Genomic DNA, 56,808 nt, shown 5'->3' with positions numbered 1-56,808 from the left:
GCGTCTGGCCCGCGATGGCTGGCTCACTATCCAGCATGGCAAGCCGACCAAGGTAAACAATTTCTGGGAGACCTCGGGTCTCAACATCCTGGAAACCTTGGCCCGTCTGGATCAGGACAAGGTGCCGGATCTGGTGGCCCAGCTGCTGTCGGCACGTACCAATATCTGCACCATCTTCATTCGTGGTGCCATTCGCAACAACCCGGATCAAGCAGCCGAGATACTGCGCGGTGCCAATGCGGTAGACAGTACCCCGGAAGCGTATGCGGAGTTTGATTATCGTCTGCATCACCAGCTCGCCTTTGCCTCCGGCAATCCTATCTATGCCCTGATCCTCAATGGTTTCAAGGGATTGTATAGCCGGGTCGGGCGTTACTATTTCTCTGACAAGCAGGCTCGTGAAACGGCGGATGCCTACTACAAGGTCTTGTTGGGGTTGGCCGAGACCAAGAATCATGAAGCCGTGTTCATGACGGTACGCCAGTACGGTATCGAGTCTGGCAAGTTGTGGACCCGTCTGCGCCAGGACATGCCGAGCAATCTGTGTGACAACTGATTGTTGATGCAAAGAGAAAACGCGCCTTCTGGCGCGTTTTTTTATGGTTGAATGTGGTCTCAGAGCGGTTTTTTGTCAGGGCAGCGACCTATGATGTCGGCAGGCAAATCGCCGTTATCCTGCTCCAGCACCACATCGAATCCCCACAGCTGGTGCAGATGCTTGAGCACCTCGTGGCGTGAATCTCCAAGGGGGATCCGGTTGTGCGGCACATAGCGCAGGGTCAATGAGCGATCTCCCTTCACCGCCACGTTATAGACCTGAATATTGGGCTCCAGGTTGCTCAAGTTGTATTGAGCTGACAGGGTATTGCGTACCAGCCGATAACCCTCCTCATTGTGAATGGCAGATACCTTGAGATAGTTCTTCAAGTCATCATCGTCGATGGCGAACAGCTTCATCTCCCGCATCACCTTGGGGCTGAGGAACTGACTGATGAAGCTCTCGTCCTTGAAGTTCTGCATGGCAAAATGCAGGGTATCGACCCAGTTGGTGCCGGCATAATCGGGGAACCAGTATCTGTCCTCCTCGGTCGGGTTTTCGCAAATCCGGCGCAGATCAGTGAACATGGCAAAGCCAAGGGCGTAGGGGTTGATCCCCGAGTAGTAGCGGCTGTTGTAGGGGGGTTGGTACACCACGTTGGTGTGGCTGTGCAGCACCTCTATCATGAAGCGATCGCTGATCTTGCCCTCGTCATACAGGTGGTTGAGGATGGTGTAGTGCCAGAATGTGGCCCAGCCTTCATTCATCACCTGAGTCTGTTTCTGCGGGTAGAAGTACTGGCTGATCTTGCGCACTATGCGCACTATCTCGCGCTGCCAGGGTTCGAGCAGAGGGGCATTCTTCTCGATGAAGTAGAGAATGTTCTCCTGGGGCTCGGCCGGGTAGCGTCTGTCTTCAACGCCGGAGGCCTTGTGCTGCTTGGGCAGGGTGCGCCACAGCTCGTTCACCTGAGTCTGCAGATAATCTTCCCGTGCCTTCTGGCGGCGCTTCTCCTCTGCCAGCGAGATCTTCTGGGGCCGCTTGTAACGGTCCACTCCGAAGTTCATCAGGGCATGACAGGAGTCGATCAACTTTTCCACCGCATCGATGCCGTGTTTCTCTTCGCACTCTGTGATGTAGTTTTTGGCAAACAGCAGATAGTCGATGATGGAGGAGGCATCGGTCCAGGTTTTGAACAGATAGTTGTTTTTGAAAAAAGAGTTGTGACCATAACAGGCGTGCGCCATGACCAGTGCCTGCATCGGCATCGTGTTCTCCTCCATCAGGTAAGCGATGCAGGGATCCGAGTTGATGACGATCTCATAGGCCAGCCCCATCTGGCCGCGCTTGTAGTTGCGCTCGGTGTGGATGAAGCGTTTGCCAAATGACCAGTGTTGATAGCCGATGGGCATACCGACACTGGAGTAGGCATCCATCATCTGCTCGGCGGTGATCACCTCGATCTGATTGGGGTAGGTATCCAGTCGATAGAACCTGGCGACCCGGGCTATCTCCTGATGATAAGTCTCCAGCAGATCGAAGTTCCAATCCGGGCCATCGTCCAGTGGCGGTATTTTTCTTGCGGTTTCTACCATATGACCTCCTTCACGCCGCTTGCTTCTTGAACAGCTCCCGGAATACCGGATAAATATCCTCGACCTTGCGAATGTGCTCCATCGCGAAGTGGGGGAACTGGCTGGCCACCGACTCGTACTCGTGCCACAGGGTCTGGTGGGCGCGGGTGGTGATCTCTATATAGGAGTAGTACCGCACCCGCGGCATGATATCCCGGGTCAGGATCTCCCGGCATTGCGGCGAATCATCAGCCCAGTTGTCACCATCGGACGCTTGCGCCGCATAGATGTTCCACTGGTTGGCCGGGTAACGCTCGTTGATGATGTCATTCATCATCTTGAGTGCGCTGGAGACTATGGTGCCGCCCGTCTCCTGGGAATAGAAGAACTCGTGTTCGTCCACTTCCTTGGCCTGGGTGTGATGGCGAATGTAGACCACTTCCACGTTCTTGTAGGTCCGGCTCAGGAACAGGTAGAGCAGGATATAGAAGCGCTTTGCCATCTCCTTGGTGGCCTGATCCATGGAACCCGACACGTCCATCAGGCAGAACATCACCGCCTGGCTGGACGGCACGGGCCGTTTGACAAAGTTGTTGAACTTGAGATCGAAGGTGTCGATGAAGGGCACGGCTGAGATCCGCCGTTTCAGCTCTCGGATCTCCTTCTCAAGCAGGGCGATTTCGGCGAAATGCTCGTTGGGATCGGTGGCCAGCAGGGCCATCCTCTCTTCCAGTTCATGCAACTGGCGTTTCTTGCCGGCTTGCAGCGCCATGCGCCGCGCAAGCGAGTTTTGCAGAGAACGCACCACGTTGATATTGGCTGGCACTCCGTTGGAGGTGTAGCCCGCCCGGTAGGTCTTCATCTCCATCAACTGGTTGAGCTGGGTTTTCTGCAAGCGGGGCAGCTCCAGATCTTCAAACAGCAGATCCAGATACTCATCCTTGGAGATCTGGAATACGAAGTCATCTTCGCCTTCCCCCTGATTGGATGCCTGACCTTCGCCCGCTCCTTGACCACCGCCCCCTCCTTTGGGACGGTCAATCTTGTCACCGGATACGAACTGGTCATTGCCGGGATGCACCATTTCCCGCTTACCGCCTTGCCCCTGATGGAAATGGGGTTCGCCTATATCCTTGGTCGGTATGCTGATGCTCTCGCCCTTGTCCACGTCCTGAATGCTGCGCTTGGAGACAGCATCCGAGACCGCTTGTTTTATTTGCTTCTTGTAGCGGCGGATGAAGCGCTGCCGATTGACAGCGCTTTTGTTTTTGCCGTTGAGCCTGCGGTCGATAAAATGCGCCATAACTCCCCCTTGAACCACGGCAGGGTCAGGATGACTTGCGTACCCTGAGATACCATTCGGAGAGCAGTCGCACCTGTTTGCGGGTGTAGCCTTTCTCCATCATCCGTTCGACAAAGTTATCGTGCTTCTTCTGCTCCTCAGCCGAGGTTTTGCTGTTGAAGGAGATAACCGGCAGCAGCTCTTCCGTGTTGGAGAACATTTTCTTCTCGATCACGGTGCGCAGCTTCTCGTAACTGGTCCAGTTGGGGTTACGGCCTGCATTGTTGGCCCGGGCTCGCAGCACGAAGTTGACGATTTCGTTGCGGAAATCTTTCGGGTTGCTGATCCCGGCGGGTTTTTCAATCTTCTCCAGCTCGCTGTTGAGCGATGCGCGGTCAAACAGCTGGCCGGTCTCGGGGTCACGGTACTCCTGATCCTGGATCCAGAAGTCGGCATAGGTGACGTAGCGATCGAAGATGTTCTGGCCGTACTCCGAATAGGATTCGAGGTAGGCGGTCTGGATCTCCTTGCCGATGAACTCCACATAGCGCGGGGTCAGATAACCCTTGATGAACTCAAGGTAGCGATCATGCAGCTCCTGCGGGAACTGTTCGCGCTCTATCTGCTGCTCCAGCACATAGAAAAGGTGTACCGGGTTGGCCGCCACTTCCGCGTGGTCGAAGTTGAAAACGCGAGAGAGGATCTTGAACGCAAAACGGGTGGAGAGGCCATTCATGCCCTCATCCACACCGGCGTAATCACGGTACTCCTGATAGCTCTTGGCCTTGGGATCCGTGTCTTTCAGGCTCTCGCCATCATAGACCCGCATCTTGGAGTAGAGGCTGGAGTTTTCCGGCTCTTTCAGACGTGAGAGGACGGAGAACTGACCCAGCAGCTCCAGTGTGCCCGGGGCACATTTGGCATCGGTCAGTTCGCTGTTGATCAGCAGTTTTTCGTAGATCTTCACCTCTTCCGAGACGCGCAGGCAGTAAGGCACCTTGACGATATAGACCCGGTCGAGGAAGGCCTCGTTGTTCTTGTTGTTACGGAACTGCTGCCACTCTGATTCGTTGGAGTGAGCCAGCAATATGCCGTCGAAGGGTAGGGCGGAGAGCCCCTCTGTACCGTTGTAGTTCCCTTCCTGGGTCGCGGTCAGCAGAGGATGCAGCACCTTGATGGGGGCCTTGAACATCTCCACGAACTCCATGATCCCCTGGTTCGCCTTGCACAGCGCACCTGAGTAGGAGTAAGCATCGGCATCATCCTGGGCATAATGCTCCAGCATACGGATGTCGACCTTGCCGACCAGAGAGGAGATATCCTGGTTGTTGTCATCACCCGGTTCTGTCTTGGCGATGGCAATCTGATCGAGGATGGAGGGGTTGACCTTCTCTACCTTGAACTTGGAGATGTCGCCACCGAACTCGTGCAGTCGCTTGGCCACCCAGGGTGACATGATGGGGCGCAGATAACGGCGCGGTATGCCGTACTCTTTTTCCAGCAGCTCGCCATCCTCTTCGATGTCGAACAGACAGAAGGGGTGGTCATTGACCGGCGAGCCCTTGATGCGATAGACAGGCACTTTTTGCATCAAGGATTTGAGCTTCTCAGCCAGCGAGGATTTGCCGCCGCCAACCGGCCCCAGCAGATAGAGGATCTGCTTCTTCTCTTCCAGCCCCTGGGCCGAGTGCTTGAGGTAGGAGACGATCTGCTCGATGGCTTCCTCCATGCCGTAGAAATCTTTGAAGGCGGGATAGCGTGCAACGACGCGGTTGGAAAAAAGGCGACTGAGTCTGGGATTGACCGAAGTATCGATCATTTCCGGCTCGCCGATGGCGACCAGCAAGCGTTCGGCAGCGGAGGCGTAGCAGGCTTTGTCCTGCTTACACATATCCAGAAATTCCTGGATGCTGTACTCCTCTTCCCTGGCTTTCTCGTATCGCTGTTGATAATGCTCGAAGATGCCCATAACTTTGCCCTCGTTATAGTCGCTTACCCTGAAAAGAGTGGATCACTACTTTTGTTCTGTTTACCTCATTAAGCCTAGTCAACAGCCCCCAGTAATCCATCACCATCTATTGGTTTAAATTTGCAAGGGTACTTCCCGATCCTGATGCGGGAAGGCGCAATCAGTGACACACCTATGTTACTGACTGTTAAATTATTTTTGCCACGATAGTGAGGTAAATGTCAAAGAGATAAAAAATAAATGTTTGCCAGAAAATGGAAAGGACAACGCATTGTTCGGGTCAGTTGGCTGTAACGCAGACGGGGCAAGGGAAGGAGGAAAAGCGAATGGAAATGACCATTACGTTTACGTCAGCGGAATGATGCTTGTTTGGTGTTAAAGCTCTAATTTTTACATTGACGCTACATTTTTGCTGCTCTAGATTGGCCCTGTGTCGGCAGCCATCGCTTTAGCAAGAGAGTGATGGCTGCTGATACAAAGCTCTGTTTAAGCACGTTTCCGTTGGCTTGACCCTCGCATATGCGAGGGTCTTATTTTTTCAGCGGGTTGTAGATGTGCACTGGCATGATCAACTGTCAGGGGTGGGGTAGAACCGTGATACCGCTGCCAGCACCTCGGCGAATGGATGCGCCGCCAGCTGACCAAATCCAGCCAGGCTTTTTGCCTTGACCCGGGTGGTCAATGGCGTGGCGATACCGCACAGAAAACGGGTCAGAATGCGAGGATGGCTGGTGTGGCACAAGGCTATCAGGGGATCGCACCAGGCACGCAACCCCTTTTCGTTGGGCAGGGTGAGGGTCGGCAATGGCGGCAGTATGGCAACCTCGCCACGGCAGACGGAGCAGTGTCCGCACTGGCCGGGTGCCTGCTTGTCGGCAAAATATCGGGCCAGCTCCTGACTCAGGCAGTGGCGTGATGTAAAAAAGGCCAGCAAGGCCTGCAGTCGAGCCAGTTCACTCAGCTCCTTCTTCTCGAACAGGGCATAGAGCTCGTCTGCCAATGCATTGATATCAACATCTTGACGCAGCACCCGATAGACATCGGTCATCTGCTTGCTCTCCAGCTCTATCCAGCCTTGTTGTTGCAGATAATCCAGGGCTGCTGCCGCACGGTGCCGTTCCCCCTGATAACCCTGCCAGAGGGCATCGAAGTCCATGGTGCACCAGCTGCGGGCCTGCGGTGCACAGGTAAACAGCTGCTCCAGAAACTGGCGTCGGTCGGGATTGAAACGGGTCAGGATCTCGGCCTTGTCCAGCACGAACTTGAAGCGATATTCGGCGAAGTAGCTGTAGGCCGGCATGATGACACCCGCCATTTCCAGATAGACCAGCAGGGTCTTGAGCGGCAACTGGCGGATGTTGGTGTCGTTGGAGAGACGCAGCAGACCAAACTCCCACTCGCTGCCACTTTGCGACAGGATCTCGAGCAGCGTCACTATGGCGGCGCGATCGGGCGTATCCCCGTACACGAAATTCTCCAGCACGGGGAGCTGTGCGCGATTGGCCAGCACTATGCAGCGGGAAGGGTGTCCATCCCGCCCGGCACGGCCAATTTCCTGACTGTAGTTTTCGATGGATTTGGGCAAGTCATAGTGGATGACCCGGCGAATGTCCGCCTTGTCGATCCCCATGCCAAAGGCGATGGTGGCGACAATGCAGTCCACCTTGCCAGCCATGAAGTCATGCTGGATCTGGCTGCGCAGGGTCGAGTCGAGCCCGGCGTGATAGGCACTTGCCCTGATCCCTGCCCGCCGCAGCAGGTCGGCACAATGCTGCGCCGTGTGTTGCAAGGTGACATAGACGATGGTGGGGGCCGTAGGCTCTCGTCGTACTTCTGCTTGCAGCCAGTCATCACGCGCCTCGGCGGGCAGCGGCACGACCCCCAGATCCAGGTTGGCGCGATAAAAACCGGTGACGACCAGTCCCTCATCCTCGATGTCGAATTTGGCCTGCATGTCGGCCATGACAGCCGGGGTGGCGGTCGCGGTCAGCAACAGTACCTGAGGTATCTTCAGCTCGTGGCGATAAGCGGGCAGCTTGAGATAGTCGGGTCGAAAGTTGTGGCCCCACTCCGAGATGCAGTGCGCTTCATCCACCACCAGCATCGACAGCGGCACCTGCTGGATGAAGCGACGAAAGCGCTCGTTCTTGAGTCGCTCTACCGAGATCATCAGGATCTTGAGCTGACCGTCACTGACCTGCTGCATCACGCGGCGGCTCTCCTCCGGCGTCTGGCTCGAATCCAGGGTAGCTGCGGCGATCCCCTTGCTGTGCAAGAAGGCGAGCTGGTCGTGCATCAGCGCGATCAGCGGGGAAATCACCAGGGTCAGATGGGGCAGGGCGAGGGCAGGCAGCTGATAACAGAGGGATTTGCCGGAGCCGGTGGGGAAGATGGCAGCCGCACTCTGGCCTGCCAGCAACCGGCTGATCACCGCCTCCTGACCGGGCCTTAACTGGTCGAAGCCGAAGTGGCGGGTCAACAGGGATGAGATCATGGCAGGGACTCCAGCGCAAAACCACCATAATACCACCGCTCGGGAGTGCCTGAACGGCCCTTCAGAGGAAAACAGCGTCCATTTGGACGCTGTTGATATTGTGTTATCGCATTGTTGTAGTTTTTTTGTGAGGTAAACCGGATATTTTTCAGTGATTATGTGGAAAAAAGCGATTGCAGATGGGATATTCCTTGTCCGTAACCCCGTGTGTTTCCGGACTGGCTCAATAGAAGGCTTGCCGGGGCAGACGACGCCAGCCTGTGACATGGGTGTCGCCTGGTGTAGTGGTTGCCAACAGGACTAATGATTCACGCACTTCGGTGCTCAGGGACTATTTGATGACACAACAACACCCCCTCATGAGACTGGTCAATAGCACCAGTCTGGTAAGCCAGATCCTGGTTGGTCTGGTATTCGGTATCCTCCTTGCCATGTTCATGCCCGAATGGGCCAAAGCAGTCGGTCTGCTCGGCAGCCTGTTTGTCGGTGCACTGAAGGCAGTCGCGCCGCTGCTGGTATTCGTGCTGGTGATGGCGGCGATCATCGGCCACAAGCAGGGCCAGAAAACCAATATTCGCCCGCTGCTGGCCCTCTACCTGTTCGGTACCTTCGCCGCGGCCCTGGTGGCGGTGATTGCCAGCTTCCTGTTCCCCACCACCCTGCATCTGGTGGCCAACACGGCGGACATCACGCCGCCAGGGGGCATCACAGACGTATTGCAAACCTTGCTGTTCAACATAGTGACCAACCCGGTCAAGGCGCTGATGGATGCGAACTATATTGGCATTCTGGCCTGGGCCATCGGCCTGGGCATCGCCATGCGTCACGCCAATGACAGCAGCAAGGCCCTGATCACCGACCTGTCCCACGGTGTCTCTGCCATCGTCAAGGTAGTGATCCGCTGCGCGCCCTTCGGTATTCTGGGGCTGGTTGCATCCACTCTGGCCGAAACCGGCTTCGATGCCTTGTTCGGTTACGCCCAGTTACTGCTGGTGCTGATTGGCTGCATGCTGTTCATCGCCTTGGTGGTCAACCCGCTCATCGTGTTCTGGAAGATCAGACGCAATCCCTATCCGCTGGTGCTGACCTGCCTCAAAGAGAGCGGCGTGACCGCCTTCTTCACTCGCAGCTCTGCCGCCAACATCCCGGTCAACATGGCGCTGTGTGAAAAACTGCGTCTGCCGGAAGATACCTATGCGGTCTCCATTCCGCTGGGCGCCACCATCAACATGGCCGGCGCCGCTATCACCATCACAGTGCTTGCCATGGCGGCGGTACACACACTGGGGATGGAAGTGGATCTGGCTACCGCCGTGCTGCTCTCTGTGGTGGCCACCATCAGTGCCTGTGGCGCCTCCGGGGTGGCTGGTGGCTCTTTGCTGCTGATCCCGCTGGCGTGCAGCCTGTTTGGCATCGGCAACGACATCGCCATGCAGGTCGTTGCCGTGGGCTTCATCATAGGTGTGTTGCAAGATTCTGCCGAGACAGCCCTCAACAGCTCCACCGACGTGCTGTTCACCGCAGCTGCCTGTATGGCCGAAGATGAAACCCTGCTGGATGCCGCGCCGCTGCCAAGCCGCGAAGCCTGATAGTCAGCTTCATCAAACCATTGAAAACGCCCTCTTGTGAGGGCGTTTTTTTTATGTGCGCTATCGATGGCCGAATGCATCAGGATATGAGATCCCTTCGATGGGATGGAAGCGTGTGGGCTGAAGGTCATGGCGTAAACAGGGGCCAGCATGCCAACAGACATACCCGCTGGATAGGCTAGCTGTCAGCCGCTTCCCATGTCCGGCCAGCATACGACAACCGGGATCCTGTCATGAAAGGAGCAAGGAGTGTGGCTGGGGTGTTCAAGGGAGACAAGCCGCGCGCCGGACAGGCAATGCGATAAGAGCTGGCCGAGCCGTGTATCTCGAGGGCACCCTGGCTGAGCCGAGTCCCACATCGCCAAGGGCTGGGTCTATTGCGTTCGTGGATAGCGGCATTGCCGCTGGAGAGTGCGGTTTACCATTGTAGGAATGGGTTACTTGTGCATAAAAAATGCCCGCCATCACTGGCGGGCATTTGCTTTACCGTTATGGCCTGGTGATTAGCCAAACAGCTGGTAAAGGATGGCGGAGATGGCAATGGTACCCATCAGAGCAACAAACGCGTTGCTGATGTGTCCCTGGTATTTCGCCATGGCTGGCACGCGTTTGATGGCGTACATCGGCATGATGAACAGAATGGTGGCGATGATGGGGCCACCCAGAGATTCAATCATGCCCAGGATGGAGGGGTTGGCAATGGCCGTGCCCCACAGGGTGAGGACGAAGAAGGCGATGATGAACATCTCCACCTTCTTGTGGTTCGGCTCTTTGCCGGATTTGCGCATGTTTTGGACGATCATCCCTTTCAGGCCTTCACGGGCACCCAGGTAGTGGCCAAAGAAGGAGGATACGATGGCGACAAACGCAACCAGCGGACCGAAGTAGGAGATGAGGGGGCTTGCGTGCTGGTTCGCCAGATAGGAGAGCACGGCAATGTTCTGTGACTTGGCTTCTGCCAGCTGGGCCGGGGTCAGGCTCATGACGCAGGAGAAGACGAAGAACATCACGAAGCCCAGCAGTATGGTGGCAGTGCGCTTGAGAATGGCATCGGACTTCTCGACCGCATGTTCGCCATGATCACGACGCTGAGCCAAAGAGAAGCTGGAGATGGCAGGGCTGTGGTTGAAGGAGAACACCAGTACCGGGATGGTCAGCCACAAGGTAGTGGCGAAATCCTTGGCAGACGGCACCTGGGACAGGGCGGCACCCGTCCAGTCAGGGATCAGGTAGAAGGAGATACCCACCAGGATGGCGATGAGCGGGTAGACCAGGAACTCGGTGACCTTCAGCATCAGCTTCTCGCCGGCCAGCATCACAGACATCATGCCCATGATCAGCACGATGGAGAGGATCCAGCGCGGAGGGGCAGCCATCTGCAACTGGTTGACCATGAAGCTTTCGACCGTGTTGGTGATACCGACACCGTAGATCAGCACTATGGGGTAGATGGCAAAGAAGTAGAGCAGGGTGATTAATTTACCTGCGCCCACCCCGAAATGCTCTTCCACTACTTCGGTGATGTCGGCATTGGGTCGCTTGGACGAAAGTACAAAACGGGCCAGGCCACGGTGGGCCAGATAGGTCATGGGACCGACCAGCAGCGCCATGACCACCAGTGGCCAGAAGCCACCCATGCCAGCGTTGATGGGCAGAAACAGGATACCCGCGCCGACGGCAGTGCCGAACAGGCTGATAACCCAGGTAGAGTCTTGTTTGCTCCAACCGCGAGATTGGATTGAGCTCGTTCCTTGCTCCTGTACGGCTGCAACGTCCTGTGCGCCTGTGACTGTATTTGACATGTGTCTCACCCCGAATGTGTGTTTTTTGTTGAGTCGGCGCAAGGATACGGTTTTTTTAATCAAAAATGTTGATCAAATTCACCTTTGCGAGGGATAAACCCTCACACTTTTATAGAAATGTGATCGAAAGAATAAAAAATCAATTTTTTTTTAGAAACCTATACGTTAGTTTATTGTTAACGCGCAAATATTGCACTGCAATATGTTTGCAAAATGTTACATGGCAAGTTGGTGGGATAGCTGGCGGATCATGCTGGCAGTCGCCCCCCAGATGAAGTGATCCTGCCAGGGTATCCAGTAGATGGTGTGCAGCTGATTGGCCCTTGGAATGGTCAGGGCTATGTGGTGGCGTGGGTCCAGCAGATGATGGAGTGGTACTTCAAAGGCCTGAGCCACTTCATCCTGGCTCAAGGTGAGCTGATAATCGGCGGCAACCAGCCCCAGCACCGGCAACACATCGTATTGGGAAATTGTATTGAGGGGGGCCAGGGTACCGATGATCTCGACCTGAGCCGGTATGATGCCCAGCTCCTCCCAGGTTTCCCGCAATGCCGTGTGGATCAGGGTGTGATCGTCCGGATCCTGTCGCCCGCCAGGAAAGCTAATCTGTCCCGCGTGATGACGCAGGTGTGCGCTGCGGCGGGTCAGCAGCAGTTGCAAGCCGTCGGCCCGCTCCACCAGCGGCAGCAAGACGGCGGCAGGTTTGAGCCCTGCCACCGTCAGGCGATGGGCTGGGGCAGGGCGTTGCAGTAAAAAGCGGGTCAGCAGTTCGGCGCGGTCCATCTTGTTTATTCTCTCGAATCGTCTCTCAATCCTGCGCTTGGGCCTCTTTACATGGTCACTCCGTTAGCCATTCTGTCAGCTTCTCAGCTTCTCAGCTTCTCAGCTTCTCAGCTTATCCAGCAACGGCAGTATGCGGGCCACCTTGTCATAGGTTTCCTGATATTCACTGTCCACATCGGAGTCGGCGATGACACCGCCCCCGGCCCAGCAGTGCAGTTGGCCGTCTGCCGCTATCAGAGTGCGGATGCAGATGCTTGTGTCCATCCGGCCATGCTGGCTCAGATAGCCGATACTGCCACAGTAAGCGTTGCGGCGCTGGGGCTCCAGCTCCTCGATGATCTCCATGGCCCTGATCTTGGGGGCGCCGGTGATGGAACCGCCCGGGAAACAGGCGCGCAGCAGATCCACCGCCTGCCAGCGGCTATCCAGCTCGCCGTGGATGGTGGACACCAGATGATGCACCGCCGGGAACGACTCCACGGCAAACAGGCTGGGCACGCTGACGGAGCCCGGACGGCTCACCCTGCCGATATCGTTGCGCAGCAGATCCACGATCATCAGATTCTCTGATCTGTCCTTGTCGGCGCCTGCCAGCTCGAGGGCGCTGGCCTGGTCTTGCTGCGGATCGGCAAGTCGGGGGCGGGTACCCTTGATGGGCTTGGTTTCGATATGGCGATCATCAAGCAGCAGAAACCGCTCGGGGGAGAGGCTTAGAATGGCGCTCTGTGGCAGGCGAACAAAGGCCGAGAACGGAGCCCGGTTGGCACGGGACAACACCTGATAAGCCTGCCACTCATCGCCGCAATAGGCGGCGCTGAAGCGCTGGGTCAGGTTGATTTGATAACAGTCCCCGGCACTCAGGTAAGCCTGTACCCGCGCAAATTTCTCGCCGTACTCGGCGCGGCTCATGTTGCTGCGCCACTCGCTCTGCAGGGCAAATGGCGGTGTTGGCATCTCGTGCTGCGCGGCCAGCCACTGCAGCCGGCGATGGAGGCCTGCTTCATCGCCCCAATGCACCAGCTGCCAGGCGCCGCTTGCTACGTTGCGCAGCAGGGCCCAGTCATAGATGCCGACTGCCATGTCCGGCACGGACACATCCTGTGCGGCCAGTGTCGGCAATTGCTCGAATCGACGGCCAAGATCATAGCCAAACAGCCCGAGGGCGCCGCCAATAAAGGGCAATTCGTCACAGTGCGGTGCTTTCTCGCCCAGCAGATCCCGTTGCCATTGTGCCAGCAGGGTCAGGGGATCCGTGTCAAACGACAGACACTGTTCGCCCCGGGTTATCCAGGTCAGTGGCCCCTCTGTCTGCAGGGTTGCCAGCGGGTCGGCGCTGATGATGTCAAAGCGGTTGTCCGCTCCCTGCTGGCCGGCCGATTCGAGCAACATGGCCCAAGGCTGATGATGCAGACGGGCAAACAACGCATGCAGCGCTGTCTGGTGATCAAAGTGGTAGATATGAAGAGTTGGTTTCATTTTTTGTTACACAGGCAACAGTTTGCACCCTGCTCCCTAGCCGGTATGGGGGGGCAAGCGTATCATAGGCATCGGAATTTTTAGAACAAACACGCCGTTGTCTATCGGGCCGACAGGTATATCGCCTGACACTATGACACCGAAGCACGGCTCATATGGAAGCCCTTGCTCTGCCACCACGACGGAGACAAGGACCAGTGAGGATGATATGAGCATCATTAAAAAACAGGATTTTATCGATTCCGTCGCCGACGCCCTGCAGTACATCTCCTACTATCACCCCCTTGATTTCGTCCATGCCGCCAAGGCTGCCTATGACCGTGAGGTCAACCCGGCCGCCAAAGATGCCCTGGCCCAGATCCTGATCAACTCCCGCATGTCAGCCGAAGGGCATCGTCCCCTCTGCCAGGATACCGGTATCGTTACCTGCTTCGTCAAGATAGGCATGCAGGTGCAGTGGGACAGCGACATGACGGTGCAGGAGATGGTGGATGAGGGGACGCGCCGTGCCTACACCAATCCGGACAACCCGCTGCGCGCCTCCGTGCTGGCCGACCCGGCCGGCAGCCGCAAGAACACCAAGGATAACGCCCCTGCTGTCGTGCATATCGACATGATCCCGGGCAACAAGGTGGAAGTGAGCATAGCGGCCAAGGGCGGCGGCTCCGAGAACAAATCCAAGATGGTGATGCTCAACCCATCCGACGATGTCGTCGAGTGGGTACTGAAAACCGTGCCGACCATGGGCGCCGGCTGGTGCCCGCCCGGCATGCTGGGCATCGGCATTGGTGGCACCGCCGAGAAGGCGGCCGTGCTGGCCAAGGAAGCCTTGATGGAGCACATCGACATTCAGGAGCTGATCGCCCGTGGTCCCAAGACCACCGAAGAGAAGCTGCGGGTCGAACTCTATGACAAGGTCAACAAGCTCGGGATCGGTGCTCAGGGTCTGGGCGGCCTCACCACAGTGCTGGATGTGAAGGTCAAGAGTGCCCCGACCCATGCCGCCTCCAAGCCGGTGGTGATGATCCCCAACTGCGCCGCCACCCGCCACGTCCACTTCGAACTGGATGGCTCGGGGCCGGCCGAGTTGACTCCGCCGAAACTGGCCGATTGGCCGGAGATCACCCGGGAAGCCGGGGCCAATGTGCGTCGTGTCAATGTTGACGGTATCACCAAGGCGGAGCTCGCCAGCTGGAAGAGCGGCGACACAGTGCTGCTGTCGGGCAAGATCCTTACCGGTCGCGATGCAGCCCACAAGCGCATTGCCGACATGTTGAAAAATGGCGAGGGTCTGCCGGAGGGGGTCGATTTCACCAACCGTTTCATCTACTACGTTGGCCCGGTTGATGCGGTTCGTGACGAAGTGGTTGGCCCTGCCGGCCCCACGACGTCCACCCGAATGGACAAGTTCACCGACATGATGCTGGGGGAAACCGGTCTCATCGGCATGATCGGCAAGTCAGAGCGTGGCCCCAAAACTGTCGAGAGTATCAAACAGCATAAAGCCGTTTATCTGATGGCCGTAGGGGGCGCAGCCTACCTGGTCGCCAAGGCGATCAAGAAGTCGCGGGTGGTGGCTTTTGCCGACTTGGGTATGGAAGCCATCTACGAGTTCGAGGTGGAGGATATGCCAGTGACGGTGGCTGTCGATTCTCAAGGCAACAATATCCATGAAACAGGCCCGGCCTACTGGTCGGCCAAGATTGCCGAGCTGGATGGCAAGCTCTCCTGATCGTCGTGTTGAGCCAGGGCCTAAGGATACTCACATCATTCCTGTAGGGTGGCACGAGCAAACGACCAGGCCGCTGTGACATTGGGTGACAGCGTAAAAAGGCGACCTTAGGGTCGCCTTTTTCTATCGCCCCGCAGGTTGGCGTTGGTACTGGCGTAGGTGCACAAACCAGACGGGTCACTTCTGCTTGGTCACTCTTCTATTGCCCTTTTCTTGCGCTCTTGCCTTCTCCCCTTTTTCCATTTCTTCACGGCGATTTCGAGTCTCCAGGCTTTCCTGGGCTATCAGTGGTTGAGATAGACATCCTGTCCGCCGTAGGCCAGCGGGCCGCTATGCACGGGCAGTAGCTTTCCTGCTGGCTCGAAAAAGCGGGTCAGCACCCCGAAGCGTTGCCCCAGTTTGCTCAGCTTGACGCGATCCAGCGAAACCTGTGCAGGCAGCCAGGTCAAGACTGCTGCGCAGTGACCATTGCCCAGACTCTGCTCCAGCATTAGCTGCCAGTTCTTGATCTTGGGGCTGTGCACCACCAGCACCCGAGCGGGGTTGATCCCCTGAGCCTGCAGCTGTTTGGCCACTGGCAGGCCTGGCGGGGCAATCAGCAGGATCCAGCCCGTGTCACCATGGCTCAGTCTCACCAGCTCGTCGAGCAATGGCCGCTCATCGCTGGCAGGTGCGGTGTGGCACGCTCCTTCCACCTTGCTTTGATGGCGGGTTGGCCAGGGATTGCTCATGCTGACAGACGCGGCGAAAGGGAGGTGACTCATGGGCTGGCTCATATGTTTGTCCTGTATGGATAACCATGCTGTATACGTATACAGTAGTTGCAACTCAGGTCAGTGACAAGCCATTTATGGCAAAAAATGTGATCAAGCTGACAGGGTGTGAATCTATATTATTGATTGTAATGGATATTTTATTTTTACCAGGGTGCTTGTTTTTTAGGCTGTGGACAAAGAGGGAGGTGGCACCCATGGTTATACAGTATCTGGATGAAGAGGAGAGATGAAGATGGACGTCAGTACCTTGCAACGGCTGGATGCCAATATCCTGCTCGGGATCATCAATGAAAAGTTGCGGCTGGAGTGTGATGGCCTGGAGGAACTACTGGCTTATTACGACATGACGGAGGATCAACTGGCGACCCGGTTAATGCAGATAGGCTATCACTACGACCCCATGAGCAATCAGTTCAAGGCCCATGGTTGAAGGGGAGTCGATCGTCGCCATCGGGGATCCAATCTTGCTTTATGAACAGCGCACATTGAAATCGTTTTCAATGTGCGCTGAATTTTCAGCTATTTTCATGGATTTTCAGTACTTGGCAATGATTGAAAACCTATTCACGGATTTATATTTGCACTTGTTTGTTAAGTTGCTGATTTTAAATGAAATGAGCGTCACTGATTAATAAGTTTCAGGAAAGGGTTTTCAAGCTTGAACTGTCATTTTTATACGTTAAAGTGTGACTTGCGTTAACTTTTAAACCATCGGCTTTAGCTAGTATGCCCACGCCGGAACATATTCTGAGATAACAACAGCACCGGTCCCTGATGGGATAACAATTTTATTATTCTGTAACGAAGGAAATGGTTTATGGCTACCAAGAAGAAGACAGACCAGGATCTCCAACTGGATAAAGATCAGCTCAAGGCGAGTATCGTGCGTCACCTGCGTTCTACCTTGGGTACAAGCGAACAGAAAGCCTCGCCAGAAGCGTGGTGGAAAGCAACCGCAGCCGTCGTCAACGAACAGGTGTACGAGCGCCTGACCCGTACTCAGCAGACTCACTTCAAGAAAGATACTCGTGCGATTCACTATCTCTCTGCTGAATTTCTGATGGGGCGTTTGACCTCAAACAACCTGCACAACCTCTCCCTGTACAAAGTGTGTGAAGAGGCGCTGGGTGAACTCGGTCTGGAACTGACCGATTTGTGTGAACAAGAGCCGGACATGGCGCTCGGCAACGGTGGCCTTGGCCGCCTGGCTGCCTGCTTTATCGACTCCCTTGCCACCCTGAACTACCCGGCTGTCGGTTATGGCATCCATTACGAGCACGGCCTGTTCCGTCAGGAGATTAAGGATGGTCGCCAGATCGAACGCCCGGACTCCTGGCGTGAATATGGCAATCCCTGGGAGATCTGCCGCCCGGAATCTGTGCAGGAGATCCCGCTCTACGGCTATGTGGAAACCGTGTTCGGCGACAAGGGTGGCCTGAAGAAGGTATGGCACGCAGGCCGCAAGATCAAAGGGGTGCCTTGGGATATCCCTGTGGTGGGCTTTGGCGGTCACACCGTCAATATCCTGCGTCTGTGGGAATCCCGCGCCTCCGAGTTTTTCGACTGGGACGTGTTCAACGCCGGTGGTTACATCGATTCCCAGGCTGAAAAAGCCCAGGCCGAAACCATCTCCAAGGTGCTCTACCCGAATGATGAAACAGATGCGGGCAAAGAGCTGCGCCTGATCCAGCAGTACTTCTTCTGTGCCTGCTCCATCAAGGACATCATGCGCCGCTACAAGCGGGTGCATGGCAGTGACTTCAGCAATTTTGCCGCGCAAATTGCCATTCAGCTCAACGATACCCACCCGACCGTGGCTATCCCCGAGCTGATGCGGGTGCTGGTGGATGAGGAAGACTTGAACTGGGATGCCGCCTGGGCCATCTGCTATCGGGTCTTCTCCTACACCAACCATACCCTGCTGCCGGAAGCGCTGGAGAAGTGGTCTGTCAGCCTGTTTGAGAAGGTGCTGCCCCGTCACCTGGAAGTCATTTACGAGATCAACGCCCGCTTCCTGAGCGATCTGGTCGAACCCAAGTGGCCAGGCAACGATGCCATCAAGGCCAAGCTCTCCATCATCGAAGAAGGGGATGTACGCAAGGTGCGCATGGGCAACCTGTGCGTGATCGGTTCGTCCAAGGTGAACGGCGTGGCCGAGATCCACTCCAAGCTGGTGAAAGAGGATCTCTTCCCCGAGTTCGCCGAGCTGTGGCCAGAGAAGATGTGCAACGTTACCAACGGCGTGACCCCACGTCGCTGGCTGCTGGCCTGCAACCCAGAGCTGGCCGAGCTCTATAACGAAGTGGTGGGCAAAGAGTGGCCGCTGCAGCTCGACAAGCTGCGCGCCGTCACCAAGTTTGCCGACGACAAGGCATTCCAGCAGCAGTTCATGACCATCAAGCGTCATAACAAGGAGAAACTGGTCAAGGTCATCAAGGCCGAAACCGGCATCGATGTGAGTGCCGAGGCGATCTTCGACGTCCAGATCAAGCGTCTGCACGAGTACAAGCGCCAACAGCTGAACCTCATTCATATCATGGCGCTCTACCGTCGTCTGCTGGCGAACCCTGACTATGACATGCACCCGCGCGTGTTCATCTTTGGCTCCAAGGCGGCGCCCGGTTACAAGCTGGCCAAGGACATCATCTACGCCATCAACAAGCTGGCGGAGCGGGTCAACAACGACGCTCGCATCCAGGGCAAGCTGAAAGTGGTGTTCATGCCGAACTACCGCGTGAGTCTGGCCGAGAAGCTGATCCCGGCGGCCGATGTCTCCGAGCAGATCTCCACTGCCGGTTACGAAGCCTCCGGTACCGGCAACATGAAGATGGCACTGAACGGCGCCATCACCATAGGCACGCTGGATGGGGCCAATATCGAGATCGCGGAAGAGGCGGGTGCCGAAAACTGCGCCATCTTCGGTCTGAACGTGGATGAGGTGAAGTCTCTGAAGGCGCGCGGCTACAACCCGTACGATTTCTACTATGCCAACTCCGAGCTCAAGGCCGTGCTGGATTGGTTCGACACCGACTATTTCACGCCGGGCAAGCCGGGGGAACTCTCCTCCATCAAGCGCTCCTTGCTGGAAGGGGGGGATCCCTACCTGACCCTGGCCGATTTTGCTTCCTACTCCGATGCGCACAAGCTCATCGATACCTGGTACCGGGATCCGGCGCTGTGGGCGAAGAAGGCCATCATCAATTCGGCTACCATGGGCAAGTTCAACTCGGACCGTTCCATCCAGGACTACGTGGATCGGATCTGGAACCTGAAGAGCTGCAACGTACAAGGTTGATAACTTCTTGATATGAAAAAGCCCTCGCAATGCGAGGGCTTTTTGTTTCAAGGGCCACTTGGGGATCAGAGAATGTCGCCAACAAAGTAGGCCAGGACCGCCAGTAGAATGACAAAGACAATGTTGAGGGCCATCCCGGCTTTCATCATCTCCTTCTGGCGGATATGACCGCTGGCGAAGACGATGGCGTTGGGTGGGGTGGCAACCGGCAGCATGAAAGCGCAGGAAGCACCTATGGCGATCAACACGGCCATGACGACAGGAGAAACCCCCAGGGCTTCGGCAACACCGGCAAACAGCGGGATGAGCAGGGCGGCGGTGGCGGTGTTGGAGACCAGTTCGGTCAGGAACACCACGAATGCCGCCAGCATCAGCAGAATGATGAAGATATTGGCATCGGCCAATACGGCCGACAGGTGACTGGCCAGGAAGGCACTGGTACCGGTTGCCTTGAGAATGGCACTCAGGGTCAGGCCACCACCAAACAACATCAGCACGCCCCAGTCGGTGTTCTGATTGATGTCATCCCAGCTGGCGACCCGGCTGACGGCGATGGCAATGATGGCACCCATGGCGATCAGGGTGTCAAATTGCGGGATGCCCCCCAGTGCCTTGGCAATGGGTTGAGAGCCGATCCAGAGTACGACCGTAGTCAGGAAGATAGCCAGGGTTACCTTGCGCTCGCGGGTCCAGTTGATGGTGACATCCTGGATCTCCACTCTGTGGTTGAGCTGCGGACGCGTCACCAGATAGAGCAGGGCAATGCCGCAAGGCATCAGGATCAGCACCACAGGCACACCAAACTTCATCCAGTCGGTAAAGCCAATTCCCATCTGGGCGGCGGCGATGGCATTGGGTGGGCTGCCGACCAGGGTGCCGATGCCGCCTATGCTGGCGCTATAGGCGATACCCAGCAGCACGAAGACGAAGGTGGCACGATCCTGCTGGCTGTCGAGACGCGCCAGCATGCCAATGGCCAGCGGCAGCATCATGGCGGTGGTTGCCGTGTTGCTGATCCACATGGACATGGCCGCCGTGATGGTAAACAGCAGTATGACACCCCAACCCAGATGGCCATTGGCCAGGTGCATTACCTTGCCTGCCATCAGGGTATCCAGCCCCTGCTTGGAGAGGGCGGCTGCGAGGGCGAAACCACCGAAAAACAGGAACAGGATGGGGTTGGCAAAGTCGGTGAGGGATTTGCCCATGTCAAACACCCCGAGCACTGTGGCCAGCAAGGGCACCAGCAGCGCCGTGATGGTGACGTGCAGGGCTTCGGTCAGCCAGAGAATGGCGATGAAGACCAGGATCCCCAGCCCCTTGTTGACCATGGGGTCAAACGGCAGCCAAGCCAGCATGGCACAGAGCAACAGCACATCCAGGATGACAATCCCGGATTTGATGTCCAGCCAGCGAGATGGAGTAGTCGAGGGTACAGCCGATGTGTGCATATTGTTCTCTCGGTTAATTTATGGTTGTTGTTGTGTTGCCGAGATTACAATTATTCCCCTGTTTGAAACAGGGGAAAGTCGTCAAACCATGCCGGGACTCACAGAGTCAAATTGGCAAGAAACACTTAAAAAACAAAAATTAAACAATTATTTATCATTCAAGGCTGAATGACGGAGGTCACCCACTCCTTGAACAGGCTCTTGGGCAGAGAGCCGCTGCGTTGTGCCACCATCTTGCCTTGCTTGAATATCATCAGGGTGGGAATGCTGCGGATGGCGTAACGGGCTGCGATGGCAGCTTGTTGTTCCGTGTCGACTTTGACAAAACGGAAGTTGGGCTCAAGCTCGCTGGCAACTTGCTGAAAAATTGGTGAAAATTGTAAGCATGGTCCGCACCAGCTGGCCCAGAAGTCCACCACGACAGGAAGGTCGGATTGGATCAGAGTATCGAATTGATTCTCACGGCCGATGACAGGGGTGGTACCAAACAGCGAGGACTTGCAGCGGCCACATTTCGCATTTGAATCCATTTTTTCGGCGGGCAGGCGGTTTCTGGTGAAGCAATGGCTACAATAGGTAGTGATAAATGACATAATTGATTCCTGTAAGCATAAGCCCTGCAACATCTTTAGTGCACTGACAGGGCAGAGTAACGGTAACATAGCAGTCAGTTATCTTTCACAGCCAGTGGTCCGTTGGCGGATACACGGTCATGACATGAGAATCGAGACGGGATGAATAATGTGACACGGGTCAATCGTGTTGTCCTGAGCCTGATCATCGTCGCGCTGCTGGCGTTTGCCGGCTATTGCTGGCAACTGCTCAGCCAGCAACACAAGGCCTCCGAGCTGAGTGTGGCAGCGGAATTGATCCTCAATCGGGTCAATACTGACACTATTTATCTGCTGGGGCGCGAAAAAGCCAATGATGGCAATGTACAGCAGCGCCTCAACCAGTTGTCGAGCAACCTGGACAGCTTCGTGCGCCAGGTGCGCAACGATCCGGATACGGCCGATAGTCCCAGCTCCCAATCCCTGCTGCACGATATCGACAGCTACTTGCTGGACCTGGCCAAGCTCTACTCCATGGAGATGGCCATCCAGTATATAGAGCAGCCTTTTCAAAAGCAGCTCAATGCCTTGCTGGCCACCTTGCCTGCCAGCTCTGCGCTGGCCATTGATCTGGTCGAACTGGCGCAGCTCAGCCACTACCTCAAGCGCAGCTGGGACAGAGGTGAGCAACGGCAACTGCAAGCGCTGCAGCAACGACTCAAGACCGCCTATCCCGAGTATCCCCAGGTGGCCGGGCTTGCCCAGTTGAGCGAGGACGTCAGCCGTCAGGTGGTGGATTACCATATATTGCGCAACCAGGTCATCGACATGCATGAGCTGGATGGCTTGTCGGTCTGGAAACAAAGCAAAATGGTGCAAGCCTCCTCCCTCAAGAGCCGCTTCTACCTGATGGTGCTCGCTGGCGCCATGGTCTGCTTCGTGCTGGTGGCGGTGACCCTGTGGCGTCGCAACCAGAAGTTGAGCGAGTTGTCACGCCAGACCGGCTTGCTGGCGCAGGCAAAAAGCGATTTTCTGGCCAACATGAGCCACGAGATCCGCACCCCCATGAATGCCATCATAGGTTTCAGTTCCCTGGCGCTGCAAACCGAACTGGATCAGCAGCAGCGGGATTACCTCAGCAAGATCAAGTCTTCGTCAGATACCTTGCTGCTGCTTATCAACGACATTCTGGACTTGACCAAGGTGGAGTCCGGCAAGCTGACCCTGGAAGAGATCGATTTTGACTTGAGCGAGCAGATAGATTCGCTCGCCGGCATGTTTGCCGATCTGGCCGAGCGCAAGCAGGTCGAGGTTATCATCAACAAGTCCCCGGCTGTGCCCGATTTCCTGCGCGGCGATCCGCTGCGCCTGGGCCAGGTATTGGTCAATCTGGTCAACAACGCCATCAAGTTTACCGAGCGGGGCGAGGTGGAAGTGGTCATCACCTTGGTCAACCAGCATCCCATGCGGGTGCGTTTCAGCGTGCGGGATACCGGGATTGGCATCGCCGAGGATAAGCAGGACCAGCTGTTCCAGCCTTTCACCCAGCTGGAGGCGGGTAACACCCGCAAATATGGTGGATCAGGTCTTGGCCTCAATATCTCCCAGCGTCTGGTCGAACTGATGGGCGGGCAGATCACTGTGCAGAGCAAGCCGGGGTCCGGCTCTGTGTTCCAGTTCGAGATCCCCATGACCAAGGCGGTGTACGGGGTATCGGGCCGCCGGGTCTTTTTCGAGCATCAGCCGCTCATTCTGGTGATGGATGACAATGAACTGGTGCTGGACCTGGCCAAGGATATTCTCGGCCGGGCCGGTGTCCGGGTCGTGGCCGTCAACAGCCTCTCCCGTGCGCGTCAGGTGCTGCGGGAAGAGGGGCAGAATATCCGGCTGGCCATTCTGGACTGGCGCATGGGACAGGAGGATGGCCTGGATCTGGCCCTCGAAATGTACCAGCACAGCCAGTGGCGGCGACTGCCTATTCTGATGACCAGTGCCTGGGCCAAGGAGGGACTGCACGGGCGGATGGAGAGCATGGGCCTGACCCACTTTCTGCCCAAGCCCATGACCGAGAATTCCCTGCTGGCCAAGGTGGATGAGCTGCTCAATGGCAGCTCCCATGATCATCAGGTTCGCCAGGCCGAAGCCCAGGGCGATCAGCAGCACTTTCGTGAGCTGCTGCAAGGTGTCCGGGTCTTGCTGGCGGAGGACAACAGAGTCAACCAGCAACTCATCATCGAGTATCTGCGCCGGATCGATGCCGTGGTAACCGTGGTAGGTAACGGGCGCGAGGCGGTCGAACGGGTAGCCGAGCAGCCTTTTGACGTCATCCTGATGGATTTGCAGATGCCGGTACTCGATGGGTTGGATGCGACCCGCCAGATCCGCAAGATGGTCGACAAGCATGACGTGCCCATCATAGCGCTGACTGCCAGCGCCATGCCCGGTGACAGGGAGCGTTGCCTCGGTGTCGGCATGAACGGTTATGTCACCAAGCCGGTCAGCAAGCTGGATCTCTACAACAACCTGTTGCAGTGGGTGAAGAGCGCCAGCGGCGAGCGCCGGATCCCGCTGGAGGTGAAACCTCCTGATCTGATGGGAGTACTGGATCTGGAAGATGCCCTCAAACGGCTGGAGCAAGACAAGGAGGCGCTGCAGATCCTGTTCAAGCTGTTTATGTCCGAGCACAAGGATGATCTGTGGGAGATCCGCTCCGCCCTGCGTCGCCAGCAACCCGAAGTGGCCTGTCGTCTGTTGCATACCCTGAAGGGGGTGTCGGCCAATATCTCCGCTGCTCGCCTGCAGATCATGGCCGGTGATTTGGAGTGGCGACTTCGCCAGCAAGAGGAGTTGACCGAGCCGGATCTGGAGCAGTTGCAGCAGGTATTCAGTCAGACCCGGGAGGAGGTATCTCACTTTCTGCTGACCGGAGAGCAGCATGAATCACCATACAGCCCCGTGGGGCAGCGAGATGATCGCTTATTGTAGGGAGACAAATAGCAATAATTCTCAAGCCAGTCACTTCAGGCTATCATGACCCTCTCGTATCGCCCCCTTCTGGGGGCGATTGCATTACGTTTCCCCGTGACGGGCGGCAGCCTTGGGCTGGCCGCGACAAAGGACATCTACGTGAGTGTATTCTCAAGGCTGGGCTGGTTCTTCAAGGAGCAGTGGCGGCGTTATCTGATCGCCATCTCCTTGCTGATGATGGTGGCACTGTTGACCGTGATCCCGCCCAAGGTGGTGGGTTGGGTGGTGGATGGCATCGCCAAAGGCTCTCTCGACAACGACACCCTGATGGGCTATCTGGCGGGGCTGTTTGTGCTCGGTCTGCTCATTTATCTGCTGCGCTACGTATGGCGGGTCATGTTGTTTGGTGCCTCCTATCGGCTTGCCTATGTGCTGCGCAACCGACTGTTCAGCCACTTCACCCGCATGAGCCCCGATTTTTACCAGCGCCACCGCACCGGTGATCTGATGGCTCACGCCACCAACGATATCCAGGCGGTGGAGATGACAGCCGGGGAAGGGGTATTGACCCTGGTGGACTCCATCATAGTCGGGGTGCTGGTGCTCTCCATCATGTGCAGCCAGTACTCCTGGCAGCTGACCCTGCTCTCCCTGCTGCCCCTGCCTGTGATGGCATTCTTCATGAACCGCTTCGGTACCCAGATCTACAAGGAGTTCAAGGCGGCGCAGGGAGCCTTCTCCCGTCTCAACAACAAGACCCAGGAGGCGCTCTCTGGCGTGCGGGTGCTCAAGTCTTATGCGGTTGAATCCCTGGAAGACAAGGGCTTTGCCGAACTGACCCGACAGGCGGGGGCGTGCAACATGGCGGTGGCCCGCATCGATGCCAAGTTCGACCCCGTCATCTACCTCTGTATCGGTTGTTCCTACTTTCTCGCCGTTGCCGGTGGCAGCGTGCTGGTGGTGCGTGACGAGCTGACGCTGGGGGAGCTCACCAGTTTCACCATGTATCTGGGTCAGCTCATCTGGCCCATGTTTGCCATCGCCTGGCTGTTCAACATCATAGAGCGGGGCAGCGCCGCCTATTCACGCATCGAGAGCATGCTGGCCGAGCGCAGCGACATCGAAGAGCCGACGGAGCAGGCGATGTTTGTCTCTCCCTTCCCGCTCCAGGCCAAGGGGGTGAGCTATCAGCTGGAGCAGCGCACCTTGCTGCGCAATATCGACTTCACCCTCCACAGAGGCGGCATGCTGGGGATCGTCGGGCGCACCGGGGCTGGCAAGAGCTCGCTGCTCAAGCTGTTGATGCGCCTTGCCAATCCCACGTCTGGTGAGCTCACCATGGGCTCCGTGCCCATAGCGCAGCTGGCCCTTGGCGATCTGCGCGGCCAGTTTGCCTATGTGCCCCAGGAGCCGTTTTTGTTCTCCACCACCATAGCGGCCAACATCGCCCTTGGCCGGCCCGATGCCAGCCAGGAGGAGATAGAGCGGGTGGCGCGCATCGCCTGTGTGCACGATGACATCTGCCGCTTCCCCAAGGGCTATGAGACCGACGTGGGGGAGAAGGGTGTGACCCTCTCTGGTGGTCAGAAACAGCGACTTTCCATTGCCCGCGCCCTGCTGTTGGCGGCGCCAATCCTGGTGCTGGACGATGCCTTGTCGGCGGTGGATGCCCATACCGAGCAGCAGATACTGCAAGCGCTCAAGGCCCATAGACGCACGCTGATCCTGGTCAGTCATCGCATGACGGCAGTGGAGCAGGCCGACGAAATCCTGGTGCTGGAGCAGGGCTACATCAGCGAGCGGGGCCGCCATGGCGCCCTGATGGCCCACAACGGCTGGTATGCAGACATGGTTCGTTACCAGCGACTGGAACAAGATGTAGAGGAGAGTTTGTGAACCCGACCATTGAATGGCGACTGACTGCCTGGTTGCGCCCGTTACTCGCGTCTGAAACAAGATGTGGGGAGACGCTGTGAATCCAACGATCAAACGCCTGCTCGCTTATTGCGCCCGTTATCCTCGCTGGCTGGTTCAGGCGGGGATCTGCCTGCTGCTGGCCACCGGCGCCGAAGTGGCCGGCCCTCTGCTCATCAAGCTCTTTATCGATGACTATCTGGCACCCCGCCAGCTGGTGTGGCCTCCCATTGCTGCCATCGCGGCTGGGTATCTTGGCCTGCAAGTGCTCTCGGCGGCGGGTTTCTATCTGCAATCCCTGCGTTTCAACCGCATCGCCCAGGCTGTGGTGCAGACCTTGCGCGAGCAAGTGTTTGCCACCGCGATCCGGCTGCCGGCCCGCTACTTTGACCAACATCGCTCCGGCTCGCTTATTTCCCGCATCACCAACGACACAGAGGCCATCATGAACCTCTATGTGCAGGTGATCGGCCTGCTGGTACAAAAAGTGGTGCTGCTGTGTGGCATCCTTATCTCCATGGCCCTGCTAGATGTGCGGTTGATGCTGGTGTGCGCCTGCTTGCTGCCGGCAGTGGCGGCTGTGATGTGGCTCTACCAGAAATTGAGCGTGCCCGTGGTACGGGCGACCCGCAGCCTGCTCTCCGACATCAACAGCCGCCTCAATGAGTCGCTGCAGGGAATGCCGGTCATTCAGGCCATGGTACAGGAGCGCCACTTTGCCAACGCTTTTGCCGAGGTGAATCAGCAGCACTGGTCGGCGCGCCTCAAGAGCCTCAAGATCAACGGCATACTGCTGCGCCCCCTTATCGACCTCTTCTACATGATGGTGTTGATCGGCCTGCTGGCCCTGTTTGCCCGCGAGGGCTTGAGTGCCGGTGGCGCCATCCAGGTGGGGGTGCTCTACGCCTTCATCAGCTATCTGGGGCGCATGATAGAGCCGCTCATCGAGATGACCAACCAGCTCAACCAGTTGCAACAGGCCATGGTGGCCGGGGAGCGGGTATTTGCTCTGCTCGACGAGTCCCGTGAGAGCACGCAAGGCGAGAGTCCTGCGTTGCAGGGGCGGGTCAGCTTCGACAAGGTGAGCTTCTCCTACGATGGCCAGCAACAGGTGCTGCGGGAGGTGAGCTTTGCCGCTCGCCCTGGCCAGATGCTGGCGCTGGTGGGTCACACCGGCAGTGGCAAGTCCACCATCATCAGCCTGTTGATGGGGTTTTATCCGGTGGATCAGGGCACCATCCGCTTCGATGATCATCCCATGGCTGAACTGTCGCTGGCGGCGGTGCGCCGCAGCATAGGTCTGGTGCAGCAGGATCCCTTTATCTTCGTTGGAACTTTGGCGGAAAACCTGCGGCTCGGCCGTGACGGCATCGATGAGGCACGGCTCTGGCAGGCATTGACCGAGGTACAACTGGCAGACTTCGTGCTGAGTCTGCCGGATGGGCTGGGTACCCTGATGGAGGAGGGGGGCAAGAACCTCTCCGCCGGTCAGCGGCAGTTGCTCTCCTTCGCCCGCGCCCTGGTGGGGGATCCGCGCATCCTCATCCTGGATGAAGCCACCGCCAGCGTGGATTCCCAGACCGAGCTGGCGCTCTCCACGGCGTTGGCAGCAGCCCGCCGTGGCCGCACCACCATCGCCATCGCTCACCGGCTCTCGACCATAGTCGATGCCGACGAGATCCTGCTGCTTTCCCGCGGTCAGGTAAATGAGCGGGGCACCCACGGTGAGCTGATGACGCAGGGAGGACACTACGCCCAGCTGTTCGAGATGCAGAGTCAGGGGGCCTGGCTGGAAGAGAAACGGGCCTGATCGCAAGGCCCGTTGTAAAAAAGAGAGGGAGCCCGAGGGCTCCCTCTCTTTTTTTGTGTTCACCGACAAGCAGCAGAAGCGTGATCGGCAACCTTGTAGAGCAGGGTAGTTGCGTGGCAACATGCTGTTTACATTAACTCATCGGATCAGTTTGCATATGGACCTGCAACGTTTCAAAGCCAATCTGGCGCTCCGGCTGTTTGCCTGGCGCTACATTCCCGTTATCGGCTTTTGTGCCCCCGTGATCGAACGGATGGATGCGAAGGCATTGCGCATTCGCATTCCCCTTGGCTGGCGTACTCGCAACCATCTGGGCAGCATGTATTTCGGCGTCCTGGCGACCGGTGCCGATCTGGTGGGGGGATTGCTGGTAATGGAGAAGGGACGGACGAGAGGCAAGAAGGTACATTTTGCTTTTAAAGATGTACAGGGGGAGTTTCTGAAGCGGCCCGAGGCGGATGTGCAGTTTGATTGCGCCGCCGGGGAAGAGATAGATGCCATGATCGACGAATCATTGGCGACGGGGCAGAGAGTCAATCGTCCCATCCAGGTGGTGGCGACTTGCCCGTCACTGAATGGGGATGAGGCGATGGCGCGCTTTGTGCTGACCTTGTCGATCAAGGCCAGCTAGTCAGCAACCGGCTCACTTGCACCTCCTGGCAGGAGGGAAGCGGCCGGTCTTCTGGCTCGGTTCCGCTTGCATCACGACTGTCATGTCGCGGATGCCAGCCACTGACTAGGTCACTTTTCTGATCTTCTGGTAGTGCTTGCGGGGATCAGAGGATCTCAGGGCTCACGCCCTCTTTTACCACGACTTTCATGCCGTTGAAGTTGACCACTTGCTCGGCCACTATCTTGCAGCGTTTGCGGGTCTCGACCTGACCGTCCACTTCCACCAGACCGTCGGCGACGAGCGCCTTGGCCGCGCCGCCACAATCGGCCCAACCCTGATGCTTGATAAGGTCACACAAGGCAACGAAGGGGTGGCCTTCGAGCAGAAACGTCTCCATGGGAAATCCTCTAGATGGATGAATGGCTGAAACAGCAGGGCGAGTATTTTAGGCAGTTCAGGCCAGCAATGAAAGGGCGGGGTAGAGAAGGCATCATAAAAGCAGCGTGACAATGTGAACGACAAGCGTCAGCCCAGCGGGTGCCGGGCTGACTCAGGGAGTGCAAGTATTGATGTCAGCCCACCTTCACCACGGCTTCTCCGGTCACGGCGAGGGCGCCGCCAGCGGCAAGGATGCGGGTGGCCAGGGTGATGATGGGCTTGTCACTGCGCATGGCGATGATCTCCACCTCGGCCGTCACCTCATCTCCCACAAACACCGGCTGCTTGAAGGAGAGGCTCTGCCCCAGATAGACGGCGCCCTTGCCTGGCAACTGCTGGCCTAGCAGCCCGGAGAAGAGGCTGGCCAGCAGCATGCCGTGCACTATGGGACGCTCGAATGGCGTGGTAGCGGCAAAAGCCGAGTCCAGGTGCAAGGGATTGAAATCCTCCGACAAGCCGGCGAAGGCCGCGACTTCGGCCGCGCCGAACCGTTTGGTCAGGCTGGCTTTTTGCCCAATTTCAAGGGGGAGTGTGTTCATGCGGGCTCCTCCTCCGGGGTGTTGGCAAAGACAGGGTTAAGCCGCACCTTGACATAACCGCCGGGGGCCGCCTCCAGTCCCTCGCTCGGGATGCGGGCGGGTACGGACGTGGCCTCCTCTTCACGCCCCTTGATGAAGGCTGCCATCTCGGGCCACCAGGAGCCGCTTTGATGGGTTGCCTGCTCAAGCCAGGCGTCCGGGGTGTCACTGCTCGCATCGCTGTGCCAGAAGCCGTACTTGTTGGCCGCAGGCGGGTTGATGATGCCGGCAATGTGGCCCGATTCGGCCAGGATGAAGCGCTGCTCGCCGCCAAACAGCTTCATGCCCTGCCAGGTGCCCTGCCAGAGGGCGATGTGATCGTCCATGGCCGAGACCAGCAGCACAGGGGTCTTCACCTTGGCCAGGTCGATGCGGGTGTGGCGGATCTTGAGTTCCCCCTTCACCAGCTGGTTCTCCAGATAGAGACGGCGCAGCAGACTGTTGTGGGTCTTGCCTGCCACGTTGGTGCTGTCGCTGTTCCAGTGAAGGAGATCGAACGCCACCGGGCTCTGGCCCTTGAGGTAGCTGTCGATGTAGTAATTCCAGTAGAGGCTGTTTTCCCGCAGCAGGCTGAAGGAGACCGCCAGCTGGCGTCCATCCATGATGCCCTTGGCCTCATTCTGGGCCTCCAGCGCCGCTATGATGGGCTCGTGGATGAAGATGCCAAGCTCCCCCGGCTGGGAGAAATCGAGCAGTGTGGTGAACAGGGTGGCGGAGCGCACCCGCTGTTTCTGGCGCCGCGCCGCCAGCCAGCCCATGGCGAGCGACAGGGCGGTGCCGCCGATGCAGTAACCGATACCGTGCACCTCACGCTCGCCGGTGGCTGCTTCCACGCCGTCCAGCGCGGCGATCACCCCATCGACCACATAGTCGTCGAGATCGATATTGGCCTGCTCCACCCCCGGGTTGCGCCAGGAGATCATGAATACCGTCTGGCCCTGGGCGACCAGCCAGGCGACCAGAGAGTTCTGGGGCCGCATGTCCATGATGTAGTACTTGTTGATGAAGGGCGGCACTATCAGCACCGGTGTCCTGGCCACGGTTTCCGTGGTCGGGCTGTACTGGATAAGCTCGTAGAGCTCGGTGCGTTGCACCACTCGGCCCGGCGTCAAGGCCAGATCCCGCCCCAGTTCGAAGGCGGACTCGTCGGTCAGGCGGATGTTGAGCTGATCGGCGCTGCGCTCCAGATCCTCGGCCAGCAGGGCCAGTCCGCGCACCAGATTCTGGCCGTCGGATTCCAAGGTGAGCCTGAGCAGCTCGGGGTTGGTGGCCAGAAAGTTGCTGGGCGCCATGGCATTAAGGTATTGGCGGGTAAAAAAGCGCAGCCGCTCCCGGCTCTTCTGGGGCACCCCTTCCAGCGCATCTACCGAGGCCAGCAGGTGCCTGGCGGTCAGCAGATAGGATTGCTTGAGGTAGTCATAAAGGGGTTGGTCACGCCAGGCGTCGTCCTTGAAGCGGCGATCGCTGCGCTCGGGCGTGATCACCGGCTCGCTTTCCTGGCCTGCGCTTTTGAGCAGGGTATGCTGCATCAGCTTGAGCTGATCCTGCCACCAGTTCATCTGGGCATTGATCAGTTGCCAGGGTTGCTGAGTGCCCTGTTCCAGTACCTGGCCCAGATCGTCCAGATTGGTCTGCAACAGCGCCTGCGCCGTGCGCTCCGTCTGTGCCTTGGCCATGTCCAGCAACTTGTCGTTATAGTGGGCCAGGGCCTCGAACAGCGGGCCGTAAGATGATTGGCTCATGTTCTCTCCTTCACCCACACCCGTGACAGGGCGAGCCTGTCGTGTCGGGTCATGGGGAGATGTGGCTGCCCGCATCGGGCAGCCAGGGGGATATCAGGCCTTGCCCGTGCTTTTTTTGATGCCGTCGGCCGCCAGGGTATCCAGCTCTTCCTTGAACTGCAGACCCAGCGCATTGAGCTTCTGGATGTCATCCAGCATCTGGCGGGAGAGCTGGCTGGCGGTTTCCAGCTGCACAGTGCCGAGGGCCGCCAGGCTCTGGGCATCCTGCACCTTGCCAACCGCCTGCAACTGGCTCAATCCCAGTTCGGCATAGGCATTGGCGGAAGCCAGCTGCAACCGGGTCAGTTGTTCAATATTGCTGGCCAGCAGCTGGTTGTAACGGGTAAGGGGGGCAGCAAAGCCTTGCATCTGCTCGGTAAAGGTCTTGATTACGTCCATATTCATCGCGCGTCTCCGTGGTTGACAGCAGGGTATTGCAAAAGGCCGACAGGCCCATTCTTTGGTTACATCCGTTCGACTACATCCTGAAGTCGTTGCGTGTCGTTTGCTCTGTTCAAACGCACGTTTGAGTATTGTGTTACCAAATGAGGCTTGATGTAAATAATATAAATGTTAATTTTTGCTTAAATTTTGATTCTGGTCTATCCAGATGGGCGAGTGAATTCAGACGGGGAATGACGCAGCCACGCCTGTCCGGCCTCGTTCCTTCCTGCCAGTACTGATAGGCTGGCGCCACTCTCTGACCGTCAAGGAAAGCCCCGATGAAACCTGCCCACCTCTTGCTTGCCTGTGGTTCTTTAGCCCTGAGCGGTGTTTCCCATGCCAGCACCCCGATTCAGGTCTCACTGCCCGGTGTCAATCTGCCTGCCTCCCATCAGGTCGAAGGCGCCAGAGCCTCCTTTCTCTATGGCCGCACCGGTCAGGTGAAAGGGATAGATCTGCCCATCTTGGCCCTCTCCGATGTGGATCAGTTCAGCGGCCTGCAGCTTGGCGTCTTCCTCGGCGCCGGACGGGTGCGCCACCAGTTCAACGGTGTGGCCATCAATGCCGTCAACTGGCACGAGGGACAGGACAAGGGGGTGAACCTTGGCTTCGTCAACCTAACCAACAATGTGCAGGGCCTGAACTGGGGCGCCGTCAACATCGCCAAGGGCAATGCTCTGGCCAACGTGGGCTTCGTCAACTATGCCGAACGCACCACCTTCCAGTTGGGTTTCATCAATGCCACCAAGCATCTGGACGGGCTGCAGATCGGTCTGGCCAACTACGCCGAGAACGGTATTTTCCCCATACTGCCGCTGATCAATTTCAAGAAATCTTTCTAAGGCCGGCTCCCGGCCTTGCTTTAGGGGCCGCAGCCATTACCCTGTGCTCCATTGATAGCGCGCAGAGGTGACACGGGCATGACAATGGAACACATGGATGCCATCGGTATCGGCTGGGATGTGAGAGGCTGGCAGGGCAATGCCCAGGCGGTGGCCGTGGTGGGCTGGCAGGCACGCGAGCAGCGCCTGCACTGGTTTGGGGTGTCGCCCCTGTTCCGGTTGAGCTCGCGGGTGGCGCCGGATCTGGATGCCCTGCTGCGCCCGGCGCTGCAGGACGAGATGAACCTGATGCAGGTGCTGGCTTGCCCGCAGCTTGCGTTGGGTATCGATGCGCCGCTCGCCTTTCCACGTGCCCTGGGCGATCTGCTGGCGGGGAGGGCGACCGAGTGCGCCGTGCCCCAGCGCGAAATTGACAACCCTTATGCCTATCGCGATTGCGAGCGCTGGCTGCACCGGCAATATGGCAAGAAGCCCCTTTCCGCGACCTTCGACCGGCTCGGCAACAACGCCACGCTGGCGCTCTCCATGCTGCCCCGGCTGGGGGATCTGCAACTCGTACCCAAGCTGCAGTCTCAGGCCGATCGCGCCGTGCTGGAGGTCTATCCCGCTTTGGCCAAAGTGGGTGGCAAGGCATCCGCGGTCAGGGCCGAGCTGCAACCCCATCTGCCTGCAGAATTGGCGACGGGCACGGATCGCTATGACGCTGCCATCTGCGCCCTGATGGCGCTGCAATACGCCGCCAAGGGGACTGTGTCTCTGCTGCCACCCCTGATACAAGCGCCCGCCGACATGGTACTGGATGAAGGCTGGGTCTATCACTTCGCGCGCCCTTGAAAGCAGGGCCGAGTACTGACCTCTCGGCCTTGTTCTGCTCCTTTTCTGCAGGGTGTTATACAGGGCACCCGGGTTTTTCTTTGCTTTCCTCAGTGCCATCAAGCAGCCAGACAAGATGCTGGTTTATTGCTCTCATATGCCATCAAACAAAAGCATGGGATCACCGCGTGAAACTCGGTTAAGCCAGATGGAACTGCCCCTGGTCTGGCAGGGCAAAAACGGCACTAACAGGGCATGGGGTGGGATTGTGATGACAAATTCACCGTTTGATGGTGATTTCCAGGGCTAAATAGCGGTTTGTGCCGCACAAAAGTAGAAGTGCAATCTCCTCATCCGATATATTGCGCCTTTCCCTGATCTTCTCTGCGGTGATGTCGATGAAACGCATTCTCTCTATCCAGTCCCACGTGGTGTTTGGCTGTGCCGGTAACAGTGCCGCCGTGTTTCCCATGCGCCGTCTCGGCATGGAGGTGTGGCCCGTCAACACGGTGCAATTCTCCAACCACACCCAGTACGCGGCGGGCTGGCAGGGGATGGCGATGCCTGCCGGTCACATCAGCGCCCTGGTAAAGGGGTTGAGTGATATCGAGGTGCTGTGCCAGTGTGACGCCGTGTTGAGCGGTTATCTCGGCTCGGCCGAGCAGGGGGACGAGATCCTGGCGGTGGTGGCCGCGGTCAAGGCCGCCAATCCCAATGCGATCTATTTCTGCGATCCCGTCATGGGGCACCCGGAGAAGGGGTGCATAGTCGCCCCCGGCGTCACCCGTTTTCTCACCGAGCAGGCGCTGCCGGTGGCCGACATCATGGCACCCAACCTGCTGGAGCTGGAGACACTGTGTGACACCCACCTGGCGGATCTGGCCCAGACCCGGGTGGCTGCCCATCAGCTGCTGGCCAAGGGGGTCAAGATGGTACTGGTCAAGCATCTGGGGCGTGCCGCACAGGAGTCGGGTCGTTTCGAGATGCTGCTGGCCACCCCCGAGGGCGACTATCTGATCGCCCGTCCGCTCTATGCGTTTGCCCGCCAACCAGTGGGGGTAGGGGATCTTATCAGTGCTCTGATGCTGGCCAATCTGCAGACCGGCTACGATGCCGTGACTGCCTTTGAGCGCACCAATGCGGCGGTGGACACAGTGATGCTGCACACCTGGCAGGCAGAGGCTTACGAACTGCAACTGATTTCAGCCCAGGATGCGTTTGCCGAGCCAGTGATCAAGGTGCGCGCCGAGCGGTTGGCCTGATCATCCAGGCTTGCGAGCCCATGATCACACAGCAGGCAGGGCTGCCGTGTTCACTCCCCACGTGACTGCCTGACAGTGTTCCACTCCTTGATAGTGTTCCGCTATCTGATAGTGTTCCACTGTGGGGAAGGGGTCGTAGAAATGGTGCAGCAGTGCCTTCCATTGCTGGTACTGAGCGGAGCCGCGAAAGCCCTGAGTGTGATCTTCGAGCCGCTGCCAGCTGACCAGCAACAGATAACGGTGAGGATCGGTCAGCGAGCGCTGCAACTGATGTCCGGCGTACCCTGGCATGGTGCTGATGATGGTCTGGGCTTGCCCAAAAGCCTGTTCGAAGGCGGCGGCCTGACCCGGGACAACCTGCAGATGGGCGACTTCCAATATCATGATGACTCCTTGTCTTGACGGGGGAAGCGCCATTTCAGCAGTTCAGGCCACAACGAACAAGGCCAGCCGTCAGGCTGGCCTTGTTCGTTGGCGATCATCAAGGGTTTTTATCCCGGATCAATCCCGCGGATAACGGGCCCGATAGCGCTCAGCCATGGCGTTGGCCGCTATCATGGCGTTGTAAACATCCTGCTCGCTCACGGCCATCGGCATATTGACCATGGTGTCGAGGGGATCGCAGGCAAGCGTTGCCACCTTGCGCCACTCGCTCTCGATGAAACGGGTCAGCCCCATCTCCTGCAAGGTCATGGGCAGACCGGCAACCTGGATGATGCGCATGACCTCATCGACCTCGGTCTGGGGCGCGCGTTCCAGCACCAGCTGGGTCAGCAGACCGAATACCACCTTCTCCCCGTGCTGTGCCCGGTGCAAGTCAGGTACTACCGACATGCCGTTGTTGACCGCATGGGCTGCCGCCAGACCACCGGCCTCGGCGCCGACGCCGCTCAGGTAGATGGTGGCTTCAATGATCTGCTCGAGCGCCGGTGTGGTGACATGATGGTGAATGGCATCCATCGCCATTTCTATGTTTTCCCCCAGCAGCTCATAGCAGAGTTTTGCCAGGCCAAGTCCGGTACGGGAGGGGCGCTTGCCCACCAGGTTGATGCCATCGGCTCGATAGCAGGCGCGGGCCTCGAAATAGGTGGCCAGGGCATCCCCCACGCCAGCGGCGAAGAAGCGGGCAGGGGCCGCCGCTATGATGGCGGTATCGGCGATCACCACGTCCGGGTTCTGGGGGAGGAACAGGTAGCGCTCGAACTCGCCCGCCTGATTGTAAATCACCGCCAGCGCGGTACAGGGCGCATCGGTGGAGGCAATGGTGGGGAACAGCACAACGGGACGGCGCAGGTAGAAGGCAACCGCCTTGGCCACATCCAGGGTCTTGCCGCCGCCGATACCGACGATCACGTTGGCGCCCTGCTGTTCGGCGAGATCGCAGAGGCGACGGATCTCGATATCGGTGCATTCGTAGTTGAACTTCTCGACCCGTCCTTTCAAGCCTGCTTGCAGCAGACCGGCCAGCGCCTCTTCGCGCACCCGCTCCAGGATGAACTCATCGCTGACGAGCAGGGCGTTGTCGCCAAAATCTTTCACATGATCATGGAGTTGAGGCAGAAGGTCGTGACCTATGATGAACTTTTTGGGGGAGGTGACGGTACGAGGCAGAATAGGCATGCAGGATTCCTCAAGGCAGTGAGTGACACCCGTTAGGTATGCAAACGGGTCTTCCTGCCACACCATACGCCTCGCTCGCCATCAGGTGAAGGGGTAATGGCGCAGGCTCCTTGTCAAAATTAATCAACTGGCGTTTTTGATTGTTTTTGCAAAGGGGCGTGCCCTGCTTGAACAAGCGCGCAACGCCGCAGCACAATGCGCCCTCCGGGGAAAGAGTGGCGCCTTGCTTTCCCGGAGGGCATTCATCAGAGCTGCTTGTAGAAGAAGAGGGTGGCGGCCAGGGTACCGTCGGCATTGCGGGCAAAGTCCGGGATCTGGCCAACTTCCTGATAACCGAGCTGGCGATAGAGGCTGGATGCCACGTCGCCGACCCGGGTATCGAGCACCAGCAGGGTGCGTCCCTTATCCCGGGCGCCTTGCTCCATGGCGGCCATCAGGGCGCGGCCGACGCCCTTGCCACGGGCGTGGTTGTGCACCATCAGTTTTTCTACCTCGGCCCGGTGGCGGCCATTTGCCTTGGTGCAAAGCGCCAGTTGCAGGGCCCCGACCAGGTGGTGCTGCTCGAAGGCAACCCAAAGCCGACGCCTGCCTGCTGCCAGCTCAGTCTCGATCCCTTGCCAGTATCCCAGTCCCTGATCTTCTGTCAGTGGCGGCAAAAATCCCACCGAGGCGCCATTGGCCACGCTGTCTTGCAGCAGGGTGATGAGCGCAGGCTTGATGCCCAGGGTGGTATCAACCTCAACTATGTCCATCGAGAGTCCTTGTCAAACGTGGTCGCGACAGCGGGTCTGGCCCGCTGCGGCTGAATGCACAGATACAATCCAGTGTCATCAGCATGACTGGTCAGACTCGCCTTTTCTGATGCCGATTTCAAGTCGGGCACCTCTGCAGGGTGCGCAGGATCACGCTTGTCCATCAGCCCCACCACGGGTTCATCAGCCGCACGTCTTAGCGGACAAGATTTTGCTCTACCAGCCAGGCGAACAGCAGGCGGGACACGGGGGAGATCTGTTCGAGGTGGCGGCTATCGAGCCAGCGCAGTTCGGCGATCTCGGCCGAGGCAACAGGTGTACCGCTGGCTTCACCGGTGTAACAGCGCAATCGGACCTGCACGCCTTCAGGCTTGCCATCGGCCTGGGCGCTGAATTCGCAGGCAAGGCGCAAGGTGTCGGCTTGCAGGGTCACGCTCAGCTCCTCCTCGATTTCTCGCATCAGCGCCGCTTCATCGCTCTCTCCCGCCTCGCGTTTGCCGCCGGGAATGTAGTAGATGGCCTTGCCGTGGGAACGGGCGCAGAGCAGTTGCCGATCCTTGAAGGTCAGCCAGGCGAGTTTGTCGATCATGATTGTGTCCCGGTGGTTCAAATGGTCAGTAGAGAGCATTCACGTATTTTTCAGTCGGTTCCGGCAGCAGATCTTGTGGATGATCGCCACCAAATGTAGCCCATTTGCTTTTTCCCTTAAATGAGCTGTTGGCTATGCTCTTTTTGCTCAAGGTATCGTAGATAACTACCTGAATTTCAATTACATCCGGTTTTCCAGACCATTCTGTTGCCCGTTCCTCCCAATGTAGAATGACGGGTTTCACATAATATCTGAACTGAGTCGGCTCAATGTTGGTCAGGCAAGGATCTCCATGACAACTGGTCGTGATCTCGACTCTGTGAGCCTTCTTGGAAAATGCCGCATAGATTGCCTGGGCCGTCATTTGCCCCGAATTCTGATACTGCGTAGTTTCATATGACCCATCTTGGGGCTGCGAAATGAGTACCCCCTGACTGGCATCGAGTTTATTGGTTATCGTTTGTACATCGGCTTGTTGATAGGTCGAGCTGCAGCCGACAGCAAGCAAGGAAAAAAGGGCACCGAGATAGGGTTTCAAAATACATTCCTTTGTTTAATCAGTTGTTTTTTGATGTTTAGATAAAGCGTGATTTTTATACCAAAGTTAAAAATATAACTTATTGATTAAGCTCACATAACTCCTTATAGGATCGATATTCTCGCTGCTTCAAGCCCAGCTTTATCGCCAGATGCTCCAACTCGACTCTATATTCCTCCAACCGATCTTCATCATCGGTCATGATGGCCAGCTCGGCAAAGTCGCCGAGCCCGTCCAAGTGATCCAGCGTGACGTGGAAGGGGCCAACAAAGTAGATGCTACGCCGCTTGCTGATGGCCAGCACCTGCTGATAACCCAGGGTCTGCAGCATGCTCGCAGCCTTGTCGGCGTCCGTGATATTGACCGCCTCGCAGCGATCCCGCTCGGGCCCCTTGACGATCCAGAGCTTTATGCCGGAAGGCTGCATGGTACGGATCACCAGGCTCTTGCCCTCTGTGGCAGGGTAGGTTCCGGTGTGTCGAAGTAGCTGTCCTGTTCCAGATTGTTTTCCAGCATGACTTCCAGATCCAGCGTCTTGAGCGCGGAGATGAAGGCGGGTCTGTCATCCAGTCAATATTTGAATTCGACTTCATAGCGGCCCTGAAAATGATCCTGTGACATTGAGGCTGTCCTTGTAAGCTGCTGGCGTGTGCTGGGTGGCAGCCTACCAAAGTTGAGGGGCTGGCCCAAGGGGTCAGCCTTGCTGGAGATGGAAACGCTCTGTTTCCCGTCGGGTTCGTTTGCGCTTTGTGATTTTCCAGTAGAGCGCTTTTCTGCAGGCGTGGCTGATCGGCGTATTGCCTTTGTCAGTGATCTGGCTGGCCGCCACTCTGTCAGCAAGAGAGGGAATGAAAAACGGGTGTTAACAGGTGGTGAGTCCCTGGTTAGAGAGTCACCAATGGGCGCCAAAAAGTTCGCGCTGGCGCACAGGATGGGGCGCCCGGACTGGGCGGGAACAGGCCCCTGTGGTTTAATCCTTGCCACTTTCGCGGTAGCTGCTTCCGCTTGATAGGCCAGCTACCCCCGCTTTGGCAAGATGCAGGTGATCAGATGCAAGTGACAGCAGAGAGCAAATTTATCGGACTCGGGGTGGCGGGCAACTTTGCCGGCCACCTGGAGCAAGCTGGAGAAGCCTCGGATTTCGTGGCTGTGGTGGTGCGTGATACCACAGCGCCCAAGGCGCTGTTTCCCTTCTATGTGCCGGGTCACCCGGGTCAGCTCGGCGTCTTCCCCCTGAGCGAGAAGGCCATCTTGCTGCCAGAGGCGGCGGTCAGTGGTGACGAGAAGGTGCAGATCGAACCGGAAGTCGCGCTCTGGTGCGAGCTGGAGTACGCAGGTACCCAGGTGGTGGCCATCCATCCTCGCGCCTTTGGGGCCTATAACGACTGCTCCATTCGTCGTCCCAATGCCAAGAAGATCAGCGAGAAGAAAAACTGGGGGGAAGAGAGCAAGGGGCTGGCAGCCAATCTGCTGCCACTCAGTGGTTTTACCGCGGGTTGCGAGCTTGATGACTATCGCATCGCCTGCTATCTGGAGCGCAATGGCGAGCTCCACGTTTACGGGGTAGACAGCGCCGCCGTTGATTACAGCTATTTTCATCAACAGCTGCTGGACTGGGCCATCGACAAGTTCAACCATCAGCAGGATGAGGGCCCGGCAGAGCATATTCAGGGGCTGCTGGCCCAAGCTGGCTACCCGTCCCATGCGCTCATCAGCATAGGCGCCACCCGTTATACCCCCTTTGGTGAGACCCACTTCCTCAAGCCCGGCGACACGTCCTGTGTGCTGGTCTATCCGGCCAGCCGTTATAGCGAAAGTGATATCCGCGAGGCCATTCGCACCCGCCAGTTCGGGCCGGATGTGTCAGCCCTGCTGCAAGCGGTCAAAACCCGCTAATACCACCACCTTCCCCCGTGCTCGCGGGGGAAGGCTCGCCTTCTTGCCATTCCAATCCCGTCTTTTTTCGCTGTGCTTACATAACCTGATGATTTATTTTAACATTCAGCCTGTTTAGCAAGGGCAATAGAGACACATCATGGTAGAACTCAAAACGATCGGGCTGTTTCTGATCACGGCGGTGGCCGAAATCGTCGGCTGCTATCTGCCCTATCTCTGGCTGACACAGGGCCGAAGTGTCTGGCTGCTGCTGCCAGCGGGTTTGAGTCTGGTGCTGTTTGCCTGGCTGCTTTCACTGCATCCGACCGCTGCCGGCCGTGTCTATGCGGCCTATGGTGGCGTCTATATCTTTGTCGCCATCCTCTGGCTCTGGCTGGTGGACGGTATCAGACCCACACTCTGGGATCTGGTGGGTTCGCTGGTGGCGCTGCTCGGCATGGCCATCATCATGTTTGCACCAAGGCCGGCTTAGGGCCCATGGGTGACGCTGCATCGGGAACAAGATCAGGAGGATCCCCATGGTGGTGATCAGAACGTGCAATGAACAAGACGTAGCGGGTTTGCTGACCCTTTATCGGGAGCTGAGGCCCCATGATCCGCCGCTGGTTGAAGCCGAATCGACTCTTGCCGCCTTGCTGGCCCAATCCCATGTGCGGCTTATCGTCGCCGAGGTGGATGGACAGCTTGCCGCTACCTGCCAGCTGGGGGTGATCCCCACCCTCACCAACGGTGGCAGGCCGTTTGGCATCATAGAGCACGTGATCACGGCGGCCCGATTTCGGCGCCAGGGGCTGAGCCAGAAAGTGCTCGAACAGGCGCTGGCCATCGCCTGGCAACAGGATTGCTACAAGGTGATGCTGCTGTCAGGGGAGGGACGTGAGTCGGCCCACCGCCTGTATGAAAAGCTGGGTTTCAAGGCCGGCATCGAGAAGGGATTCGTCATCAAGCAAGTGGATGCCAAAGTCACAGCCGAGCCTCTCCGGTAAGGCGATTCGCTCCACACAACAGAGTCATATTATGAAGATTGAACAAGCAAAGACGCGGGATCACGCGACCCTGATCAGCATCTGGGAAGCCTCGGTGCGCGCCACTCACCACTTTCTGCCAGAGGAGGAGATAGATGCCCTCAAGCCGCTGATCCTGGAGCACTATTTCGCGGCCGTCGATCTGGTCTGTGCCAGGGACGAGACAGGTATCGCCGGTTTTTGCGGCGTGCACGATGGCAATGTCGAGATGCTGTTTCTCGCACCCGAGGCAAGAGGCCGTGGCATCGGACGCCTGCTGGTGGCCCATGCCATCAGCCGCCAAGGGGCAACCAGGGTGGACGTCAACGAGCAGAATGTGCAGGCGCTCGGCTTCTACCAGCGCATGGGGTTCGCCGTGACGGGGCGCTCGCCACTGGATGGCCAGGGCAAACCCTATCCGCTGTTGCATATGGTGCTGGCAGATTTCGAAAAGGTGTGATCTATCCCGCCAATAAAAAACCGCCTTTCGGCGGTTTTTTATTTTTCAGTGCGGGCAGCTTATGGCCGGCCTTACTCCTCGTTGGAGTTGTCCTGATAGCTGTCGCGCTGGGCCCGGGGCAGGCGGCGCATCGGGGTGAGCCCTGCGTCTACGCCACCGCGATCCTTCTGGCGCGCCGGCGCTGGTTGCTTGCTGCCATCGGCTTTGGGCTTGCCCCTGCCTTTGGCGGGCGCCTTGGCATTGTGCTTGGCGTTGGCATGGCCGCGATCCCGCGGCGGGTTTTGTACCGGCTTGCTGCCCGGCAGGGTCTGGCGAGTCGGTTTGCCGCTCGGCTCATAACCGGCCAGGATCTCACTCGGTATGCTGAGGCCGATCAGGGACTCGATGGCCTTGAGTTGATCCTGCTCATCCTGGCTGACCAGGGAGATAGCTTCGCCGCCACGACCGGCACGACCGGTACGACCGATGCGGTGGATATAATCCTCGGCCACTTGGGGCAGCTCGAAGTTGATCACATGGGGCAACTGATCGATATCGAGACCACGGGCGGCGATGTCGGTGGCGACCAGTACCCGTACCTTGCCTTCCCGAAAATCTGCCAGCGCCCGGTTACGTGCACCCTGGCTCTTGTCACCGTGGATGGCGACGGTATTGAGACCGTCTTTTTCCATTTGGTGGGCGAGGCGGTCGGCGATCTGCTTGGTGCGTACGAACACCAGCACCCGTTGCCAGTTATTGCGGCCGATCATGTGGGAGAGCAGCTCGCGCTTGCGCTCGCGGTCGACCTTGATGATGCGCTGGTTGACCTGCTCGGCGGTGCTGTTGCTCGGGCTCACCTCGATCAGGGTCGGGCTCTTTAGCAGATCGTCGGCCAGCTCCTTGATCTCGTTGGAGAAGGTGGCGGAGAACAGCAGGGTCTGCCGCTCTTCCGGCAGTGCCTTCATGATGCGGCGAATGTCGGTGATGAAGCCCATGTCGAGCATGCGATCCGCCTCATCCAGCACCAGCACTTCCAGCTCGGTCAGGGTGAGGGCGCGCTGGGTCAGCAGATCCAGCAGGCGGCCCGGGGTCGCGACCAGGATGTCGACGCCGAGCTTGATGGCCTCCAGGTTGGGCTTGATGCTGACGCCGCCATAGGCGATCAGGGTGCGAAACGGCAGGTGATGGGCGTACTTGATGATGCTTTCGCCCACCTGGGCGGCCAGTTCACGGGTCGGGGTCAGCACCAGGGCGCGTACCTGACGACGGCCACCACGGCCATGGTTGGCCATCAGACGGTGCAACATGGGCAGGGTGAAACCGGCCGTTTTACCTGTGCCTGTCTGGGCGCCGCCCAGCACATCCTGGCCTGCCAGCACAGCCGGAATGGCTTGCTGCTGGATGGGGGTTGGCTGTTCGTAACCCAATTCCTTGACGGCCCGCAGAATGTGCGGTGACAGACCCAGTTCGTTAAATGACATGTTCGAGAGAGACTCCTGAGGTGAGCCTTGGGCTCAACGAGTGACAGGCAGGCGCTGACGCCTGGCCTGTCACAACATAAGACGCAGCGGACCACCTGGGCAGCCAGCCACGACATAGAAAAGATAATGGGGGCGTAATATAGCAGATGTGCGGCCTGCACGCAGCAGCCGTGTCACTTGCCCGGGCCGCTGCGTGGGTCTGGTCCCGTGGCGAGGCTCAGAGCAGTGCGCTTATCTCGTCCAGCAGGCTCTCTGGCTTGGTCTGGGGGGCGAAGCGTTCCACCACCTCGCCGTCGCGGTTGATGAGGAACTTGGTGAAGTTCCATTTGACGTTTTCCAGCCCCAGCAATCCGGGTTTTTGCTGTTTAAGCCAGCGATAGAAGGGGTGGGTGTGCTCGCCGTTGACTTCGCACTTGGCCATGATGGGGAAGCTGACCGGATAATCCAGCGAGCAGAAGCGGGCGATTTCGTCTGCATCCCCTGGCTCCTGATGGCCAAACTGATCGCAGGGGAAGCCCAAGATCACCAGCCCTTTGGGTCCCAGCTGCTGATAGAGTGCCTCCAGCCCCGTGTATTGGGGGGTAAAACCACAGCGGCTGGCCACGTTGACCACCAGAATGACCTGACCTTGCAGGGCGGTGAGAGAGAACTCGGTACCATCGAGACGTTGCAGGGGAAGATCGGGCAGAGACATGGTGCACTCCAGAGAGGATGGGGCCCATTCAGGGCAGTGGTTATGCACGTTAACGGGCCCGGGATCCCGAGGCAAGCAGCAAGTGCCGGGTTTGCCTCCCCTCATGCATCCTTTTGTCGAGCCAGATCACAGGGCGGCGAGGCCGGTACGATAAAGGGCGCCTTCTGTGGCGGGATAGCGTATTGATGGTGGGACTTCTCAGGAGAAGCAAACTGGTTTGTGCTCAGGCCAGGAAGTCGCTAAAAAGCGCCCTCTCTCCACTAATTGCGAGCCAATCTTGGACTATCAAGCCGTCATGGATGCCATTTACACCCGGGGATGGGTGATTGTGGATGACTTTTTAACCGCCGTTGAGGTGGATGCCCTCAAAGCCTGTCTGCCCCATGCGTGGCATCCGGCCGGGATTGGACGGGAAAGTCTGCATCAGGGCAATCCCGATATTCGCCGTGATCAGATCCACTGGCTGGAGCCTTCCCTTGGCGCGCCAGTGGCGGACTATCTCGGTCGCATGGAGTCCCTGCGCCTCGCCGCCAACCGCATGCTGATGCTGGGACTGTTCGATTACGAGGCCCACTTTGCCCGTTATCGCAGCGGGGACTTCTATGCCACCCATCGCGATGCTTTCGCTGGTCGCTCCAACCGTCGTCTCACCTCTGTCTTCTATCTCAACAACGACTGGCAACCTGAGGCGGGTGGCGTGCTCAGGGTCTATGACAACGACGAGCAGCTCTTGATGGATGTCTCTCCCAAGGGAGGGCGGCTGGTATTGTTCCTGTCGGAGGAGTTCCCCCACGAGGTACTGCCCGCCAATCGTGAGCGTTACAGCATAGCCGGCTGGTTTCGGGTCAATGGCAACGGCATGGGGCGCGTGGATCCGCCGCGCTGAGCCCTTTTCGTCCCGTTTTTGACACAAGAGGGGATTTTTACGGGCCGCGGCTGCCTGATGGTGCCCCCATCAGCTGACAAGGCTTGATTTCCCTTGCTACACTGGCTCGCACTTATGTTCGTATCTGGCTTCGTCCATTTTTAGTGCAGTTGGATTATCACATTGTCATGACGAAGCCGCTTCTCCCAAGGGATCACATCTAATGAAGAACATGCATGTCTTGCTGCTGTGCGGCGGCGGTGGCTCAGAACACGAAGTCTCTCTGCGCAGCGCCAATTTCCTTGAGCAACAACTCGGTTTGGTGCCCGGTGTCGAAGTGACCCGGGTCGAGATGTTCGCCGACCGCTGGCTCTCTGCCGACGGCCGCGAGTGCAAGCTGGGGCTGGACAAGCTGCTCTCGTTTGACAGCGTGGCCCGTCCGGTGGACTACGTGGTGCCCTGCATCCACGGCTATCCGGGTGAGACCGGCGATCTGCAATCCTTCCTCGAGCTGGCGGGCCTGCCTTATCTCGGTTGCGATGCCGAGGCGAGCAAGATCTGCTTCAACAAGATCAGCACCAAGCTGTGGCTCTCCGCCATCGGCATTCCCAACACCCCCTATCTGTTCCTGACCGAACAGAACGACGCCGCCCTGACCGAGGCAAAAGCCGCCTTGGCCAAGTGGGGCAAGGTCTTCATCAAGGCCGCCTCCCAGGGCTCTTCCGTGGGCTGCTACTCCGCCAGCAACGAAACCGATCTGCTGGAGGGCATCAAGGATGCCTTTGGTTACTCCGAGCAGGTGTTGATCGAAAAAGCGGTCAAGCCCCGCGAGTTGGAAGTGGCTGTCTACCAGTACGGTGACGAGTTGATTGCCACTTATCCTGGCGAGATCTGCGTGCCGCAGGACAAGTTCTACACCTATGAAGAGAAGTACAGCAGTGCCAGCCACACGGCGACCAGCCTCAAGGCCGAAGGCCTGACCCAGGCGCAGGCCGATGCAATTCACGAGTATGCCCTCAAGGCGTTCCGTCAACTGAAACTGACCCACCTGTCTCGCATCGACTTCTTCCTGACGGAAGAGGGCGAGATCCTGCTGAACGAGATCAATACCTTCCCCGGCATGACCTCCATCTCCATGTTCCCGAAACTGCTGGAGCATCACGGCCACAGCTTCGCTCACTACCTCGAGCAGATCCTGCGCAAGTCCGCCTGACGGTTTGCCGAAAACAACAGAGGGGCCCGCGGGCCCCTCTGTTGTTTGCAGCTTGCCCAGATCACATGGGAGCAGGGGTGAACAGCCAGATATGCGCCCCTTGTGGATCGGCAATCAGGGCCATGCGCCCGACTTCCGGGATATTCAGGGCTGGCACCACCACGGATCCTCCATGTTGGCTGACTTTGGCCACCCTGGCGTCCACGTCATCCACCGCTATGTAGGTTGCCCAGTGCGGCGGAACACCGGCCATATCGGGATTGTCACGGGTCGTCTGTACCCCGGCTACAGGTCTGCCATTGACGACCAGCATGGGGTAGTTGCCTCCCTCCATGGCCATGGTCTGGCTCTCCCAGCCGAGCACTTCCGTGTAAAAGCGGATCCCGGCCTCGGCGTCCGGAACATAGAGCTCGTGCCAGGTGAAGGCAGAGCCTTCCGCCAGGGCATGCTCTCTTGCCATATCTTGTTCTGCCATCGTCTTCCTCCTGTGTCCCATGCGTGGGCGCATGGGTTGACGACCAAGTATAGAGAGGCGTGGCACCCCGGCTTGCCCCGGATGGGGGGCCTTGCTGCGCGGCGGACGGCTCGTTACAATCTGCCCCCTTTTTTCCCGCAATGTGCACCGCCAGAGCCGCGCCCCCATGAAGCCAATCCCAGATCACGCCGTCAATCGCCTGCGCGTATGGCGCAAGAGCATCTCCACCCGTCCTTTTCTCGCCCGTGGTGGCACTGTGCCCCGCTGCGAGGCATGCCAGTTGCGCTCTGACTGGTGCGCCTGTGAATGGCGGCCAGAGCTCAAGGCCGAGGCCGGCTTCTGCCTGCTGATGTATGACAGCGAGCCCATGAAGCCCTCCAACACGGGGCGCCTCATCGCCGATGTTCTGCCGGATACCACCTGGGCCTTTCTCTGGAAGCGTACCCAGCCCCATCCTGAGTTGCTGGCCCTGCTGGCCGATCCCGTCTGGCAGCCCTACGTGGTGTTCCCCGCATGCGAGAAAAACCCGGCGCGCGTGACCGAGCAGGTCATGCTCGCCCCCGGCAAGAAGCCGCTCTTTATCCTGCTGGACGGCACCTGGCCCGAGGCGCGCAAGATGTTCAACATGAGCCCTTATCTGGATAGCTTTCCCGTGCTGGCGGTCAAGCCGGATGCACTCTCCACCTATGGCATGCGGGTCGCCAATTGCGACGAGCACCTCTGTACCGCGGAAGTGGCGGCCTGTGTGCTGGAGGTGGCCGGTCAGCTGCAAGCCGGACAGGCGCTGCAGCTCTGGTTCAATCTGTTCAGCCGCCGCTACATGGCGGGCCGTGTCAGCCGGGCGCCCGGTGAGGATGAAGTGCAACTGCAGCAGGCGTTGGCTGCGATAAAGGGCGGCGTACCAGCTGAGGCGATAGCTGATAGTGCCGCCTGATAGCGCCGCCTGATGGCGGGGAAGGGGAAAATAGGGCGAGATGAATAAGACTGATGAAAATATGGAATCAATTGGCTGCCACTGTTTCGTTAGCCTCATGAACCCATGGCCTTTAGGATAGCGGCCAAGCCAGCATGTCCGGCTTGTTTACACAGCAAATTCAACAAGGGCCCCTCTTTGGCGGGCGACCCTGTCTCGCGAGGTCTATGGATGGAATTGGAACTGTTTACCCTGCTCGCCCTGTTCGGGGTGGCGCTGATTGCCGGCTTTATCGATGCCATTGCCGGCGGCGGTGGCCTCTTGACCGTCCCCGCCCTGCTGGCGACCGGCATGCCGCCGGCGCTGGTACTGGGCACCAATAAACTGCAGAGCAGTTTTGGCTCCTTCTCCGCCACCTGGTTCTATGCCCGCAAGGGGCTGCTGGAGTGGGCCATGATCTGGCCCGCGGTGATCTGCACCTTTATCGGTGCCGCCATCGGCACCCTGGCGGTGCAGACCATAGACGCCGCCATTCTGGAACGGCTCTTGCCCTTCCTGCTGATGGCGTTTGCCTGCTACTTCTTTTTCTCCCCCAGAGTGAGCGATGCAGAAAGCGCACGCCGCCTGACCCCCATGGTGTTTGCGCTGTTGGTGGGGGGGGGAGTGGGCTTTTATGACGGCTTCTTCGGCCCGGGCACAGGGTCGTTTTTTGCCATCGGCTTCGTGGCGCTGGCGGGTTTTGGCATGGCGCGGGCCACAGCACACACCAAGCTCCTGAACTTAACCTCCAACCTTGCCTCCCTGCTGTTTTTTGCCCTGGGTGGCAAGGTGGTGTGGAGCGTTGGTTTCTGCATGGCGCTGGGGCAGTTTATCGGTGCCCGTGTTGGCTCCAGACTGGTGCTGAAGAAAGGGGTAAAGCTCATCAAGCCCCTGCTGGTGACCGTCTCTGTGCTGATGTCAGCCAAATTGATGTGGAGCCAGTATCCCGAGCTGTTTGCCTGGATCCAGTGAGACGGCAGATCTGCTTATAAACCCGTGCTCTCTACTGTTTGCACGGGGTTATTGACTCGGCCCGCTGAAATGATGAAAGTGCCTGCGCAGCGCACTCACCAGCTGCGCAATGCGTTCCCGCTTCAGACTGCTTTGGCGATAGACCAGATGCAAAGGGCGCCCCAGCCCAGGCAAGGGGCGCGCCGTTTCCCCCTGTTCTCCCACCAGTGCCAGCAGACCTGCTGGCAGCAGCACAGGGCCTATGCCTGCCTTGGCGAGTTCTATCAGCGCCAGATAGGAGTCCAGCTCCATGGCGGGCACCAACCCCAATTGCGCCAGCGGCTCGCGCAGATAGCGGTTGGAGGGGTTCTCCAGATCCATGGTCAGGATCTTGCGCTGATCTGCCGAAGGCGCCTCATCCTGATCGCTTCCCACCAGATAGAAGGGCTCCTCCAGCAATAGCTCGGCTCCCAGACCATGGCCGGGAGGCAGCCGACCGGCACAGATGCCGAGCAGGACGTCGCCACTGCGCACTCGGGCCAGGATCACCGGGGTGTGATGGGTGGAGAGGGCAATATGGGGATCGCGGCCCAGATAGTCGTGCATGAAGCGGGCAAGGTAGCCCGCCAGCAGGGTTTCGGAGCAGGCGATCGGCAGGGGAGTAAGATCGGTGAGGGTCAGGCTGTCGGCCAGCACCCCCTTCATCTCGGCGAGACTCGGGGCCACCCGGTCGAGCAGCTCCCGCGCCTGGGGGGTGAGCCGGATCTGGCGGCCATCCGGCTCGATCAGCTTCTTGCCAAGGCGCAGCTCCAGCTGACCAATACGCTTGCTCACCGCCGACTGGCTGATGTAGAGGCGACTGGCCACCTTGGCCATGGTGCCCTCGCTTGCCAGCAGACTGAGTGTCTCCAATCCTTCCAGTAACATTAGGGCCCCTGGTGTCTCACCGTATATCGAATGGCGTTACCTTAGGGGCTGATGGCGTCAGGAGCAAGTGTCGTTCACCGCCTTGGCAGGCCGCCAGCGCCACTCCCGCAAGGGTGGGGCGAAGATCACCAGATTACCGAGCAAACTGATCACAACGCCCACCACTGAGACCGTCTGCCAGACAAACCCTTCATAAAGCGTCGAGAGCGTGAGCGCGACCAGCGGGAACAGCACAGTGGCGTAGGAGGCCTTGCTGGCACCAATCCTGCCTACCAGCGTGAGGTAGGCAGTGAAGGCGATGACAGAGCCGAACAAGGCGAGATAGACCATGGCCGCCAGATAGTGACCGTCGGTCGGTATGGTCAGGGACTGGCCGAGCAGGGTGACCCAGCCCAGCAGCAATATAACCCCGTACACCATGCCCCAGGGCACCAGTTGCAGCACGTGATAGCCGTGGCGCTGGCCGCGGGCAGAGACCAAATTGCCCAGCGAGAAGCAGAGGGTGCCGCCACAGGCCAGCAGCAACCCCTTCCAGCCGTTTGCACCCAGTTGCGCATCCGCCAGCACGGGCCAGAACAGCAACAGGGTGCCCAACAATCCCAGCAAGGATCCTTGCAGCCAGCGCAAGTTGGGGCGTTTGCCCTCGAACAGCCAGAGATTGAGGCCGTTGAAGATGCTGGCACTGGCGAAGATCACCGCCGACAGGCCACTCGGTATGTAGAGGGTGGCGTGATAGAAGCAGAGAAAGTTGGTGGAAAAGAGCAGGGCACCGAGCAGGGCTGCGTAGCGCTGGCCCGCCCAGGGCAGGCGCGGGAAACGGCCGCTGACGGTGAGCAGTGCAAACAGTGCCAGCGCCGCCAGCAGGAAGCGATAGAGCACAGACACCTCGATGGGAATGGGGCCGAGCTGCCAGGCGATGGCGATCCAGGTGCTGCCCCAGATAAGGACGGTGGCAAGATAGAGCAGGAGATTCATAACACATCCGGTGAAGTGGGAATGGGATGAACCACAGCATGGGGGGGGCCGGAGCGACTGGCTTGCACCATCTTGCGGTTATTTCAGCCGGGCCGCAGCGTTTGGCCCAGCGGCGCGGTAAGATGGCCGCAAGGCATGATGGGCGAGGCAGCAAGGTGCAACAGATAAGACAGGCGGGCGTATTCGATGCACTGGTCAGCACGGGAGCGCGGCTGGAAGACTCCTGCTGGCTGGAGTCGGGCCTTGGGGTGGCCAGCTGGCGCAACTGCTACGATCAGACCCGCTATCACAAGCCGGGTCACCATACCCTGAGCGTCTATTTGCAAGGGGGCGAGCAGACTGAGCGCCTCGATGGTCCCGGCGGCCATGGCGGCACCGGCAAGGTGTGCATCATGCCGGATCACCACAGATCCGAATGGCTGGTGCGCGAAGAGTTCCGCTTTTTCCACCTCTACTTCACGCCAGCCCATCTCACCCGCATCGCCGAGCAGGTCTGCGACAAGGAGGGGCGCCATCTGCTGCTGGAAGACAAGACCTTCATCGATGACCCCCAGGCATCGGCGCTGGTACAGACACAGCTGATGAAGCTGGAGTGGCAGCACGGCATCGACCGCATGGCGCTCTCCCACGGCGTCTGGATGCTGATGCTGCATGCTTATCGCCACCACACCCGGGAGGCGCCGAGCCTGCCCGAGGTGCGTGGCGGCCTGGCACCCGGGGTGATCCGGCGGGTGCAGGAGTACCTGCAAGCCCATCTGGCCGAGCCGGTTACCCTGGCTGAGCTGGCACAGCAGGCGAGCCTCAGCGAATATCACTTCGCCCGCATGTTTGGCCAGAGTCTGGGGTGTCCGCCTCATCGCTATCTGCTTGGGCTGCGGCTCAAACGGGCCAAACAGTTGCTGGCAGGATCCGACTCCCTGGCCAGCATCGCCATCCTGTGCGGTTTCTCCTCCCAGGCGCATTTCGGTAATCGTTTTCGCGAGGCATTTGGCCTCACACCGGGACAGTGGCGTACACAATTGTCATCTTATCGTCACAGATAACGCTGAGACTCTGGGCAAAAGAGGTGTACCATCTGCCACTTACCCATTGAAAGGAATGCCCATTGAATTATCGCAAACGCCAGACTCGTACTCGTCACCTTTGGTTCAGCCACTGGAATGCTCCCCAAGATCGCACCTGTATTCCCACCCCTCCCGAACCCGTAGTGCCTCACAGTTCCCGCTGAAAATCGATACGACCCGATAGGTTTTTTCCGGCAACTTTGCCACTATTGCGCCATCTGAATGGATTGGATATGGCTGCATGTTTCTGGAACGCATTGAAGTCAAAGGTTTTCGCGGGATAAATCGCCTCTCGCTCGGGCTGGATAACACCACGGTTCTCATCGGTGAGAACGCCTGGGGCAAATCCAGCCTGCTGCGCGCCCTCTGGTGTCTGTTGGGGCAGGATGCCGAACCCTATCAGTTCAGCAGCGATGATTTTCACCAACCTGAAGATCCCGAGCTCGCACCCGCCCGTCATCTGCAACTGGTGCTCACCTTCAGTGAACACAGACCCCAGATGTGTCTGCACTCCCATCGCCTTGCCCGTCTTGGCGCCTCCTGGGTCAAGCACAAAGACAAATTCCACCGCATTCACTACCGTGCCAGTGCCGAATTGCAGGCTGATGGTTCAGTGCTCACCACCCATGATTTTCTCGACGGCATCGGCAAGAGCCTGTCCATCGACAATGCCCATGAACTGGTCTGCCTGCTGATCACCATGAACCCCGTGTTCCGGCTGCGGGATGCCCGCACCGCACGCAACGGGGTCGAGATGTTGCAGTGGGGGGATTTGTCACAGAACCGGTTGAGCCAGCTCGCCGACAAGCTCATCGACGAACCCCAGCGCATCGGTGAGGCTGAGCTGAAAGAGGCGCTGCAGGCCGTGCGCCAGCTGATGGATCACTACTTCAACGCCCTTGCCCCCATGAAGCACAAGCCTCGCAGCCAGCGGGACATCGTCAATCGCCCCATGACACTGCGCAATCCCGGCAATCTGCAGACGCTGCTGCGCAATGCCGACAACCGGGCGCTGCAACTGGCGATGGCAGGCATGGCGGCCACCCTGCTCAACGCCCGTGGCAACCGTGAGCTGGAGCAGGGGGCGAGACCCATTATGATCCTGGAAGACCCCGAGAGTCGCCTGCACCCCACCATGATGGCGCTGGCCTGGGGTCTGCTGGAGCACCTGCCGGGCCAGAAGCTGCTGACCACCAATTCGGGTGACCTGCTCTCCTCTCTGCCTCTGAATCAGGTGCGCCGTCTGGTGCGCCGCCAGCAGGACATCGTCTGTCATCAGCTGGGGGGCGAGCGTTACAGCAGCGATGATTTGCGCAAGATTGCCTTTCATGTGCGCATCAACCGCCCCATGTCGATGTTTGCCCGTTGCTGGCTGCTGGTGGAGGGGGAGACCGAGATCTGGCTGCTCTCCGAGCTGGCCCAGATCTGCGGTTACAGCCTGCGGGCGGAAGGGGTACGCATCATCGAATTTGCCCAGTGCGGTCAGTCGCCCCTCATCAAGGTGGCGCGCGACTTTGGCATCGAGTGGCATCTGCTCACCGACGGTGACGAGGCGGGGATCAAATACGCCACCTCGGCCCGGGCGCTGCTCAAGGGGGAGCGGGAGCGAGACCGGCTGACCCAGTTGCCGGCGGCTGATATCGAGCACTACCTCTATCACAACGGCTTCGAGGCGGTTTTCAGGCGCGAGGCCGGGGTCGGTGGCCGTTCGACCCTCAATGCCGGGCGCATCATCAACAAGGCCATTCATCATCGCAGCAAGCCTGGCATGGCGCTGGCGGTGGTGGAGGAGGCTGAGCGCCTGGGAGGCGAGCAGATACCAGCTGTGATCCGGCAGATGTTTGCCAAGGTGGTGGCACTGGCGCGCGGTCAGGGCTGATGGTCTGTGCTGGCCGGCGTCCAATGATGCCGGCCAAGCGTGATCCCGCCTTGTCATCCCGATGGTGCTGAGCGTCAAATCCCTCGCAAGGCGCTTGCAGAGATTGGGGACAGGGCTGGGTTTGGGTATACTCGGCCCCTTCTCTGGCGCCCCACAGGCGCATCCCGAATCTTTGCTGCTGGAGGCGTCATGTTCGTCCAACTCCCTTTTTGGCTTTTTCCCCTGACAGGTTTGATGGCGTTGGGGGCTCTTATTGCTCTCGGCATAGTGTTGTGGCGCGGTGATCTCTGCCCGGGCCAGCGCTCGCGGATCACGGCCCAGCTCTTCTCCATCTGGGTGATCACCGGGCTCTCACTGATGCTGGCGGTGGAGGCCAAAGTGGCGAGCTGGTTCGTCTGGAGCGGTGGCGCCGCCCTGATCCTGGGGATAGTGCTGTCCCTTGCCCAGTCACGGCTGGAGGGCAAGCGTGCCATTCCGTCCACTCTGCTCTGGCTGCCTGCCATGCCGCTGCTGGTCTATGGGGTCGGCCTGCTGCAAATTCAGGGCTGGTTGAGCGGCCTGCTGCAGATGATCTTGCTGGGGGCGGCCTTCGCGCACCTTATGCTGCTGCGGGCCCGCCACCGTCTGCAGGCGTTCAATCTGTTGCTGCCACTGGCGGGGCTGGTGGCTGCCATGCTGAGCCTGCTCTGGCTGGCTGTGCTGGTAGGCTGGCAGGGCAATGGTACTGCGCTGGATGCCCTGATCCCCGGTGTGTTGACCCAGGCCATCTTGCTGATTGCAGCCTTGTTGCTCTGGTTCAGTCCCATCTATCTGCAAAAAGAGACGGCGCCCGTTGTGGTCTCCACCGCCCTGTGCGGCCTCGTCATTGCCCAGATAGCGGCGACCAGCGTGCTGCACCAGCTGACCTGATCGCGTACCGCATTGTATGAATAGAAAAGCCCACCCCGAGTCACTCAGGGTGGGCTTTTTGATGGCCGCAACAGTGCAATCCGGGCCTAGTAGAAGTCATCCGCCCCGCAGATAAAGAGGCAACTGCTGCGCGGCTGGGCCAGGTACTCTCGGGTCAACCCCTCCAGCGGCATGCCGAAGGTGCAGATATCGTGGGGTGAGGGCAGGGCGGTATCCAGGATCCGGCGCCAGTAGCCACCCACCCCCTTGGGGGGGCTTGGCAGATTGAAGGTGAGCGGCTCCCAGTAGGCATTGAACAGCACATAGAGTGCCAGCTTGGTTTCGCTGGAGAGTGCCGACATGGCGATGGCGTGGGAGTGGGGGCTGAAGTCCGGCTGGGCGGCATTGACCCCGTGCCAGCAGATCTCGCTGTGACGCAGGATCTCGGTCAGCGACAGCGGCATGCTCTCCTGCTCCGGTCGCTGGAACAGGTGCTTGCGATACTGGATCAGCTCCTTCATGAAGCGGAACATCTCCTGTCCCATGGTACTGGTTTGCCAGTTCATCCAGCAGGTTTCGTTGTCCTGGCAGTAACCGTTGTTGTTGCCATGCTGGGTACGCAGCACCTCGTCCCCCATCAGCAGCATGGGGGAGCCCACCGACAACAGGGTGGCCACCATCATGTTCTTGGCCTGGCGTATGCGCAGCGCATTGACGTGAGGATCCTCAGTGACCCCTTCATGGCCATGATTCCAGCTGAAGTTGTGATCGCACCCGTCCCGGTTCTGCTCGCCGTTGGCGTCGTTGTGTTTGTGGTCATAACTGGCCCAGTCCCACAGGGTGAAACCGTCATGACAGGTGACGAAGTTGATGCTCTTCTCCGGGTCGGCGTGGTGATAGTGATAGATATCCGGGCTGCCGCACAGTCGCTCCACGAAGGGAGTGACGGCGTTGTCATCCCCGCGCAGAAAGTGGCGCACGTCATCCCTGAACTGGCCGTTCCACTCACGCCAGCGCGCGCCGGCTAGGCTGCCCACCTGATAAAGCCCACCCGCATCCCAGGCCTCGGCGATGAGCTTGATGTCGGCGATGCGGGGATCCGTGTCTATGGTGCGCAGGGTTGGCGCATTGGCCTGCGGCATGCCGGACTCGTCCCGCGACAGTATGGCGGCCAGATCGAATCGAAAGCCGTCCACGTGCATCTCCTGGCGCCAGAAGTGTAGGCTGTCCATGATCATGCGCAGAACCACTGGGTGGGCACCGTTGAAGGTATTGCCGCAGCCCGAATAGTTGGTGTCCTTCTGATTGCTGTCGAGGATGTAGTAAGCCTCGTTGTCGATACCGCGAAACGAGAAGATGGGGCCATCGTCGCCCCCTTCGGCCGTGTGGTTGTAAACCACGTCCAGGATCACCTCGATATTGGCTCTGTGCAGGGCCTTGACCATGTCCCTGAACTCGGTGAGCGGATCGCCGCCACTGGCATATTGAGCGTGGGGGGCAAAGAACGACATAGGGCTGTAGCCCCAGTAGTTGGACAGCCCCTTGGGAGCATCCTGGGGATCGAACTGGAACACCGGCAGCAGCTCGACGGCTGTGATGCCGAGGGATTGCAGATAGGGGATCTTCTCGATGAGGCCAAGATAGGTGCCGCGCAGGGCAGGCTCCACCCCCGAGCTCGGCGACTTGGTAAACCCCCCCAGATGCAGCTCGTAGATCACGGAGCGGGAGAGGGAGTGAGCGGGGAGCTTGTCCCCTTCCCAGTCATAGTCGCGGGTATCCACCACCCGGTTTTTGGCACACACAGCCAGGTTGCTGCCGGGACGGGCCGCAGCCCAGCGGTCGTAGGTCGGCCCCAGCTCAATGCTGCGACCATAGGGGTCCAGCAGTACCTTGTCTGCATCGAAGCGGGTACCGTAGTAGGGACGCCAGGGGCCCTGGATGCGATAGGCATAGCGCTGGCCCAGCGGAATGCCTTCGATATGGATGTGCCAGTAGTAGGCGGTGCGGTTGAGACGGGGAGAGAGCACTATCACCTCAGGGGTGTCATCATCGGCACGGGTGAAGAGCAGCAGTTCAACCCGACTGGCCAGGCGGGCCCAGATGGCAAAGTTGACGCCGTCGTTCTCGGGTGTGGCCCCCAATTGACGGCAATGACCGGCGGATATGCGCATGATAAGGCTACCTAAAAAGAGGAGTGACAAGCCTTTTGAGTGTAGTGCGCCAAGCTGGCCCCAAACCTGCTTGTCTGAAAAAACAGCGTCCTGTTGCAAATTCCTTCAATTTGTGCCGCTTTAACCTTCGAATGAAGTTTTTTTAGGATATTTACTTGCAATCTGAGCGCTGGCGCCTATTATTGGCGACCTCAGACGCGGGGTGGAGCAGCTCGGTAGCTCGTCGGGCTCATAACCCGAAGGTCGTCGGTTCAAATCCGGCCCCCGCAACCATCTGGGTATCAGAGTCGAAAATGCTGATTAACGCATTGAAGACAAAGATAATTCGAACTGGCTACTGCTCGGCCAATTCGGAAAAAATATGGACGCGGGGTGGAGCAGCTCGGTAGCTCGTCGGGCTCATAACCCGAAGGTCGTCAGTTCAAATCTGGCCCCCGCAACCAACTATTTGTGCTCATGGCGAGGCTGATGCCACGCGGTGAACGTAAATACAGCGAACTACTTCTGCTCGGTAGTACGCGGTGATAAAGGCAATACAATTCGGACGCGGGGTGGAGCAGCTCGGTAGCTCGTCGGGCTCATAACCCGAAGGTCGTCAGTTCAAATCTGGCCCCCGCAACCAACTATTTGTGCTCATGGCGAGGCTGATGCCACGCGGTGA

The 56,808-nt window shown here is 58.6% G+C and carries 49 protein-coding genes, 3 tRNA genes and 1 pseudogene (1 of these 53 only partly in view); 27 read left to right on the top strand and 26 right to left on the bottom strand.

The window, feature by feature from the left end; genetic code table 11:
* On the top strand, window positions 1-556 hold the 3' portion of the coding sequence (fadR, locus tag GWQ31_RS05765) for a fatty acid metabolism transcriptional regulator FadR (RefSeq protein ID WP_059113755.1). 158 nt of this gene lie to the left of the window's left edge; only the last 556 of its 714 coding nucleotides appear in the window; the start codon falls outside the window, past its left edge; it ends in the stop codon at window positions 554-556.
* A gap of 59 nt (window positions 557-615) precedes the next feature.
* Here fadR and GWQ31_RS05760 read toward each other — a convergent pair whose 3' ends face one another.
* From GWQ31_RS05760 to GWQ31_RS05745, 4 genes are all read right to left on the bottom strand, one after another.
* Complete coding sequence (locus GWQ31_RS05760) at window positions 616-2,133, bottom strand: SpoVR family protein (protein ID WP_005311011.1); 1,518 nt, start codon at window positions 2,131-2,133, stop codon at window positions 616-618.
* 10 nt (window positions 2,134-2,143) lie between these two features.
* Window positions 2,144-3,415, bottom strand: coding sequence for a YeaH/YhbH family protein (locus GWQ31_RS05755; protein ID WP_058394461.1), 1,272 nt, complete (start codon window positions 3,413-3,415; stop codon window positions 2,144-2,146).
* 25 nt (window positions 3,416-3,440) lie between these two features.
* On the bottom strand, window positions 3,441-5,363 hold the full coding sequence (locus GWQ31_RS05750) for a PrkA family serine protein kinase (RefSeq protein WP_021138270.1): 1,923 nt from the start codon (window positions 5,361-5,363) through the stop codon (window positions 3,441-3,443).
* Between the two features lie 568 nt (window positions 5,364-5,931).
* A complete protein-coding gene (locus tag GWQ31_RS05745; RefSeq protein WP_275908865.1) occupies window positions 5,932-7,857 on the bottom strand; it encodes a RecQ family ATP-dependent DNA helicase in 1,926 nt (641 codons plus the stop codon).
* Window positions 7,858-8,195: 338 nt separating this feature from the next.
* Between GWQ31_RS05745 and sstT the strand changes: the two genes are divergently transcribed.
* On the top strand, window positions 8,196-9,446 hold the full coding sequence (gene sstT, locus GWQ31_RS05740) for a serine/threonine transporter SstT (protein ID WP_275908864.1): 1,251 nt from the start codon (window positions 8,196-8,198) through the stop codon (window positions 9,444-9,446).
* A 503-nt stretch (window positions 9,447-9,949) separates the two neighbouring features.
* Here the strand turns inward: sstT and GWQ31_RS05735 are convergent.
* The 3 genes from GWQ31_RS05735 to pabB form a co-directional block, all read right to left on the bottom strand.
* The gene (locus GWQ31_RS05735) at window positions 9,950-11,248 is read right to left on the bottom strand and encodes a serine/threonine transporter (protein ID WP_275908863.1); all 1,299 of its coding nucleotides are present in this window, start codon (window positions 11,246-11,248) and stop codon (window positions 9,950-9,952) included.
* A gap of 216 nt (window positions 11,249-11,464) precedes the next feature.
* Window positions 11,465-12,031 (bottom strand): CoA pyrophosphatase, encoded by a 567-nt coding sequence (locus GWQ31_RS05730; RefSeq protein WP_275908862.1) that lies wholly within the window; start codon window positions 12,029-12,031, stop codon window positions 11,465-11,467.
* A gap of 99 nt (window positions 12,032-12,130) precedes the next feature.
* Window positions 12,131-13,420, bottom strand: a complete 1,290-nt coding sequence (gene pabB / locus GWQ31_RS05725) for an aminodeoxychorismate synthase component I (protein WP_275908961.1) — start codon at window positions 13,418-13,420, stop codon at window positions 12,131-12,133.
* 295 nt (window positions 13,421-13,715) lie between these two features.
* Between pabB and GWQ31_RS05720 the strand changes: the two genes are divergently transcribed.
* On the top strand, window positions 13,716-15,239 hold the full coding sequence (locus GWQ31_RS05720) for a fumarate hydratase (protein WP_005311025.1): 1,524 nt from the start codon (window positions 13,716-13,718) through the stop codon (window positions 15,237-15,239).
* Between the two features lie 284 nt (window positions 15,240-15,523).
* Here GWQ31_RS05720 and GWQ31_RS05715 read toward each other — a convergent pair whose 3' ends face one another.
* Entirely contained in the window at window positions 15,524-16,015 is a 492-nt protein-coding gene (locus GWQ31_RS05715; RefSeq protein ID WP_275908861.1) for a cell division inhibitor, read from the bottom strand.
* Window positions 16,016-16,247: 232 nt separating this feature from the next.
* On the opposite strand from GWQ31_RS05715, the gene GWQ31_RS05710 reads away from it, so the two are divergent.
* Together GWQ31_RS05710 and GWQ31_RS05705 are read left to right on the top strand one after the other, a co-directional pair.
* Entirely contained in the window at window positions 16,248-16,445 is a 198-nt protein-coding gene (locus tag GWQ31_RS05710; RefSeq protein ID WP_005311031.1) for a DUF4250 domain-containing protein, read from the top strand.
* A 387-nt stretch (window positions 16,446-16,832) separates the two neighbouring features.
* Window positions 16,833-19,310 carry a glycogen/starch/alpha-glucan phosphorylase gene (locus tag GWQ31_RS05705; RefSeq protein ID WP_275908860.1) on the top strand — a complete coding sequence of 826 codons (2,478 nt, stop codon included), beginning with the start codon at window positions 16,833-16,835 and terminating at the stop codon, window positions 19,308-19,310.
* Between the two features lie 65 nt (window positions 19,311-19,375).
* Here the strand turns inward: GWQ31_RS05705 and GWQ31_RS05700 are convergent, their stop codons facing one another.
* Both GWQ31_RS05700 and trxC read right to left on the bottom strand, forming a co-directional pair.
* On the bottom strand, window positions 19,376-20,761 hold the full coding sequence (locus tag GWQ31_RS05700; RefSeq protein ID WP_021138281.1) for a DASS family sodium-coupled anion symporter: 1,386 nt from the start codon (window positions 20,759-20,761) through the stop codon (window positions 19,376-19,378).
* A gap of 158 nt (window positions 20,762-20,919) precedes the next feature.
* Complete coding sequence (trxC, locus tag GWQ31_RS05695) at window positions 20,920-21,354, bottom strand: thioredoxin TrxC (protein WP_275908859.1); 435 nt, start codon at window positions 21,352-21,354, stop codon at window positions 20,920-20,922.
* 141 nt (window positions 21,355-21,495) lie between these two features.
* Between trxC and GWQ31_RS05690 the strand changes: the two genes are divergently transcribed.
* The 4 genes from GWQ31_RS05690 to GWQ31_RS05675 all read left to right on the top strand — a co-directional run bounded on the left by GWQ31_RS05690 (window position 21,496) and on the right by GWQ31_RS05675 (window position 28,634).
* Window positions 21,496-24,297 (top strand): response regulator, encoded by a 2,802-nt coding sequence (locus tag GWQ31_RS05690; protein WP_265421439.1) that lies wholly within the window; start codon window positions 21,496-21,498, stop codon window positions 24,295-24,297.
* A 141-nt stretch (window positions 24,298-24,438) separates the two neighbouring features.
* Window positions 24,439-26,175 carry an ABC transporter transmembrane domain-containing protein gene (locus GWQ31_RS05685; protein WP_265421440.1) on the top strand — a complete coding sequence of 579 codons (1,737 nt, stop codon included), beginning with the start codon at window positions 24,439-24,441 and terminating at the stop codon, window positions 26,173-26,175.
* A gap of 76 nt (window positions 26,176-26,251) precedes the next feature.
* A complete protein-coding gene (locus GWQ31_RS05680) occupies window positions 26,252-28,003 on the top strand; it encodes an ABC transporter transmembrane domain-containing protein (protein ID WP_265421441.1) in 1,752 nt (583 codons plus the stop codon).
* A 157-nt stretch (window positions 28,004-28,160) separates the two neighbouring features.
* A complete protein-coding gene (locus GWQ31_RS05675; protein ID WP_265421442.1) occupies window positions 28,161-28,634 on the top strand; it encodes a DUF4442 domain-containing protein in 474 nt (157 codons plus the stop codon).
* Between the two features lie 145 nt (window positions 28,635-28,779).
* On the opposite strand, the gene ybcJ is transcribed toward GWQ31_RS05675, so the two are convergent.
* The 4 genes from ybcJ to GWQ31_RS05655 all read right to left on the bottom strand — a co-directional run bounded on the left by ybcJ (window position 28,780) and on the right by GWQ31_RS05655 (window position 31,818).
* Window positions 28,780-29,013: a ribosome-associated protein YbcJ gene (gene ybcJ / locus GWQ31_RS05670; RefSeq protein WP_005311045.1), complete on the bottom strand. Its 234-nt coding sequence runs from the start codon at window positions 29,011-29,013 to the stop codon at window positions 28,780-28,782.
* Window positions 29,014-29,188: 175 nt separating this feature from the next.
* Entirely contained in the window at window positions 29,189-29,593 is a 405-nt protein-coding gene (locus GWQ31_RS05665; protein WP_265422841.1) for a MaoC family dehydratase, read from the bottom strand.
* A complete protein-coding gene (locus tag GWQ31_RS05660; RefSeq protein ID WP_265448364.1) occupies window positions 29,590-31,374 on the bottom strand; it encodes a class I poly(R)-hydroxyalkanoic acid synthase in 1,785 nt (594 codons plus the stop codon). The genes GWQ31_RS05665 and GWQ31_RS05660 overlap by 4 nt, the downstream gene beginning before the upstream one ends.
* A 93-nt stretch (window positions 31,375-31,467) precedes the next feature.
* Window positions 31,468-31,818: a phasin family protein gene (locus GWQ31_RS05655; protein ID WP_021138288.1), complete on the bottom strand. Its 351-nt coding sequence runs from the start codon at window positions 31,816-31,818 to the stop codon at window positions 31,468-31,470.
* 317 nt (window positions 31,819-32,135) lie between these two features.
* Here GWQ31_RS05655 and GWQ31_RS05650 point away from each other — a divergent pair, with 317 nt between their 5' ends.
* From GWQ31_RS05650 to pdxY, 3 genes are all read left to right on the top strand, one after another.
* Window positions 32,136-32,699 (top strand): hypothetical protein, encoded by a 564-nt coding sequence (locus GWQ31_RS05650; RefSeq protein ID WP_021138289.1) that lies wholly within the window; start codon window positions 32,136-32,138, stop codon window positions 32,697-32,699.
* A gap of 78 nt (window positions 32,700-32,777) precedes the next feature.
* The gene (locus GWQ31_RS05645; RefSeq protein WP_059111956.1) at window positions 32,778-33,533 is read left to right on the top strand and encodes a DUF429 domain-containing protein; all 756 of its coding nucleotides are present in this window, start codon (window positions 32,778-32,780) and stop codon (window positions 33,531-33,533) included.
* Window positions 33,534-33,910: 377 nt separating this feature from the next.
* Window positions 33,911-34,774: a pyridoxal kinase PdxY gene (gene pdxY / locus GWQ31_RS05640; RefSeq protein WP_058394442.1), complete on the top strand. Its 864-nt coding sequence runs from the start codon at window positions 33,911-33,913 to the stop codon at window positions 34,772-34,774.
* Window positions 34,775-34,798: 24 nt separating this feature from the next.
* On the opposite strand, the gene GWQ31_RS05635 is transcribed toward pdxY, so the two are convergent.
* The 6 genes and pseudogenes from GWQ31_RS05635 to cyaB form a co-directional block, all read right to left on the bottom strand.
* Window positions 34,799-35,158, bottom strand: a complete 360-nt coding sequence (locus tag GWQ31_RS05635; RefSeq protein WP_275908858.1) for an antibiotic biosynthesis monooxygenase — start codon at window positions 35,156-35,158, stop codon at window positions 34,799-34,801.
* A gap of 117 nt (window positions 35,159-35,275) precedes the next feature.
* Window positions 35,276-36,394, bottom strand: a complete 1,119-nt coding sequence (locus GWQ31_RS05630; RefSeq protein WP_275908145.1) for a glycerol dehydrogenase — start codon at window positions 36,392-36,394, stop codon at window positions 35,276-35,278.
* A 245-nt stretch (window positions 36,395-36,639) separates the two neighbouring features.
* Window positions 36,640-37,146: a GNAT family N-acetyltransferase gene (locus GWQ31_RS05625; RefSeq protein ID WP_275908144.1), complete on the bottom strand. Its 507-nt coding sequence runs from the start codon at window positions 37,144-37,146 to the stop codon at window positions 36,640-36,642.
* Window positions 37,147-37,342: 196 nt separating this feature from the next.
* The gene (locus tag GWQ31_RS05620; RefSeq protein ID WP_059167502.1) at window positions 37,343-37,735 is read right to left on the bottom strand and encodes an NUDIX domain-containing protein; all 393 of its coding nucleotides are present in this window, start codon (window positions 37,733-37,735) and stop codon (window positions 37,343-37,345) included.
* Between the two features lie 25 nt (window positions 37,736-37,760).
* A complete protein-coding gene (locus tag GWQ31_RS05615) occupies window positions 37,761-38,273 on the bottom strand; it encodes a DUF4823 domain-containing protein (protein WP_265451627.1) in 513 nt (170 codons plus the stop codon).
* Between the two features lie 79 nt (window positions 38,274-38,352).
* Window positions 38,353-38,843 (bottom strand): annotated as a pseudogene (cyaB, locus tag GWQ31_RS05610) (class IV adenylate cyclase).
* A gap of 130 nt (window positions 38,844-38,973) precedes the next feature.
* Here cyaB and GWQ31_RS05605 point away from each other — a divergent pair.
* From GWQ31_RS05605 to GWQ31_RS05585, 5 genes are all read left to right on the top strand, one after another.
* Window positions 38,974-39,282, top strand: a complete 309-nt coding sequence (locus GWQ31_RS05605; protein WP_265422834.1) for a hypothetical protein — start codon at window positions 38,974-38,976, stop codon at window positions 39,280-39,282.
* 41 nt (window positions 39,283-39,323) lie between these two features.
* Complete coding sequence (locus GWQ31_RS05600) at window positions 39,324-40,169, top strand: DUF5718 family protein (protein ID WP_099993082.1); 846 nt, start codon at window positions 39,324-39,326, stop codon at window positions 40,167-40,169.
* 139 nt (window positions 40,170-40,308) lie between these two features.
* A complete protein-coding gene (locus GWQ31_RS05595; RefSeq protein ID WP_059167499.1) occupies window positions 40,309-40,641 on the top strand; it encodes a YnfA family protein in 333 nt (110 codons plus the stop codon).
* Window positions 40,642-40,687: 46 nt separating this feature from the next.
* Window positions 40,688-41,155: a GNAT family N-acetyltransferase gene (locus GWQ31_RS05590; RefSeq protein ID WP_275908856.1), complete on the top strand. Its 468-nt coding sequence runs from the start codon at window positions 40,688-40,690 to the stop codon at window positions 41,153-41,155.
* Window positions 41,156-41,186: 31 nt separating this feature from the next.
* Window positions 41,187-41,633, top strand: a complete 447-nt coding sequence (locus tag GWQ31_RS05585) for an acetyltransferase (protein ID WP_275908855.1) — start codon at window positions 41,187-41,189, stop codon at window positions 41,631-41,633.
* A 71-nt stretch (window positions 41,634-41,704) separates the two neighbouring features.
* Here the strand turns inward: GWQ31_RS05585 and GWQ31_RS05580 are convergent, their stop codons facing one another.
* Complete coding sequence (locus GWQ31_RS05580; protein ID WP_058394431.1) at window positions 41,705-43,093, bottom strand: DEAD/DEAH box helicase; 1,389 nt, start codon at window positions 43,091-43,093, stop codon at window positions 41,705-41,707.
* Between the two features lie 217 nt (window positions 43,094-43,310).
* Window positions 43,311-43,787, bottom strand: a complete 477-nt coding sequence (locus GWQ31_RS05575) for a glutathione peroxidase (protein WP_265422831.1) — start codon at window positions 43,785-43,787, stop codon at window positions 43,311-43,313.
* 277 nt (window positions 43,788-44,064) lie between these two features.
* Here GWQ31_RS05575 and GWQ31_RS05570 point away from each other — a divergent pair, with 277 nt between their 5' ends.
* On the top strand, window positions 44,065-44,673 hold the full coding sequence (locus GWQ31_RS05570) for a 2OG-Fe(II) oxygenase (RefSeq protein ID WP_034523454.1): 609 nt from the start codon (window positions 44,065-44,067) through the stop codon (window positions 44,671-44,673).
* Window positions 44,674-44,875: 202 nt separating this feature from the next.
* Entirely contained in the window at window positions 44,876-45,865 is a 990-nt protein-coding gene (locus tag GWQ31_RS05565) for a D-alanine--D-alanine ligase (protein ID WP_275908854.1), read from the top strand.
* A 61-nt stretch (window positions 45,866-45,926) separates the two neighbouring features.
* Here GWQ31_RS05565 and GWQ31_RS05560 read toward each other — a convergent pair whose 3' ends face one another.
* Entirely contained in the window at window positions 45,927-46,340 is a 414-nt protein-coding gene (locus GWQ31_RS05560) for a VOC family protein (RefSeq protein WP_265451632.1), read from the bottom strand.
* Window positions 46,341-46,506: 166 nt separating this feature from the next.
* Here GWQ31_RS05560 and GWQ31_RS05555 point away from each other — a divergent pair, with 166 nt between their 5' ends.
* Entirely contained in the window at window positions 46,507-47,274 is a 768-nt protein-coding gene (locus tag GWQ31_RS05555; protein WP_275908853.1) for a tRNA-uridine aminocarboxypropyltransferase, read from the top strand.
* Between the two features lie 210 nt (window positions 47,275-47,484).
* A complete protein-coding gene (locus GWQ31_RS05550; RefSeq protein WP_005311090.1) occupies window positions 47,485-48,264 on the top strand; it encodes a TSUP family transporter in 780 nt (259 codons plus the stop codon).
* A gap of 48 nt (window positions 48,265-48,312) precedes the next feature.
* Here GWQ31_RS05550 and GWQ31_RS05545 read toward each other — a convergent pair whose 3' ends face one another.
* On the bottom strand, window positions 48,313-49,170 hold the full coding sequence (locus GWQ31_RS05545) for a LysR family transcriptional regulator (protein WP_275908852.1): 858 nt from the start codon (window positions 49,168-49,170) through the stop codon (window positions 48,313-48,315).
* Between the two features lie 57 nt (window positions 49,171-49,227).
* Window positions 49,228-50,145 (bottom strand): EamA family transporter, encoded by a 918-nt coding sequence (locus GWQ31_RS05540; RefSeq protein WP_275908851.1) that lies wholly within the window; start codon window positions 50,143-50,145, stop codon window positions 49,228-49,230.
* Window positions 50,146-50,300: 155 nt separating this feature from the next.
* Here GWQ31_RS05540 and GWQ31_RS05535 point away from each other — a divergent pair, with 155 nt between their 5' ends.
* The 3 genes from GWQ31_RS05535 (at window position 50,301) to GWQ31_RS05525 (ending at window position 53,997) form a co-directional block, all read left to right on the top strand.
* Complete coding sequence (locus GWQ31_RS05535) at window positions 50,301-51,188, top strand: helix-turn-helix domain-containing protein (RefSeq protein WP_275908850.1); 888 nt, start codon at window positions 50,301-50,303, stop codon at window positions 51,186-51,188.
* Window positions 51,189-51,450: 262 nt separating this feature from the next.
* On the top strand, window positions 51,451-53,088 hold the full coding sequence (locus GWQ31_RS05530; protein ID WP_275908849.1) for an ATP-dependent endonuclease: 1,638 nt from the start codon (window positions 51,451-51,453) through the stop codon (window positions 53,086-53,088).
* 189 nt (window positions 53,089-53,277) lie between these two features.
* Window positions 53,278-53,997, top strand: coding sequence for a hypothetical protein (locus tag GWQ31_RS05525; RefSeq protein ID WP_275908848.1), 720 nt, complete (start codon window positions 53,278-53,280; stop codon window positions 53,995-53,997).
* Between the two features lie 86 nt (window positions 53,998-54,083).
* On the opposite strand, the gene glgX is transcribed toward GWQ31_RS05525, so the two are convergent.
* Window positions 54,084-56,147 (bottom strand): glycogen debranching protein GlgX, encoded by a 2,064-nt coding sequence (glgX, locus tag GWQ31_RS05520; protein WP_265433336.1) that lies wholly within the window; start codon window positions 56,145-56,147, stop codon window positions 54,084-54,086.
* A 196-nt stretch (window positions 56,148-56,343) separates the two neighbouring features.
* On the opposite strand from glgX, the gene GWQ31_RS05515 reads away from it, so the two are divergent.
* From GWQ31_RS05515 to GWQ31_RS05505, 3 genes are all read left to right on the top strand, one after another.
* Window positions 56,344-56,420, top strand: a tRNA-Met gene (locus GWQ31_RS05515).
* A 93-nt stretch (window positions 56,421-56,513) separates the two neighbouring features.
* A tRNA-Met gene (locus tag GWQ31_RS05510) sits at window positions 56,514-56,590 on the top strand.
* Window positions 56,591-56,692: 102 nt separating this feature from the next.
* Window positions 56,693-56,769 (top strand) — tRNA-Met (locus GWQ31_RS05505).
* Window positions 56,770-56,808 lie beyond the last annotated feature (39 nt).

This window comes from Aeromonas sp. 2MA4, from assembly GCF_029237305.1.
GTDB lineage: Bacteria > Pseudomonadota > Gammaproteobacteria > Enterobacterales > Aeromonadaceae > Aeromonas > Aeromonas salmonicida.
The sequence above is the reverse complement of the archived record's forward strand: the minus strand, read 5'-3'. Positions and strand labels throughout refer to the sequence as shown.

Excerpts from the sequence above, each read along its gene's own strand:
- GWQ31_RS05575 (WP_265422831.1), bottom strand. The coding sequence starts at position 43,787 with ATGTCTCTGCCCGATCTTCCCCTGCAACGTCTCGATGGTACCGAGTTC.
- GWQ31_RS05555 (WP_275908853.1), top strand. The coding sequence starts at position 46,507 with ATGAAGCCAATCCCAGATCACGCCGTCAATCGCCTGCGCGTATGGCGC.
- GWQ31_RS05630 (WP_275908145.1), bottom strand. The coding sequence starts at position 36,394 with ATGCCTATTCTGCCTCGTACCGTCACCTCCCCCAAAAAGTTCATCATA.
- GWQ31_RS05545 (WP_275908852.1), bottom strand. The coding sequence starts at position 49,170 with ATGTTACTGGAAGGATTGGAGACACTCAGTCTGCTGGCAAGCGAGGGC.
- GWQ31_RS05625 (WP_275908144.1), bottom strand. The coding sequence starts at position 37,146 with ATGGACATAGTTGAGGTTGATACCACCCTGGGCATCAAGCCTGCGCTC.
- GWQ31_RS05675 (WP_265421442.1), top strand. The coding sequence starts at position 28,161 with ATGGACCTGCAACGTTTCAAAGCCAATCTGGCGCTCCGGCTGTTTGCC.
- ybcJ (WP_005311045.1), bottom strand. The coding sequence starts at position 29,013 with ATGGAGACGTTTCTGCTCGAAGGCCACCCCTTCGTTGCCTTGTGTGAC.
- trxC (WP_275908859.1), bottom strand. The coding sequence starts at position 21,354 with ATGTCATTTATCACTACCTATTGTAGCCATTGCTTCACCAGAAACCGC.
- GWQ31_RS05635 (WP_275908858.1), bottom strand. The coding sequence starts at position 35,158 with ATGATATTGGAAGTCGCCCATCTGCAGGTTGTCCCGGGTCAGGCCGCC.
- GWQ31_RS05620 (WP_059167502.1), bottom strand. The coding sequence starts at position 37,735 with ATGATCGACAAACTCGCCTGGCTGACCTTCAAGGATCGGCAACTGCTC.
- GWQ31_RS05530 (WP_275908849.1), top strand. The coding sequence starts at position 51,451 with ATGTTTCTGGAACGCATTGAAGTCAAAGGTTTTCGCGGGATAAATCGC.
- GWQ31_RS05645 (WP_059111956.1), top strand. The coding sequence starts at position 32,778 with ATGACAATGGAACACATGGATGCCATCGGTATCGGCTGGGATGTGAGA.
- GWQ31_RS05655 (WP_021138288.1), bottom strand. The coding sequence starts at position 31,818 with ATGAATATGGACGTAATCAAGACCTTTACCGAGCAGATGCAAGGCTTT.
- GWQ31_RS05690 (WP_265421439.1), top strand. The coding sequence starts at position 21,496 with ATGAATAATGTGACACGGGTCAATCGTGTTGTCCTGAGCCTGATCATC.
- GWQ31_RS05660 (WP_265448364.1), bottom strand. The coding sequence starts at position 31,374 with ATGAGCCAATCATCTTACGGCCCGCTGTTCGAGGCCCTGGCCCACTAT.
- GWQ31_RS05760 (WP_005311011.1), bottom strand. The coding sequence starts at position 2,133 with ATGGTAGAAACCGCAAGAAAAATACCGCCACTGGACGATGGCCCGGAT.
- GWQ31_RS05565 (WP_275908854.1), top strand. The coding sequence starts at position 44,876 with ATGAAGAACATGCATGTCTTGCTGCTGTGCGGCGGCGGTGGCTCAGAA.
- GWQ31_RS05710 (WP_005311031.1), top strand. The coding sequence starts at position 16,248 with ATGGACGTCAGTACCTTGCAACGGCTGGATGCCAATATCCTGCTCGGG.
- GWQ31_RS05720 (WP_005311025.1), top strand. The coding sequence starts at position 13,716 with ATGAGCATCATTAAAAAACAGGATTTTATCGATTCCGTCGCCGACGCC.
- GWQ31_RS05550 (WP_005311090.1), top strand. The coding sequence starts at position 47,485 with ATGGAATTGGAACTGTTTACCCTGCTCGCCCTGTTCGGGGTGGCGCTG.
- GWQ31_RS05755 (WP_058394461.1), bottom strand. The coding sequence starts at position 3,415 with ATGGCGCATTTTATCGACCGCAGGCTCAACGGCAAAAACAAAAGCGCT.
- GWQ31_RS05580 (WP_058394431.1), bottom strand. The coding sequence starts at position 43,093 with ATGTCATTTAACGAACTGGGTCTGTCACCGCACATTCTGCGGGCCGTC.
- GWQ31_RS05590 (WP_275908856.1), top strand. The coding sequence starts at position 40,688 with ATGGTGGTGATCAGAACGTGCAATGAACAAGACGTAGCGGGTTTGCTG.
- GWQ31_RS05650 (WP_021138289.1), top strand. The coding sequence starts at position 32,136 with ATGAAACCTGCCCACCTCTTGCTTGCCTGTGGTTCTTTAGCCCTGAGC.
- GWQ31_RS05600 (WP_099993082.1), top strand. The coding sequence starts at position 39,324 with ATGCAAGTGACAGCAGAGAGCAAATTTATCGGACTCGGGGTGGCGGGC.
- GWQ31_RS05560 (WP_265451632.1), bottom strand. The coding sequence starts at position 46,340 with ATGGCAGAACAAGATATGGCAAGAGAGCATGCCCTGGCGGAAGGCTCT.
- sstT (WP_275908864.1), top strand. The coding sequence starts at position 8,196 with ATGACACAACAACACCCCCTCATGAGACTGGTCAATAGCACCAGTCTG.
- glgX (WP_265433336.1), bottom strand. The coding sequence starts at position 56,147 with ATGCGCATATCCGCCGGTCATTGCCGTCAATTGGGGGCCACACCCGAG.
- GWQ31_RS05665 (WP_265422841.1), bottom strand. The coding sequence starts at position 29,593 with ATGAACACACTCCCCCTTGAAATTGGGCAAAAAGCCAGCCTGACCAAA.
- GWQ31_RS05705 (WP_275908860.1), top strand. The coding sequence starts at position 16,833 with ATGGCTACCAAGAAGAAGACAGACCAGGATCTCCAACTGGATAAAGAT.
- GWQ31_RS05715 (WP_275908861.1), bottom strand. The coding sequence starts at position 16,015 with ATGAGCCAGCCCATGAGTCACCTCCCTTTCGCCGCGTCTGTCAGCATG.
- GWQ31_RS05585 (WP_275908855.1), top strand. The coding sequence starts at position 41,187 with ATGAAGATTGAACAAGCAAAGACGCGGGATCACGCGACCCTGATCAGC.
- GWQ31_RS05745 (WP_275908865.1), bottom strand. The coding sequence starts at position 7,857 with ATGATCTCATCCCTGTTGACCCGCCACTTCGGCTTCGACCAGTTAAGG.
- GWQ31_RS05700 (WP_021138281.1), bottom strand. The coding sequence starts at position 20,761 with ATGCACACATCGGCTGTACCCTCGACTACTCCATCTCGCTGGCTGGAC.
- GWQ31_RS05730 (WP_275908862.1), bottom strand. The coding sequence starts at position 12,031 with ATGGACCGCGCCGAACTGCTGACCCGCTTTTTACTGCAACGCCCTGCC.
- pabB (WP_275908961.1), bottom strand. The coding sequence starts at position 13,420 with ATGTTGCTCGAATCGGCCGGCCAGCAGGGAGCGGACAACCGCTTTGAC.
- GWQ31_RS05750 (WP_021138270.1), bottom strand. The coding sequence starts at position 5,363 with ATGGGCATCTTCGAGCATTATCAACAGCGATACGAGAAAGCCAGGGAA.
- pdxY (WP_058394442.1), top strand. The coding sequence starts at position 33,911 with ATGAAACGCATTCTCTCTATCCAGTCCCACGTGGTGTTTGGCTGTGCC.
- GWQ31_RS05525 (WP_275908848.1), top strand. The coding sequence starts at position 53,278 with ATGTTCGTCCAACTCCCTTTTTGGCTTTTTCCCCTGACAGGTTTGATG.
- GWQ31_RS05595 (WP_059167499.1), top strand. The coding sequence starts at position 40,309 with ATGGTAGAACTCAAAACGATCGGGCTGTTTCTGATCACGGCGGTGGCC.
- GWQ31_RS05735 (WP_275908863.1), bottom strand. The coding sequence starts at position 11,248 with ATGTCAAATACAGTCACAGGCGCACAGGACGTTGCAGCCGTACAGGAG.
- GWQ31_RS05540 (WP_275908851.1), bottom strand. The coding sequence starts at position 50,145 with ATGAATCTCCTGCTCTATCTTGCCACCGTCCTTATCTGGGGCAGCACC.